This is a genomic window from Actinomycetota bacterium (assembly GCA_019347575.1).
GTDB lineage: Bacteria > Actinomycetota > Nitriliruptoria > Nitriliruptorales > Nitriliruptoraceae > JAHWKY01.
This window is the reverse complement of sequence record JAHWKY010000009.1, coordinates 57672-115342: the sequence shown is the minus strand read 5'-3', so window position 1 is coordinate 115342 and position 57671 is coordinate 57672. Positions and strand designations below refer to the sequence as shown.

59 protein-coding genes, 1 tRNA gene and 1 pseudogene (2 of these 61 cut by a window edge) are annotated in these 57671 nt (G+C 70.5%); 50 read left to right on the top strand and 11 right to left on the bottom strand.

The genetic code is table 11. The features are described from left to right. Nucleotides 1-140, top strand: partial view of a WYL domain-containing protein gene (locus KY469_08025; protein ID MBW3663030.1) — the 3' portion only. Its footprint begins 799 nt before the window's first position; only the last 140 of its 939 coding nucleotides appear in the window; its start codon lies off the left edge, out of view; the stop codon is at nucleotides 138-140. On the opposite strand, the gene KY469_08020 is transcribed toward KY469_08025, so the two are convergent. Next, nucleotides 125-2272, bottom strand: a complete 2148-nt coding sequence (locus KY469_08020) for a GAF domain-containing protein (protein MBW3663029.1) — start codon at nucleotides 2270-2272, stop codon at nucleotides 125-127. The genes KY469_08025 and KY469_08020 overlap by 16 nt on opposite strands. A gap of 160 nt (nucleotides 2273-2432) precedes the next feature. Here KY469_08020 and KY469_08015 point away from each other — a divergent pair, with 160 nt between their 5' ends. The 9 genes from KY469_08015 (at nucleotide 2433) to KY469_07975 (ending at nucleotide 11303) form a co-directional block, all read left to right on the top strand. Further along, on the top strand, nucleotides 2433-2834 hold the full coding sequence (locus tag KY469_08015; GenBank protein MBW3663028.1) for a hypothetical protein: 402 nt from the start codon (nucleotides 2433-2435) through the stop codon (nucleotides 2832-2834). A gap of 192 nt (nucleotides 2835-3026) precedes the next feature. Continuing rightward, entirely contained in the window at nucleotides 3027-3284 is a 258-nt protein-coding gene (locus tag KY469_08010) for a hypothetical protein (protein ID MBW3663027.1), read from the top strand. Between the two features lie 84 nt (nucleotides 3285-3368). Continuing rightward, complete coding sequence (locus tag KY469_08005; protein MBW3663026.1) at nucleotides 3369-3554, top strand: twin-arginine translocase TatA/TatE family subunit; 186 nt, start codon at nucleotides 3369-3371, stop codon at nucleotides 3552-3554. Further along, the gene (gene tatC, locus KY469_08000) at nucleotides 3551-4324 is read left to right on the top strand and encodes a twin-arginine translocase subunit TatC (GenBank protein MBW3663025.1); all 774 of its coding nucleotides are present in this window, start codon (nucleotides 3551-3553) and stop codon (nucleotides 4322-4324) included. The genes KY469_08005 and tatC overlap by 4 nt, the downstream gene beginning before the upstream one ends. Continuing rightward, a complete protein-coding gene (locus KY469_07995) occupies nucleotides 4321-5127 on the top strand; it encodes a hypothetical protein (GenBank protein ID MBW3663024.1) in 807 nt (268 codons plus the stop codon). Before tatC ends, KY469_07995 begins: the two co-directional genes overlap by 4 nt. Then, complete coding sequence (locus KY469_07990; protein MBW3663023.1) at nucleotides 5124-7829, top strand: DEAD/DEAH box helicase; 2706 nt, start codon at nucleotides 5124-5126, stop codon at nucleotides 7827-7829. Before KY469_07995 ends, KY469_07990 begins: the two co-directional genes overlap by 4 nt. A gap of 23 nt (nucleotides 7830-7852) precedes the next feature. After that, nucleotides 7853-9307 (top strand): FAD-binding oxidoreductase, encoded by a 1455-nt coding sequence (locus tag KY469_07985; protein ID MBW3663022.1) that lies wholly within the window; start codon nucleotides 7853-7855, stop codon nucleotides 9305-9307. Further along, nucleotides 9304-10383, top strand: a complete 1080-nt coding sequence (locus KY469_07980; protein ID MBW3663021.1) for a (Fe-S)-binding protein — start codon at nucleotides 9304-9306, stop codon at nucleotides 10381-10383. The genes KY469_07985 and KY469_07980 overlap by 4 nt, the downstream gene beginning before the upstream one ends. Then, nucleotides 10380-11303 carry a diacylglycerol kinase family lipid kinase gene (locus KY469_07975; protein ID MBW3663020.1) on the top strand — a complete coding sequence of 308 codons (924 nt, stop codon included), beginning with the start codon at nucleotides 10380-10382 and terminating at the stop codon, nucleotides 11301-11303. The genes KY469_07980 and KY469_07975 overlap by 4 nt, the downstream gene beginning before the upstream one ends. Here the strand turns inward: KY469_07975 and KY469_07970 are convergent. After that, nucleotides 11293-13035 (bottom strand): glycerol-3-phosphate dehydrogenase/oxidase, encoded by a 1743-nt coding sequence (locus tag KY469_07970; protein MBW3663019.1) that lies wholly within the window; start codon nucleotides 13033-13035, stop codon nucleotides 11293-11295. The two genes, KY469_07975 and KY469_07970, sit on opposite strands and share 11 nt — an antisense overlap. Before the next feature lie 3 nt (nucleotides 13036-13038). Here KY469_07970 and KY469_07965 point away from each other — a divergent pair, with 3 nt between their 5' ends. From KY469_07965 to KY469_07950, 4 genes are all read left to right on the top strand, one after another. Then, a complete protein-coding gene (locus tag KY469_07965; GenBank protein MBW3663018.1) occupies nucleotides 13039-14145 on the top strand; it encodes a Xaa-Pro peptidase family protein in 1107 nt (368 codons plus the stop codon). Continuing rightward, nucleotides 14142-14576 carry a GNAT family N-acetyltransferase gene (locus tag KY469_07960; protein ID MBW3663017.1) on the top strand — a complete coding sequence of 145 codons (435 nt, stop codon included), beginning with the start codon at nucleotides 14142-14144 and terminating at the stop codon, nucleotides 14574-14576. Before KY469_07965 ends, KY469_07960 begins: the two co-directional genes overlap by 4 nt. Beyond that, nucleotides 14573-15721 carry an acyl-CoA dehydrogenase family protein gene (locus KY469_07955; protein MBW3663016.1) on the top strand — a complete coding sequence of 383 codons (1149 nt, stop codon included), beginning with the start codon at nucleotides 14573-14575 and terminating at the stop codon, nucleotides 15719-15721. The genes KY469_07960 and KY469_07955 overlap by 4 nt, the downstream gene beginning before the upstream one ends. Nucleotides 15722-15786: 65 nt before the next feature. Continuing rightward, complete coding sequence (locus KY469_07950) at nucleotides 15787-16041, top strand: hypothetical protein (protein MBW3663015.1); 255 nt, start codon at nucleotides 15787-15789, stop codon at nucleotides 16039-16041. A 4-nt stretch (nucleotides 16042-16045) separates the two neighbouring features. Here the strand turns inward: KY469_07950 and KY469_07945 are convergent, their stop codons facing one another. Continuing rightward, entirely contained in the window at nucleotides 16046-16966 is a 921-nt protein-coding gene (locus KY469_07945; GenBank protein ID MBW3663014.1) for a maleylpyruvate isomerase N-terminal domain-containing protein, read from the bottom strand. Between the two features lie 141 nt (nucleotides 16967-17107). Here KY469_07945 and KY469_07940 point away from each other — a divergent pair, with 141 nt between their 5' ends. The 19 genes from KY469_07940 (at nucleotide 17108) to KY469_07850 (ending at nucleotide 31667) form a co-directional block, all read left to right on the top strand. After that, the gene (locus KY469_07940; GenBank protein ID MBW3663013.1) at nucleotides 17108-18142 is read left to right on the top strand and encodes a hypothetical protein; all 1035 of its coding nucleotides are present in this window, start codon (nucleotides 17108-17110) and stop codon (nucleotides 18140-18142) included. Then, the gene (locus tag KY469_07935) at nucleotides 18139-19758 is read left to right on the top strand and encodes an amidohydrolase (protein MBW3663012.1); all 1620 of its coding nucleotides are present in this window, start codon (nucleotides 18139-18141) and stop codon (nucleotides 19756-19758) included. Before KY469_07940 ends, KY469_07935 begins: the two co-directional genes overlap by 4 nt. Beyond that, nucleotides 19755-21314: a lysine 5,6-aminomutase subunit alpha gene (locus KY469_07930; protein ID MBW3663011.1), complete on the top strand. Its 1560-nt coding sequence runs from the start codon at nucleotides 19755-19757 to the stop codon at nucleotides 21312-21314. The genes KY469_07935 and KY469_07930 overlap by 4 nt, the downstream gene beginning before the upstream one ends. Next, nucleotides 21311-22114 (top strand): cobalamin-dependent protein, encoded by an 804-nt coding sequence (locus KY469_07925; GenBank protein ID MBW3663010.1) that lies wholly within the window; start codon nucleotides 21311-21313, stop codon nucleotides 22112-22114. The genes KY469_07930 and KY469_07925 overlap by 4 nt, the downstream gene beginning before the upstream one ends. Before the next feature lie 61 nt (nucleotides 22115-22175). Continuing rightward, nucleotides 22176-22568 (top strand): 3-aminobutyryl-CoA ammonia lyase, encoded by a 393-nt coding sequence (locus KY469_07920; protein ID MBW3663009.1) that lies wholly within the window; start codon nucleotides 22176-22178, stop codon nucleotides 22566-22568. Nucleotides 22569-22963: 395 nt separating this feature from the next. Next, the gene (locus tag KY469_07915) at nucleotides 22964-23371 is read left to right on the top strand and encodes a hypothetical protein (protein ID MBW3663008.1); all 408 of its coding nucleotides are present in this window, start codon (nucleotides 22964-22966) and stop codon (nucleotides 23369-23371) included. 103 nt (nucleotides 23372-23474) lie between these two features. After that, nucleotides 23475-24911, top strand: coding sequence for an apolipoprotein N-acyltransferase (gene lnt / locus KY469_07910; GenBank protein MBW3663007.1), 1437 nt, complete (start codon nucleotides 23475-23477; stop codon nucleotides 24909-24911). A gap of 8 nt (nucleotides 24912-24919) precedes the next feature. After that, nucleotides 24920-25654, top strand: a complete 735-nt coding sequence (locus KY469_07905) for a polyprenol monophosphomannose synthase (protein MBW3663006.1) — start codon at nucleotides 24920-24922, stop codon at nucleotides 25652-25654. 30 nt (nucleotides 25655-25684) lie between these two features. After that, nucleotides 25685-25757, top strand: a tRNA-Glu gene (locus KY469_07900). 109 nt (nucleotides 25758-25866) lie between these two features. Next, nucleotides 25867-26337 carry a hypothetical protein gene (locus KY469_07895; GenBank protein ID MBW3663005.1) on the top strand — a complete coding sequence of 157 codons (471 nt, stop codon included), beginning with the start codon at nucleotides 25867-25869 and terminating at the stop codon, nucleotides 26335-26337. 7 nt (nucleotides 26338-26344) lie between these two features. Next, nucleotides 26345-27124 carry a histidinol-phosphatase gene (locus tag KY469_07890; GenBank protein MBW3663004.1) on the top strand — a complete coding sequence of 260 codons (780 nt, stop codon included), beginning with the start codon at nucleotides 26345-26347 and terminating at the stop codon, nucleotides 27122-27124. A gap of 122 nt (nucleotides 27125-27246) precedes the next feature. Continuing rightward, nucleotides 27247-28251, top strand: a complete 1005-nt coding sequence (locus tag KY469_07885) for a PD-(D/E)XK nuclease family protein (GenBank protein ID MBW3663003.1) — start codon at nucleotides 27247-27249, stop codon at nucleotides 28249-28251. Between the two features lie 36 nt (nucleotides 28252-28287). Then, nucleotides 28288-28722: an SRPBCC family protein gene (locus tag KY469_07880; protein MBW3663002.1), complete on the top strand. Its 435-nt coding sequence runs from the start codon at nucleotides 28288-28290 to the stop codon at nucleotides 28720-28722. A 17-nt stretch (nucleotides 28723-28739) separates the two neighbouring features. Then, nucleotides 28740-29078: a hypothetical protein gene (locus KY469_07875; protein ID MBW3663001.1), complete on the top strand. Its 339-nt coding sequence runs from the start codon at nucleotides 28740-28742 to the stop codon at nucleotides 29076-29078. 7 nt (nucleotides 29079-29085) lie between these two features. Further along, nucleotides 29086-29373 carry a hypothetical protein gene (locus KY469_07870; protein ID MBW3663000.1) on the top strand — a complete coding sequence of 96 codons (288 nt, stop codon included), beginning with the start codon at nucleotides 29086-29088 and terminating at the stop codon, nucleotides 29371-29373. A gap of 154 nt (nucleotides 29374-29527) precedes the next feature. Next, on the top strand, nucleotides 29528-29845 hold the full coding sequence (locus KY469_07865; GenBank protein MBW3662999.1) for a cold shock domain-containing protein: 318 nt from the start codon (nucleotides 29528-29530) through the stop codon (nucleotides 29843-29845). A 10-nt stretch (nucleotides 29846-29855) separates the two neighbouring features. Next, entirely contained in the window at nucleotides 29856-30176 is a 321-nt protein-coding gene (gene clpS / locus KY469_07860; GenBank protein MBW3662998.1) for an ATP-dependent Clp protease adapter ClpS, read from the top strand. Further along, entirely contained in the window at nucleotides 30173-30682 is a 510-nt protein-coding gene (locus tag KY469_07855; protein MBW3662997.1) for a DUF2017 domain-containing protein, read from the top strand. Before clpS ends, KY469_07855 begins: the two co-directional genes overlap by 4 nt. Before the next feature lie 4 nt (nucleotides 30683-30686). After that, a complete protein-coding gene (locus tag KY469_07850) occupies nucleotides 30687-31667 on the top strand; it encodes an LLM class flavin-dependent oxidoreductase (protein MBW3662996.1) in 981 nt (326 codons plus the stop codon). On the opposite strand, the gene murJ is transcribed toward KY469_07850, so the two are convergent. Then, nucleotides 31650-33314, bottom strand: coding sequence for a murein biosynthesis integral membrane protein MurJ (murJ, locus tag KY469_07845; protein ID MBW3662995.1), 1665 nt, complete (start codon nucleotides 33312-33314; stop codon nucleotides 31650-31652). The two genes, KY469_07850 and murJ, sit on opposite strands and share 18 nt — an antisense overlap. A 28-nt stretch (nucleotides 33315-33342) precedes the next feature. Continuing rightward, on the bottom strand, nucleotides 33343-34227 hold the full coding sequence (locus KY469_07840; protein ID MBW3662994.1) for a flap endonuclease: 885 nt from the start codon (nucleotides 34225-34227) through the stop codon (nucleotides 33343-33345). Nucleotides 34228-34341: 114 nt separating this feature from the next. Between KY469_07840 and aat the strand changes: the two genes are divergently transcribed. The 10 genes from aat (at nucleotide 34342) to KY469_07790 (ending at nucleotide 45511) form a co-directional block, all read left to right on the top strand. Then, nucleotides 34342-35127 carry a leucyl/phenylalanyl-tRNA--protein transferase gene (gene aat, locus KY469_07835; GenBank protein MBW3662993.1) on the top strand — a complete coding sequence of 262 codons (786 nt, stop codon included), beginning with the start codon at nucleotides 34342-34344 and terminating at the stop codon, nucleotides 35125-35127. Beyond that, on the top strand, nucleotides 35124-35597 hold the full coding sequence (locus KY469_07830) for an SRPBCC family protein (GenBank protein MBW3662992.1): 474 nt from the start codon (nucleotides 35124-35126) through the stop codon (nucleotides 35595-35597). The genes aat and KY469_07830 overlap by 4 nt, the downstream gene beginning before the upstream one ends. Nucleotides 35598-35610: 13 nt before the next feature. Beyond that, on the top strand, nucleotides 35611-36924 hold the full coding sequence (gene ahcY / locus KY469_07825; GenBank protein MBW3662991.1) for an adenosylhomocysteinase: 1314 nt from the start codon (nucleotides 35611-35613) through the stop codon (nucleotides 36922-36924). Nucleotides 36925-37130: 206 nt separating this feature from the next. After that, nucleotides 37131-38135, top strand: a complete 1005-nt coding sequence (locus tag KY469_07820; GenBank protein ID MBW3662990.1) for a hypothetical protein — start codon at nucleotides 37131-37133, stop codon at nucleotides 38133-38135. An 80-nt stretch (nucleotides 38136-38215) separates the two neighbouring features. Then, nucleotides 38216-38707: a hypothetical protein gene (locus KY469_07815; protein MBW3662989.1), complete on the top strand. Its 492-nt coding sequence runs from the start codon at nucleotides 38216-38218 to the stop codon at nucleotides 38705-38707. A 4-nt stretch (nucleotides 38708-38711) separates the two neighbouring features. Then, a complete protein-coding gene (nhaA, locus tag KY469_07810; GenBank protein MBW3662988.1) occupies nucleotides 38712-40169 on the top strand; it encodes a Na+/H+ antiporter NhaA in 1458 nt (485 codons plus the stop codon). A gap of 127 nt (nucleotides 40170-40296) precedes the next feature. After that, a complete protein-coding gene (locus KY469_07805; protein MBW3662987.1) occupies nucleotides 40297-41409 on the top strand; it encodes a BMP family ABC transporter substrate-binding protein in 1113 nt (370 codons plus the stop codon). 93 nt (nucleotides 41410-41502) lie between these two features. Continuing rightward, complete coding sequence (locus KY469_07800; GenBank protein ID MBW3662986.1) at nucleotides 41503-43044, top strand: ABC transporter ATP-binding protein; 1542 nt, start codon at nucleotides 41503-41505, stop codon at nucleotides 43042-43044. A 35-nt stretch (nucleotides 43045-43079) separates the two neighbouring features. Beyond that, complete coding sequence (locus KY469_07795; protein ID MBW3662985.1) at nucleotides 43080-44255, top strand: ABC transporter permease; 1176 nt, start codon at nucleotides 43080-43082, stop codon at nucleotides 44253-44255. Beyond that, nucleotides 44255-45511 carry an ABC transporter permease gene (locus tag KY469_07790; GenBank protein ID MBW3662984.1) on the top strand — a complete coding sequence of 419 codons (1257 nt, stop codon included), beginning with the start codon at nucleotides 44255-44257 and terminating at the stop codon, nucleotides 45509-45511. Before KY469_07795 ends, KY469_07790 begins: the two co-directional genes overlap by 1 nt. A gap of 82 nt (nucleotides 45512-45593) precedes the next feature. On the opposite strand, the gene KY469_07785 is transcribed toward KY469_07790, so the two are convergent. Beyond that, a complete protein-coding gene (locus KY469_07785; protein MBW3662983.1) occupies nucleotides 45594-46787 on the bottom strand; it encodes a pyridoxal phosphate-dependent aminotransferase in 1194 nt (397 codons plus the stop codon). A 96-nt stretch (nucleotides 46788-46883) separates the two neighbouring features. On the opposite strand from KY469_07785, the gene serC reads away from it, so the two are divergent. Further along, nucleotides 46884-47999 carry a phosphoserine transaminase gene (gene serC / locus KY469_07780; protein MBW3662982.1) on the top strand — a complete coding sequence of 372 codons (1116 nt, stop codon included), beginning with the start codon at nucleotides 46884-46886 and terminating at the stop codon, nucleotides 47997-47999. Here serC and KY469_07775 read toward each other — a convergent pair. The 3 genes and pseudogenes from KY469_07775 to KY469_07765 all read right to left on the bottom strand — a co-directional run bounded on the left by KY469_07775 (nucleotide 47992) and on the right by KY469_07765 (nucleotide 51457). Next, on the bottom strand, nucleotides 47992-48969 hold the full coding sequence (locus tag KY469_07775; GenBank protein MBW3662981.1) for a carbohydrate kinase family protein: 978 nt from the start codon (nucleotides 48967-48969) through the stop codon (nucleotides 47992-47994). The two genes, serC and KY469_07775, sit on opposite strands and share 8 nt — an antisense overlap. A gap of 168 nt (nucleotides 48970-49137) precedes the next feature. After that, nucleotides 49138-50484 (bottom strand): annotated as a pseudogene (locus KY469_07770) (lysine 2,3-aminomutase). 88 nt (nucleotides 50485-50572) lie between these two features. Beyond that, a complete protein-coding gene (locus tag KY469_07765; protein MBW3662980.1) occupies nucleotides 50573-51457 on the bottom strand; it encodes a PAC2 family protein in 885 nt (294 codons plus the stop codon). A 52-nt stretch (nucleotides 51458-51509) separates the two neighbouring features. Between KY469_07765 and KY469_07760 the strand changes: the two genes are divergently transcribed. Beyond that, nucleotides 51510-52703, top strand: coding sequence for a hypothetical protein (locus tag KY469_07760; protein ID MBW3662979.1), 1194 nt, complete (start codon nucleotides 51510-51512; stop codon nucleotides 52701-52703). A gap of 80 nt (nucleotides 52704-52783) precedes the next feature. Then, entirely contained in the window at nucleotides 52784-53080 is a 297-nt protein-coding gene (locus KY469_07755; protein ID MBW3662978.1) for a hypothetical protein, read from the top strand. A gap of 7 nt (nucleotides 53081-53087) precedes the next feature. Here KY469_07755 and KY469_07750 read toward each other — a convergent pair whose 3' ends face one another. After that, nucleotides 53088-53810 (bottom strand): 1-acyl-sn-glycerol-3-phosphate acyltransferase, encoded by a 723-nt coding sequence (locus KY469_07750; GenBank protein ID MBW3662977.1) that lies wholly within the window; start codon nucleotides 53808-53810, stop codon nucleotides 53088-53090. Nucleotides 53811-53987: 177 nt separating this feature from the next. On the opposite strand from KY469_07750, the gene KY469_07745 reads away from it, so the two are divergent. The 4 genes from KY469_07745 to KY469_07730 all read left to right on the top strand — a co-directional run bounded on the left by KY469_07745 (nucleotide 53988) and on the right by KY469_07730 (nucleotide 56925). Next, on the top strand, nucleotides 53988-54980 hold the full coding sequence (locus tag KY469_07745) for a TerC family protein (GenBank protein ID MBW3662976.1): 993 nt from the start codon (nucleotides 53988-53990) through the stop codon (nucleotides 54978-54980). A 32-nt stretch (nucleotides 54981-55012) separates the two neighbouring features. Beyond that, on the top strand, nucleotides 55013-55468 hold the full coding sequence (locus KY469_07740; GenBank protein ID MBW3662975.1) for a ribonuclease HI: 456 nt from the start codon (nucleotides 55013-55015) through the stop codon (nucleotides 55466-55468). A 66-nt stretch (nucleotides 55469-55534) separates the two neighbouring features. Beyond that, nucleotides 55535-56476, top strand: coding sequence for a transposase (locus KY469_07735; protein MBW3662974.1), 942 nt, complete (start codon nucleotides 55535-55537; stop codon nucleotides 56474-56476). Next, entirely contained in the window at nucleotides 56446-56925 is a 480-nt protein-coding gene (locus KY469_07730) for a hypothetical protein (GenBank protein ID MBW3662973.1), read from the top strand. The genes KY469_07735 and KY469_07730 overlap by 31 nt, the downstream gene beginning before the upstream one ends. Here the strand turns inward: KY469_07730 and KY469_07725 are convergent. Beyond that, on the bottom strand, nucleotides 56859-57671 hold the 3' portion of the coding sequence (locus KY469_07725; GenBank protein MBW3662972.1) for a SpoIID/LytB domain-containing protein. Its footprint extends 639 nt past the window's final position; only the last 813 of its 1452 coding nucleotides appear in the window; the start codon falls outside the window, past its right edge; its stop codon occupies nucleotides 56859-56861. The two genes, KY469_07730 and KY469_07725, sit on opposite strands and share 67 nt — an antisense overlap.

Sequence of the window (57671 nt, the reverse complement as noted above, 5' to 3'; positions counted from 1 at the left end):
TGCACACCCCTGCGACCGCGTGGCTCCGGCGGCTCCTGCTGTCCGCCGGGGTCGGGGCCCGCGTCATCGAGCCATCGGAGCTGGCGGACGAGGTGCGCGACGCGGCTCGCCGCGCGATCGCTCGCTACGCCGGCGGCTGATCGGTCAACGCCGCCACCCGGGGATCGATGACGGGCTGCTCGTCCCGTTCCGGCTTTCCGTCGCCGCCTTCGGGCGGGACGGTCGGCAACGAGAACCAGAACGTCGACCCACGCCCGAGCGCTGAGCGAACGCCGATCCGGCCTCCGTGCGCCTCGACCAGCGTCCGGCAGATGTACAGACCGATCCCCGTACCGCCTGCGCCCCGCGTCGCGGTGCCGTCGAGCTGCTGGAAGCGATCGAACAGGCGTGGCACGTCACCGCTGAAGATGCCGACACCTCGGTCGCGGATGCGGACCTCGATGTCATCCTCGTTCAGGTCGATCTCGACCTCGACCTGCTCGCCGGGTTCGGAGAACTTGAGTGCGTTGTCCAGGAGATGGTGCAGCACCTGCTCGACCTTCGTGACGTCGAACAGCATCGTGAACTCCGCCTGAGGAGGCTCGAAGCGGATGTCGCGCCCGGCGGGGTCGTGCCGGACCGCAGCGACGACCTCCTCGACCGCGGCGATGATGTCACGTCGCTCGATGAACAGCGGCAGTCGGTGGCGCTCGACCCGGGAGACGAGGAGCAGATCCTCGACGAGACGTTCGAGCCGCACGGTGTGGTGGTGGATGCTCTCGAGCGCCTTCGACCGCGCTTCGGGACTGAGCTTGTCCGCGCGCTTGGCCAACGTCCCCGTGTAGCCCTTGATCAAGGTGAGGGGCGTCCTCAGCTCGTGGCCGATCACGGCGACGAAGTCGGCCTTCATCTGCTCCATCTCCTTCTCGGACGTGATGTCCTCCAGTGTCAGGATCCGGGCTCCTGCTGGACCGTGTCCGGGTCGCACCGGCGTGGCCCGCGCACGGAAGGTGCGCGGTTGCGGTGTCAGGAGCGTGACGTCCGCACGCGAAGCGTGTTCCGCGAGGATGAGATCCTCGAGTTCCTGCGACCGCAGCTTGCCGCTCACCGGCGTCCCTGCGTCGAACTCCGAGTTGAGACCGAACAGTTCCGACGCGGCGGGGTTGACGGCCAGCAGCCGCCCGGCGCCGTCCGTGATGATGATCGGGTTCGGCACGGACGCCGCCAGCGAGGTGACCTCGTCCTCCTTCGTCCGCACGCTGCGGAGGAGCAACGCCTTGCCGAGGGCGAGCGCGGCGTGGTGGACGTAGGTGGCCAGCATCCGGATCTGCGGATCCGTCGGAGGCTCCTCGAGGAGCGAGACCAAGAGGCCGCGCGTGGAACCTCCGCCGACGAGGGGAGCGATGACGCCGACCTTCGGGGTGCCGTCGCCGACGAGCGTGTTGAGCACCGGATCGGTGGCGAGGTCGTCGACGACCCGGACCCTCGAGCCCCGGAGAAGTTCGATGAACCCTTCCTTGCGCATCGCGGCCACGATGCGTCCGCGCGGCAGCCCCCGGTAGCGACTTGCCTCGGGGCCGGTTCCCTCCTCGGGTAGTGCACAGACGAACCCGGCACGGGTCGCGATCAACTCCTCGACCGCGTCCAGTATGGCGGCACAGACGTCCTCGACCTCGATGGCGGACGAGAGCGCGTGACTCGCCTCGAACAGCGTCGCCATGTCATCACCGCGGCGCCGGGCCTGGGCGTAGAGCTGGCCGTTGTGTACGGCCGCCGCCGCGAACTCGGCGAGCAGCGTCGCCAGCTCCAGGTCGGGTTCGGCGAACTCCTCGCGTTGGCTGGATCCACCTCGGCGCAGAGCGAGGTTGAGCACACCCTCGATGCGCCCCCGGGTACGCAGCGGAACGCAGACGGCGCTGCGCAGCCTGCTGCGGTGGTCGGACGGCGAGTAGCGCTCGACGGCGACATCGGTTCCGAGCAACAACGGCGTGCCGGTTGCCGCCACGTTGCCGGATATGCCCTGGCCCAGCTCCACCTGGGTGCTCTCGACGATGTGGTCGGGTAGGCCGCTCGCGGCGTGGATCCGCAGCTGGTTGCGGTCGCCGGTGAAGAGCATCACCGACCCCTCGTCGGCATCGAGCAACTCGAGGGCGCGGTCGAGGATCGTGGACAGGGTGGCGTCGAGATCGCCAGCCTCGTTGATCGCCCGAGCGGCGACGACCAACCCGGCCAGCTCCTGTCCCTCGAACTCGGCGATGTCAGCCGCGTCCCGCCCCCGCCGTCCGAACGCCACCGCTCACCTCCGCCGCCGTCCCCGCAGGGTGTCACGTCACCCCATCCCACGCACCCGACCCGTCACCGGTGCCGACCGGTGCACTAGTCCGGTCAGGTGGTTCCCGCGGTTCGGGGACCTGGACCGTCAAGTACGAAGCGTACGTGACCGACTACTGGTAGTGAGCGCATGGGAGGACCTCGAATTGACCCGCATCCGTGCCAACTGCCCGTCCTGTGGTGACATCGATCTGCGTCCACAGGACATCGCGCTCCACGTCGTGCGCAGCGAGGCGGGGGAGGTCGCGGCCGGCAGCAGCTACACGTTCGCGTGCCCGGCCTGCACCGGCCACATCGTCAAGCCAGCGGATGAGCGGATCGCACGTCTGCTCGCAACGGGTGGGGTCCCGGTCAACATCACCAGCGACGACGCCCACGGGACGCCCGCGCCCCATCCCGCCCACCCGGAGGATCCGCCCACCGGCCCCGCGTTCGGGTACGACGATCTGCTCGACCTGCACCTGCTGTTGCAACGCGACGACTGGTTCGTCACTTTGGCGACGGCGCAGCCGCGCCGTCGATAGGCCCTTCGCAACGCTCCCGCCGTCGAGAGCGCGGTCTCGACGGCTCCGATCGCATGCGGACCCGTGGGCTCCTCCATCATGGGGCGACGGCGCAGCCGCGCCGTCGATAGGCCCTCCGCACGCTCCGGATCGCACTGGGTCAGCACGTACACTGACCGCCAACATCCGCCAGAGCTAGCCGGGGAGGGCCCCGTGGCGACCCCAGCACTCGTCGTGGTCATCGTCGCGTCGATCATCAGCGTCAGCGTGCTGGTCGTGGCGATCGCACTCGTCGTGGTCCAGGTGAAGCACCTGATGGCGGGCCTCAGCAAGGTCCAGCAGGAACTCGACCCCCACCTGGCGGAACTCTCCACCGCGGCGGAGGAGACCCAGCGACGCCTCGAGCAGGTCAGCGAGGCGGGTCGGGCGCTCAACGACGGCGGATCGAGCACCGCCTCGTCCGCGGACTGACTGCGCGTGCCCGGCTGAGCCGCACCCCACAGTACACTCGGCGTTCCGACGAGCAGCCGCATCGTGCGGCAGATCGAGGTGACCATGGGCGGTTTCGGTGCCCCCGAGCTGATCATCGTCCTCGTGGTGATCGTGTTCCTGTTCGGTGCGAAGAAGCTCCCTGACCTCGCCTCCTCCATGGGCAAGAGCATCAAGGAGTTCCGCAAGGCCACCGAGGAGGAGGAGGAGGAGGAGGCCGAGGGCGCCTCCAAGGCCGACCCGGAGGCGTGACCGCAGGGCAGGCGGGCACGTCCGGCGAGATGACCCTCACGGAGCACCTCGCCGAACTGCGGACCCGACTCGTACGCATCGCGCTCGCCCTCGTGGGGGGCGCGATCGTCGGTTACGTGGTCTTCCCCGACCTGCTCGAGTTCCTCATCGCTCCGTACTGCGACATCCCCTCGTCCTTCCGACCGACGGGCGCCGACGGCGGCTGTGCTCTGGTCGCGAACCGGGCACTCGAGCCGTTCTCGGTACGCATCAAGGTGTCGCTGCTCTTCGGAGCGTTCGTGACGGGTCCGGTGATCTTCTACCAGCTGTGGCGTTTCATCACGCCGGGACTCACGACGCGGGAGCGACGCTACGCGCTGCCCTTCGTGGTCGGCAGCCAGGTCATGTTCGCCGCCGGGATCGCCTTCGCCTACCTCATCATCCCGAAGGGCCTCGAGATCCTGCTCGGGTTCGGCGGCGAGGGCATCGCACCCCTGCTCACCGCCGACGCCTACATCTCCTTCCTGCTCACCACGGCCATCGCGTTCGGGCTGGTGTTCGAGCTGCCGCTCGCGCTGATCTTGCTGGCGCTCGTGGGCGTCGTGAACGCGACCCAGCTCCGTCGGTTCCGGCCGTACGCGCTGGTCCTCAACGTCGTCGTCGCGGCTCTGGTGACGCCCACCACGGACGCCATCACCCTGCTGTTCATGGCCGTGCCGATGGCTCTGTTCTACGAGAGCTCTATCCTGGCTGCCTGGCTCATCGACCGGAGCAGGAGGAAGCGCGCTTGAGCGACACCCGTGGTCCGCGCCCCGGGAGGGTCCCCCCCCACGTGCAGGAGCGGCTCTTCGCGAAACGTGAACGGGCCGAGCGGCGGGCTGCCGCGGGACCCCCCTGGCGTGGTCTCCCCGCCATCCTCGCGTACGTCGTCATCGCCGTGCTGATCGGCCTCGGTATCGGTGTTGGGCTGGCCAGCGACTCGCCGAACGAAGCAGCGGCTGAGGTCATCACCGAGCAGGTCGTGCCGATCGCCAACGAGGGGAACGCGGTCTGGACGGTGGGAACGGCCGACCGCCCCGCGGTGGCCGGGCTGGTGGAGCAGGGCACCCTGGCCGACGACGTCACGCCGATAATCGACAACCACGAGGCGTGGTCGATGGCCATCAACGACGCCCTGACACGCCTCGAGGCCGTCGAGGTGCCGGCTGAGGGGGCGGCGGTGCACGCGCTGTACCTGGACGCGTTGCGGCTGACGAGCCAGGCGATCGAGGTCCTCGGGGCGGCTGCCGCACACGAGGGGGTGGCACGCAACGAGCTGCTCGTCGAGGCGTCCCGGTTGCGCGCGATGGCCGAGGCCATGCTCGATCAGGCGACGCGAGCCCTCGTCGGGCTCCAGGGAGGTGACCCGGGGGCGCCTCCGGTCGCTCCGATCCTGCCACCCGTGACCGGCCCGACACAGGACCCGGCAGAACGGTTCGCACCTCCGGTGATACCGACGGAACCGGTTCCGACCGCCCCCGCCACCGAGGCTCCCACCGCGCCCGCGCCCGACGGGACCGACGCCACCGAGGCACCGTCACCAGCGGCGTCGTGAGTCCAGCTCCCGACGAGGATCGCGGGTCGGCGGTCGCCCGGTTCCAGGAGGGCTACGGCTTCCCGCTGGACCGCTTCCAGCAGCAGGCGGTCTCCGCGTTGCTGCGGGGTGCATCCGTGCTCGTCGCCGCCCCGACCGGCGCCGGCAAGACCGTCGTGGGCGAGTTCGCTTGCTGGTACGCGATCGACCGGGGAGGGAAGTGCTTCTACACGACGCCGATCAAGGCCCTGTCGAACCAGAAGTACCGCGACCTCGTTGAGCGGCACGGTGCAGCCAACGTCGGGCTGTTGACCGGCGACCGCTCGATCAACGGCGAGGCGCCGGTGGTCGTCATGACCACCGAGGTCCTCCGCAACATGCTCTACGAGCGCTCGTCGACGCTCGTGGGTCTGCGCTACGTGGTGCTCGACGAGGTGCACTACCTCGCTGACCGCGAGCGCGGAGCGGTGTGGGAGGAGGTGCTGATCCAACTGAGCGAGGCCGTGCAGGTCGCGGCGCTCTCGGCCACCGTCAGCAACGCCGAGGAGTTCGGTGACTGGCTCGCGTCCGTCCGCGACGGTTGCGAGGTGATCATCGAGGAGCGTCGCCCCGTGCCGTTGCGCCACCACTACTTCGTCAACGACCGCATCTACCCCACGTTCACGACCGGCCGACGCAAGTCACCGACGGCCGAGCAGCAGGAACGAGCCGCCCAGGCACTCGCCGGCGTCCCCAACCCCGAGGTCGTGATGCTGGAGCGCCGGTCCGGACGGGGCCACCGGGTCTCCAGCAAGGGCCGTCGGGTGAGAGCTGGCCCCCGGCTGCGGTGGCCGGCTCGCTGGCAGGTGGTCGAGGAGCTCCGGTCGCGCGGTTGGCTGCCGGCGATCGTGTTCGTGTTCAGCCGCGCTGGGTGCGAGGGCGCGGTGGAGGAGCTCGTCCGGGCGGGCCTCAAGCTGGCCAGCAAGCAGGAGCGGCGGGAGCTCGACGCCATCGCGGAAGCGGTCGCCACCGACATCCCCTCACGCGACCTCGACGTACTGGGCTACTCGGCGTGGCGCCAAGCTCTGCTTCACGGTATCGCCGCCCACCACGCCGGACTCGTCCCGGCGTTCAAGGAGGCGGTCGAGGTGGCGTTCCAGCGCGGCCTGCTCAAGCTCGTCGTGGCGACCGAGACGTTGGCCCTCGGGATCAACATGCCCGCGCGCACCGTGGTCATCGAACGGCTCGAGAAGTGGGATGGCGAGCAGCACGCGCTGCTCACGCCGGGCGAGTACACCCAGCTGACAGGTCGGGCGGGGCGTCGCGGGATCGACGACATCGGTCACGCGGTGGTGCTCTACCAGCGCGATCTCGACTTCCCGACCGTTGCTGGGTTGGTGGGCACCCGCACGTACCCGCTGCGGTCGTCGTTCGAGCCGTCGTACAACATGGCGGTCAACCTGCTGCGCTACCGCTCGCGCGCGGACGCCGAGACCCTGCTCGGTGCGTCGTTCGCGCAGTTCCAGGCGGACCGCGCGGTCGCCGGCACCGGCAAGGAGCTGGCACGTCTCGACGATGCCATGCGTGGCTACTCCCAGCACCTGCGGTGCGACCGAGGCGACTGGACGGAGTACGCCGCGCTCCGTCGCGAGCTGAGTCAGCGGGAGAAACGGGAGGCACGGGAGCGGGCGGCCACGGCCGGCGATGCCGTCCGGACGGGACTCGCGAGCCTCCTCCCGGGTGATGTGCTGGCGCTGCCGTGGCTGCCGCGTCGCGGCTTGGCGGCGGTCGTGACGTTGCGCGAGACCAAGCGGGGCGACGTGCTCGCGCAGGTCGTGACCGAGGACCGCCGGCTCGAACGCGTCGGGACGCGCGAACTCGACGCACCACCCTTGATCGCCGGTCGGGTCGAACTGCCGACCCACGGCAACGCCCGGCAGCGGGAGTACCGCGAGGTCGTCGCCTCGCGGCTGCGATCGGTGGAGCCGCCGCTAGAGGTGCAGCCCCCGCTGCCGGTGCAGCAGGGCCCGTCCGAGGAGGTCGAGGAGCTCCGGCGCCGCGTCCGCGCGCACCCGTGCCACGACTGTCCCGACCGCAGCGACCACGAACGCTGGCAGCACCGCTTCGACGAGGTGGCGCGCGATGCCGAGCGCATGCGTCGTGACATCCAGCGGCGGACCGGTTCGCTGGTGCGGCAGTTCGACCGCATCCTGCACGTGCTGACGGACCTGGGGTACGTCGTGGACGAGCAGCCGACCGAGGTGGGGACGACCCTCGCCGGGATCTACGCGGAGGCGGACCTCTGCATCGCCGAGAGCGTCCGGCGTGGGGTCCTGGACGGCCTCGGTGCGGCGGAGCTGGCCGGTGTGGCAGCGTTCTTCGCCTACGAGCCGCGTGGCGGCGAGGCCACCCCCGATCCCGAGATCCCGACGGCCGGTCTGAGCTCCGCCCTGAACGAGATCGAGGGTCTCGCGGATCACCTGCGTCGCCGGGAGCGGCAGGCCGATCTCGAACCGCTGCGCGACCTGGACGCGGGGTTCGTCGCCCCGGCGTACCGGTGGGCGAACGGGGCGGGTCTGGATGACGCGCTGGGCTCACTCGAGCTGTCCGGCGGTGACTTCGTGCGGGTGACCAAGCAGGTCGCGGACCTCGTGGGCCAGCTGCGTGACGTCACGACCGAGGAGACGTCCACCCGAGCACGCCACGCCGTCGATGCGCTGCGGCGGGGCATCGTCGAGGCGTGACGCGCCGCCAGTAGGCTCGCGCTGTGGACGCTTCCCTCCTCGACGACCTACGAGCGCGGCTCGCTTCGGACCGCGTGTCCACCGATGCCACCGTCCGGTCCCTGCACGCTCACGACTGGTGGCCGCGCCCGATCATGCAGCGCCGCGCCGGCACGACGTTGCCGGAACCCGAGGCGGTCGTCCGTCCGCGTACACGGGACGAGGTCGTCACGACCCTGCGGTGGTCCACCGAGCACGGCATCGGCGTGGTGCCCTACGGCGCTGGTACCGGAGTGTGCGGGGGTGCCATGCCGGTCCCTGGGGCGGTCACCATCGACCTGAAGGGCCTCAACCGCATCGGTGAACTCGACGAGGTCAGCGGGACTGTCACGGTGGAGCCGGGTGTGACCGGTCAGGCGCTGGAGGACCACCTGGCCCACCGGGGGTGGACGCTGGGGCACTTCCCGTCGTCGATCCAGGCCTCGACCATCGGGGGGTTCCTCGCGGTCCGTTCGGCAGGTCAGGCGTCATCGTTCTACGGCAAGCTCGAGGAAACGGTCGTCGGTCTCGAGGTCGTGCTCGCGGACGGCACGGTGGTGACGTACGCCCCGCGTCCGCAGTCCGCGGCCGGACCCGACCTGGTCCGTCTGTTCCTCGGCGGTGAGGGGACCACCGGCATCATCACGTCGGCGACGCTGCGCATCTGGCCGCGCCCCGACGTCGCCGTGGACCGGGGGCTGCTGTTCCCCGACATACCCTCGGCGCTCGGGGCGTGTCGCGAGTTCCTGCGCACCGGTCTGCGGCCACACGTGTACCGCCTCTACGACGAGGCCGACACGGCGCTGGTGTTCGGATCCCAGGGCCTCGAGGTCCCCCGCTTCGACGCGGACCGCCAGGGCTGCCTGTGCATCGTCGCAGCGGAGGGCACCGAGTCCGTGGCGGGGTTCGTGGCCGAGACCGCTCGGCGGATCATGCTCGATCACGGTGCCCACGACCTCGGAGCCGAGCCGGGAGAGAACTGGCGCGCACACCGACACGACGTGTCCTACCGCTTCGCCGACTACGTGAAGCCAGGCGGTGCCTTCGGTGACGCGCTCATGCTCGACACGATGGAGGTGGCCGCGGTGTGGTCGCGTCTCGTTCCCCTGTACGAGTCGGTGAGGGCCGCCCTAGATCAGCACTGCGACCTCGTGTTGGCTCACTTCAGTCACGTGTACCCCGAGGGCTCGTCGATCTACTTCACGCTCGGAGCCGTGAACGACGGTGACGAGGATCGTGCGCTCGCACGCTACGACGCGGCGTGGGAGGCGGGGATGCAGGCCACTCTCGAAGCAGGGGGGACGACGACGCACCACCACGGGGTCGGGTTGCTGCGTGCGCCCTGGCTCGCACAGGACCTCGGTGGCGGGGGGTGGGAGGTGCTGGGTCGGGTGAAGCGTGCGCTCGATCCGCAGGGCCTGCTCAACCCCGGCAAGCTCGGACTGGGAGGTCCGGTGTGACGCTACCACTGATCGACACCAAGCTGACCGACCTGGCGGTACACGGCAGCTTCTGCCCCAAGCTGTGCAGCCACACCTGCCCGGTCCTCCGCGCGACCGGTCGCGACGAGGCCACGCCATGGTCGCTGCACCGCGTGGTTGCCGACATCGCCACTGGCCGCACCGAGGTCGACACCAGCACCGGACGGGCGCTGCACCACTGCACCGGGTGCCACGCGTGCGCCACGGCGTGCGCGTGGGAGGACCAGGACGTCCCGGCGCAGGTCCGGTCGGGCCGCGCAGCCGTGCACGCGGTCGGCGCGGACGTCGACGCGGCTCGTGCCGCGATCGATCACGTCGGCGAGGGACGGACCCCCGACGGGCACCCCCCGCTCGAGCTACCCGCTGGGCCGGAGACGGCGTCCGTCGTCCTCGTGGCCGGGTGCCGCGACCGGGTCGAGACGGTCAGCGCGTTCGAGCGGATCACTGCGGCAGCAGGCGACGACCTACGCATCGTCGTGCCGCCAGGCTGCTGCGGCTCGCGCCTCGACGACCTCGGCGCGATCGACGAGGCGACCGCGTGCCGGACGCGGCTCGATCGCGCGCTGGGGTCGCACGACGGGGCGCGCACGGTCGTGCTCGATCCCCACTGCCTGCCGAGCGTCCGCGCCGCAGCCAGTGGCGACGTCGTGGACGCTGTCTCCTACATCGCCGGTGTCGTCAGCGGAGGAAGGGTCGACATCGCTCCCGACACGGGCACCGGGCTCGAGGTCACCTGGCACGACCCCTGCGTCCTCGCGCGCACCGAGTCGGTCACCGCGGCGCCCCGGCACCTGCTCGGCACCCTCGGGATCCACGTCGCCGAACCCGAGGGGGCCGGCGCCGACACGCACTGCAGCGGCGCAGGGATGGAGTTCCCGCGCCTCGAGCCCGAGGCTGCGGCTGAGGTCGCGGGGCGCCGGTCTGCCCAGCTCCGTGCGGCCGCGGATGTCACCGTGACCTCGTGCCCTGCAGCGCGTGAACACCTCGGAGCCGCCGGGGTCGACGTGCGCGATCTGATCGAACTGGTCGCCGATCGCATCGGGAAGGTGACGTGAGCAGTCCCTTCGGTCCGATGCTGCTCATCGCCAACCCGCAGGCGGGACGTGGCCGCGATGCCGTGCTTCGTCGACTGGGCGAGGCGCTCACGGCCCGCGGCCTGGTGCACGACATCGCGGTGACCCGGGGACCGGGCCACGCGACCGTCCTCGCCCGCGATGCCGTCGCTGACGGACGTCGGTTCGTCGTCGCGGTGGGCGGAGACGGCACGATCCACGAGGTCGTCAACGGACTGGTCGACATCGAGAGCGGCACGGCGCCCGAGGCCCTCGCGTTCGGTGCCGTGCCGGCCGGTTCAGGGAGCGACTTCGTCCGCACGTTCGGACTCGACCGCGCCCCCGAGAAGTTGGCTCGTCACCTCGATGGTGAGACGCTGTACCCCATCGACGTCGGCCGGGTGCGGTTACTCGGGGACGACGGCCGTGAGGCGGTCCACCTGTTCGCCAACATCGCCGAGGCCGGGTACGGCGGCGTCGTGACGCAGAAGGCCAACGGCTACCCGCGCTGGCTGGGCAAGGCCCGCTACCTGCTCGCTATCGTCGGAGCCATCCGCAGCTTCGACCTGGTGCAGGCGCAGGTCACGATCGATCACACCGAGGTCGACGAGCCGATCAGCAACGTGATCGTCGCCAACGGTCAGTTCTTCGGTGGCAACCTCAAGGTCGCGCCCCGCGCGATCCCGGACGATGGCACGTTCAACGTCCAGGTGTGGCGTGGCAGCGCGAAGGATGTGTTCCTGAAGACGAACAAGCTGCGCACAGGCGAGCACCTGTCGGACGCCGACGTCCGCGAGTGGCAGTCCTCGACCGTGCGCATCGAAGCGGCGCACCCGCTCGTGATCGAAGCGGACGGCGAGGTCCTGGGCACGACGCCGGCGACGTTCGATCTGCTGCCGAAGGCGCTCAACCTCAAGATCTGAGCGTCTCGATCTGTCGCAGGGGCACGACCCCGCGCTCTGCTCGCACGCGGCCGAGGTAGTCGTCGACCTGGCGCTGCCGTTCGGCGTCGTCCCAGCCCAGGACCGTGCCCATCACGGCAGCGGCTCGGTCGATCCCAGCACCGCCCGCGGACGCGTGTCGCAAGGAGACCCGGGTGCGGCGCTGGAGCACGTCATCGAGCGTGCGGCCGAGTTCGTGCTGCACCGCCCACCGCACCTCTCCGACCAGGTAGGGCAGGTCAGGCACGAGGGTTTCCGCCTCGCCGTCACGGATGCACGCGCTCAGGACCGCTGGTGCGGCATCGCCGTGCCGGGCGTAGAGCGCAGCCGCCACGTCATCGCCGACCCCCCAGGTCCGCGCGACCGCGCGTGCGCGCCCGAGCCCGTCGGCGACGGTCCCCCTGGCTCCGAGCGCGATCCGGCTCGTCACGCACCGGCGTCGGTTGCCATCAGCCGCCGCCAGACGATCGACGACGTCCTGTGCCATCTGCCGGTAGGTCGTCAGCTTTCCGCCCGTGACGGTGACGAGGCCGACGGGGTCCTCGAAGATCGCGTGGCGCCGTGACAGGTCCTTGGATGCCGCGGATGCCGCCTCCTGTTGGCCGCGCAGGAGCGGACGCAGGCCGGCCCACGCCCCGACGACGTCACGCAGGGCGAGCGTCGTTCCGAACGATGCGTTGACGGCATGCAGCAGGTACCCAGCCTCCGGTGGGTCGAGCCGCATCTCGTCCACGCTGCCGCCGTGCGGCTCGTCGGTGGTTCCGACGTAGACCTGCTCGCCCCAGGGGACCAGGAACACCCGGCGTCGATCGCGCGCCCCACTGTCCACGATGACGGCACGTCGGAGCGGGACGTCCACCCCGCGCAGGACGAGGTGGACGCCCTTCGAGGGGGTCAACCAGCCTGCCCCGCGGCCCGGGGCCAACCCACGGACCCGATCGGCCCACACACCGGTCGCGGAGACGACCCAGCGGGCACGCACGTCCCGCTCCGCGCCGCTGAGCCGGTCGCGCACCGTCGCCCCCACGACCCGATCGCCCGAACGCAGTAGTTCGACCACCTCGGTGTGGTTGGCCACCGCGGCCCCCATCCGACGTGCTCGCTGGACCACCGCGAGGGTCAGTCGCGCGTCGTCGGTGCGGCAGTCGACGTAGAGGTAGCCGCCGTGATCGGCTCCGCGACGCAGCCCGGGAACGGCGTCCTGGACCGCGGCCGGACCGAGGCGTTGATGGCGGCGCACGTTGCGCAGTCCGAGCATGCCGTCGTAGATGATCAGGCCCAGGCGCAGGAGCACGGATGACCGCGCGCTGTTGACGGGGACGACGAAGCCCAGCGGCCGCACCAGGTGGGGAGCCAGGCGCCGCAGCCGCTCCCGTTCCCGTGCGGCTTCGTAGACGAGTCCGACGTCGCCTTGCTCGAGGTAGCGGACCCCTCCGTGGATCAGCTTCGAGGACTTCGACGACGTTCCCGAGGCGAGGTCTGCGCGTTCAACCAACGCCACGTGGTACCCGCGCGTGGCCGCATCGAGGGCGATGCCTGCCCCCGTGATGCCTCCTCCGATGACCAGGACGTCCACCGGGGCGTCCGTGACGCGATCGAGGGCGTCCTCGCGGTCGAGCAGCAGCGTCGTACCTCCGACGGCGCGATCGTAGGCGGTCCCGGTCGGGCCGCCCGGGGTCAGGCCACCTAGGATGCGGGCGCGAAGGAGGAGCACCGGATGGCCGACTCCGCCCGTCTGCATCGAGCCCGCGAGGTCCTCGGCGAGCTCGGGTTCGGGGCGCTCCTCGTCGGCCCCGGCGCCGACCTGCGTTACCTGACGGGCTACAACGCCCTTGCGATGGAACGCCTCACGCTCCTGGTCGTTCCGCAAGCCGACGACGCGAGCCTGTTGGTTCCTGAGCTCGAGGCGCCCCGTGCCGCCTCCAGCGGCGCGACCGAGCTGGTCGAGCTGCGCACCTGGAAGGAGCACGAGGACCCCATCGCGAACGTGCGTGACGTCCTCGCCGGCGCCGGGGTCGAACGGGAGGCCACCCTGGCGGTCCAGGACCAGCTGTGGTCGTCTTTCCTCCTCCGGCTCCAGATGGCGTTGCCCGAGGCGTCGTGGACCGAGGGCGGCGAGGTCACGACGCGCCTGCGGATCGTGAAGACGGAGGAGGAGCTGGAGCTGCTGCGAGCCGCGGCCCAGGCGATCGACCGGGTCCACGCGCAGGTCGGCGCGTTGCTCACGCCGGGACGGACGGAGGACGAGGTCGGCCGTGACATCGCCGAGCTGATCCTCGAGGACCACGACGAGGTCGCGTTCATCATCGTCGCGAGCGGTCCGAACGGGGCCTCACCTCACCACGAGACCGGCGGTCGAACGCTCGCGTCGGGAGACACGGTCGTCGTCGACATCGGCGGTGTCCGGCAGGGGTACTGCTCCGACTCGACCCGCAACTACGCCATCGGCCCCGTGAGCGCGGAGTACCTCGAAGCCCACGAGGTCCTGCGGCGGGCCCAGGAAGCCGGCGTGACCGCCGCACGATCGGGAGCGGCGGCCGAGGATGTCGATCGTGCCTGTCGCGACATCATCACCGAGGCGGGCTACGGCGAACGCTTCGTCCACCGGACCGGACACGGCATCGGCGTCGAGGTCCACGAGCAGCCCTACCTCGTCGAGGGCAACGAAGTGACCCTGGAGACGGGTATGACCTTCAGCGTCGAACCCGGCATCTACCTCCCGGGACGCTTCGGGATGCGGATCGAGGACATCGTCACCGCGACGCCCCAGGGCGGCGAACGGTTGAACACCCGCAGTCACGAGTTGGTCGAGGTGTCGGCGTGAGCGAGGTGGTCGTCCGTCGCGCCCGCATCGAGGAGATCCGGGAACTGGCGACGGAGTACCGGGCGGAGTCGTCTGCTCGCAGTCGGGACGGCGAGCCGTGGGATCCTCCGATCCCGCAGGGTGGGATCTACTGGATGGCCACCGACGCCACGACGAAGGATCCGCTCGGTTACGCCGCGGGGCGCCTGAGGCCGGACGGGACGACCGTGGGTCCGGTCTTCGTGCGGCCGGATGCCCGTCGTCGCGGGGTCGGCTTCGCGCTGATCGAAGCCATCCAGCGGTGGGCGGAGGACACCCGCGTGCCCGTGGTCGAGATCTCGGTGGCCGCCGACAACGACGAGGGCCGGGCCTTCCTCGAGTCCCTCGGCTACGAGCCGCGCCGCATCCTCATGTCCCTCACTCCCGCGAGCGCGCGCGAACGCGACGGGTGACCGTGGACGACGACGCCCGGCTGACCGACGACCAGCGTGCCCTGGTCAAGGTGCTGCGCCGCTTCGCCGATGATGTCGTCGCCCCGGCCGCAGCCGACCACGAGCGCGACGAGCGCTTCCCACGCGAGCTGTACCGTCAGCTCGGCACGATGGATCTGCTCGGTCTGCCGTTCCCCAGCGGGGCCGGGGGCGGGGAGCAGCCCTTCGGCACGTACCTGCTCGTCGTCGAGGAGCTCGCACGGGTCTACGCCGCCCTGGCGCTGGCCGTGTCCGTCAACACGCTCGTCGCCACCGCCATCGCGGGCAACACACGGGTGGAGCAGCGGGATCGACTCCTGCCACCGCTGCTGTCTGGGGAGGGGCTCGGGGCGTACTGCCTGTCCGAGCCCGACAGCGGATCGGATGCCGCGTCGCTGCGGTGCCGCGCCGAGCGGACCGATGCCGGCTGGCGGCTCACCGGCACGAAGGCGTGGGTCACGCACGGTGGGGTCGCGAGCCACTACCTGGTGTTCGCCCGCAGCGGCGGCGAAGGTGCCGGCGGCATCTCCGCGTTCGTCGTCGACGCCGATGTCGACGGCCTGTCGGTCGCGCGCACGGAGGACAAGATGGGTCTGCGGTCCTCCCCGACGGCCCAGATCGCGCTCGACGGCGTCGAGGTACCGAGCGAGGCGCTCCTGGGCCAGGAGGGCGGCGGTTTCCGCATCGCGCTGTCGGCCCTCGACGGCGGCCGCCTCGGCATCGCGGCGCTCGCGACCGGTCTGGCGCGCGGGGCGCTCGATGCGGCCACCGCATACGCGCGTGAACGCGAGCAGTTCGGCCGCCGCATCATCGACTTCCAGGGCCTCAGCTTCCTGCTGGCCGACATGGCGACACGGATAGCGGCGGGACGTGCCCTCTACCGCGACGCCGCCGCACGCAAGGACGCGGGTCTGGACCCCAGCCTCGCCGCGTCGATGAGCAAGCTCTTCTGCACGGACACGGCCATGAGCGTCACCACCGACGCGGTCCAGGTCCACGGCGGCGTCGGATACACGCGCGAGTTCCCCGTCGAGCGCTACATGCGCGAGGCGAAGGTGCTGCAGATCTTCGAGGGAACGAACCAGATCCAGCGCCTCGTCATCGGCCGTCACCTCGCTCGCGGATGACGCCTCGGCAGGCCGACGTCCCGCACCGTGACCTCCCCGCGCGCCGGGCGTGGTGGATCGCGGGGTTGGGCACCCTGCTGATCGGTGGCGGGCTGACGGTCCTGGTCGCCGCCCAGGGGTCGGGCGGGCGCGCCGGACTGGCCACCATGCTCCTCGGCGCCGCGATCAGCTGCGCGGTCGGCGCGCTCTACGCGGTCATCACGGCGGTCGTCGACACGCTGCGTCAGCAGGCCGTCCCCGGCACCCGGATCGCGACCGCCGTGACGCTCTTCGTCCTCGGCGCGGCTCTCCCCGGGATGCTCGTGGCGGTCGGCGGGTAGCCGCTCAGTGCTGGAGGCGACCGACCTCACCGGCACGCGCCGGCTCCATCGCTCCGACGAGCGCCGCCCACAGGCCCTTCCCGGCATCATCGCTGTGCACGCTGAGCTGATCCCACGTGGCGCCTCGCCCGAACGCCGCCCGCCACACGACATCGCCGGCACCGGTCACCTGCACCCGTGCGTAGTCAGCCGGACCGCGTTCGACGCGGTGATCGGGGTGGTCCTGCACCGAGCCGATGATCTCGTCCCACACGGTGCCGACACGCTGTGGAGCCGCGTCGCGGTCGAAGATCAGCGTCCACGAACCGGCCCCGGGCAGCGACGTGATGACCTCGAAGGCGATGGGCGGCTCCACCGCGTCACCGCCACGGCGGGCGATCGCGTCGAGCACGAACTCGACGACGAGTCGGACGGTCTCCTCGGGCTGGCTCAGCCTCCGGGCGCACGCCGACGTGACGTCGTCGCGGTGGACGAAGTGGTGGGCGAGCCACCGACGCGTTGCTTCGGCGAGGGTCTCGAGCCCTCCGAGTGGCGACCAGACCGGCCAGGACCAGTCGGCCTGTCGGGTCAGCGACAGCACCCGCAGCAACCGCCCGGTGTGCTCGCGGTACCGGCTGAGGACGACACCGGGGTCCGCAGACTCGTGTTCGACCGTGGGCGGTGTGCTCGGGTCGTCGAAGGGCTGCAGGAGCGGCCCCGGCTCGGCGTCCTCGTAGCGGCGCTCGATGGCGGTGGCGAGGCGGTCGCCGCCCTCCGCCAGGTGCTGGACCAGACGTGCCACCGGCGCGTCCCCGACGCGGGTCGTGGCGTTCCAGTCGCCGTCCTCGAAGCGTTCGAGCAGCGTCGTGAAGTCGGTGATCTCGCGCTGCAGGAGCCGCTCGGCCTGGGGGCCGAGGACCTCGGGCACGACGGGGTGGCTACTCACCCTGCAACCGTAACAGCGGCTTACTGCCCGCTCGTCATCGGCGAACCCGGTCGAGCCTACGACCCCGGTGGTAGCCTCGTTCAGCGTAGGACAGGAGGCCCCGAGGTCGCCACGGCATCACCGGCGTCCCCAGCGTCGCCGATCGGACTGCACCGGGTGATCGAACCCGTCGGGGTGCTCCCGCAGGCCGCTTGGCGTCTCGACAACCGTCCTGACCTCTTCGCTGGCGAGATGCGCATCGACCTCGAGCTGCTGAGCCTCGACGCGGCCTCGTACCGCCAGTTACGCGGCGTCAACGAGGGCGACCCGGGCCGCCTCCGGGCGTCGTTGCTCGAGATCTGCGCCGAGCGTGGCAAGGTCCAGAACCCGGTAACGGGATCCGGCGGCATGCTGGTGGGACGCGTCGCCGAGGTGCACCCAGACCGATCCGACGCCCCGGCCATCGGCACGCGTGTCGCCACGCTCGTGTCGCTGACCTTGACCCCGTTGTGGCTCGCCTCCGTCTCGGACTGGGACGGCGGGAGCGAGGTGGTGCCGGCTCGCGGGCACGCCATCGTCTTCGCGCGCTCCCCGTTCGCGGTGGTTCCCGACGACCTCGACGTCGCCGTGGTGCTGTCGGTCCTGGACGTGGCGGGGGCGCCCGCGCTGGTCTCCCGACACGTGCGAGGGGGCGATCGCGTCGCGATCATCGGTGGCTCGGGCAAGTCGGGGTCGCTCGCGTGCGTCGCGGCGCAGGAGCGGGGAGCCGCCGCGGTGGCCGCGGTGGTGCCGACCCTGCAGGACGCGCGCATCGTGGATGCCGTCGGTGCGGCGAGGGCGGTGATCGCCGACGCGCGCGACCCGGTCATGACCGCGGAAGCGGTGACTCGTGTCCTCGGCGCGAAGGCGGACCTGACGGCGGTGTGTGTCGACGTCCCCGACGCCGAGGGTGGCGCCCTCCTCGCGACGCGGGACGGGGGCACGGTCGTGTTCTTCTCGATGGCCACCTCGTTCGCGCGCGCTGCCCTGGGAGCGGAGGGACTGGGCGCGGACCTGACGATGGTCATCGGCAACGGCTACGTGCCGGGTCACGCCGCCGCGGCTCTCGACCTGGTGCGGCGCCACGCGGCCTTGCTCGACGTGTTCCGCTGGCGCGCCGGGGTCGGTCCAGCACCCGAGGTGGAGAGCGAACGATGACGAGCTCTGGCCGTGAGGGCGCGCGCGGGACCCTGCTCGTGGCCGACCGCATCGTGACGCTCGGGCACGGCCGCTACCGCGCCCGCGCCGTGCTCGTACGGGGCAAGCGCGTCGTCTGGGTCGGCGATGATCCCGATGAGGCACCCGGGCACGGTGAGCGGATCGAGTTCCCCGGCTGCACGATCGGGCCGGCGTTCGTCGACGCGCACGTCCACCTCACGTCCACCGGGATCACGCTCTCGGGCCTCGATCTGTCGCGCGCGTCGAGTGGCGCCGAGCTGCTCGACGCCGTCCGGACCTACTCCGCCCAACACGACGGACGGGTCGTGTGGGGACACGGCTACGACCCGCACGCGTTCGCGGACGAGCTGCCCGACCCCGATCAACTGCTCGAAGCCGGGCACGGCATGGCCGTCTACCTCAGCCGTGTCGACGGCCACTCGTGTCTGGTCGACCGCAAGACGCTGTCCGCGGCACCACTCGCGCGAGCTGAGGGGATCGAACGCGACCCACACGGCGACCCGACCGGTGTGCTGCGACGCGAGGCGAACCACATCATCCGCAGGTGGAGCATCGGGGCGATGACCGAGAGCGAGCTGCGTGCAGCCCGCATCCGCGTCGGCGAGCACGCTGCCGCGCTCGGCATCGCCTCGGTCCACGAGATGGGTGGCCCCGACATCATGGGCGACGCCGACTTCGATGCCTGGCTGGCGGGCGACTGGCCCATCGAGGTGATCGCCTACTGGGGCGGGCTCGACCTCAGCTTCGTGGTCGAACGCGAGCTGAAGCAGATCGGTGGTGACCTCTTCCTCGACGGCTCGCTGGGATCGCACACGGCGGCGCTGTCCGAACCGTACGCCGATGCGCCACACGAGCAGGGCCACCTCGAGTACGACGACGAGACCGTCATCGACCTGTTCCGAGAGGCGACCCACGCCGGGGTGCAGGTCGGGGTGCACGCGATCGGGGATGCGGCCATCGCGCAGGCGTTGCGGTGCTGGCGCCGCGTCGACGACGAGCTACCCGACTACCTCGAGTTCGGTGTACGGCGGCTGCGCCACCGCATCGAGCACGCCGAGGTGCTCCCGCCCGAGCTGCTCGACGAGGTCGCCGACCTCGGACTGGTCGTCAGTGCACAACCACCGTTCGATACCGTTTGGGGAGGGCCCGGCAAACTGTACGAACGACGGTTGGGACCCGAACGCGAGTCCTGGATGAACCCCTACCGCGCGCTGGCCGACCGGGGCGTCCCCCTGGCGTTCGGGTCCGACGCGAACGTGACGCCCATGGACCCCTGGGGCGTCGTGCGGGCCGCCGAGAACCGCGCCCACGAGCGGCACGCGATCACCCGGCTCGAAGCCGTCTCGGCCACGACCCTCGGGGGACGGCACGCGGCGCGCCAGGACCGGTGGGTGGGCACGATCCGCGCGGGCATGCGCGCCGACGTCGCGGTCTGGGACGGTGACCCCTACGCCGCCGACGATCCCACCGGGGCCCACTGCGTCCTCACCCTGCTGAAGGGGCGCGTGACGCACGGCGACGCCTCGCTCCCGCATTGGGACGACGCGCCCCGCGTACGCTCCGCCGCCACCACCGAGGAGGCTTCCGCACCGTGACCGCGCTCCTGCACCTCGATCCCGGACTGGTGGACGAGGCGCGTGAGCTGGCGGCGGCAGCGGTCGCACCGGTCCGCGATCTGTGCGCGGCGCACACCACCGTCTCGATCGAACGGGCGCTGGCGCGGCTGTACGGGCTCACGGGCGCGGACACCGAGGGGATCCCCTGGGTCAACCACCTCGTCGACAAGGTCGCTGCGGCAGGCGCCCTCGATCACGGCGTGACCCTGCCCATCTTCGTCGCTGCGGCGCGTGCCGGCACGGATCCTGCTGGCGCCATGCGTGGTCTGGCGGATGGGTCCCTCCGCGTCCCGAGCGACTGGTCCGACTACGAGCGGCGGACCGCCACCGACGAGGCGCGGGGTGCGGCACGCGACGTCGTCGAACTGCTCGATCGGCGCCGGTCGGAGCGTGACGAGCTGCTCGATCGCCTCGGTGACCCGCCCAAGCCGTGGATCTACCTCATCGTCGCCACCGGGGACATCGACGAGGACGTGGTGCAGGCGCAGGCGGCGGCCCGGCAGGGCGCCGACATCATCGCCGTCATCCGCTCCACCGGCCAGTCGTTGCTCGAACACGTTCCCGAAGGGGAGACGCACGAGGGCTTCGCGGGGACCTACGCCACGCAGGCGAACTTCGCGCGCATGCGCCGCGCGCTCGACGAGGTGTCGGAGGAGCTGGGACGCTACGTGCGCCTGACCAACTACGCGTCGGGCCTGTGCATGCCCGAGATCGCGGCGATGGCGGGCCTCGAACGCCTCGACATGATGCTCAACGACTGCCTCTACGGGATCATCTTCCGCGACATAAACCCCAGGCGGACCTTCATCGACCAGTACTTCAGCCGCCGCGTCCACGCCCGCGCTGGGATCGTCATCAACACCGGCGAGGACAACTACCTCACCACCGCCGATGCGGTCGAGGCCGCCCACACCGTGATCGCCAGCCAGTTGCTCAACGAGCGCTTCGCTCTGGACACCCGACTCCAGCCATGGCAGATCGGTCTCGGCCACGCCTTCGAGATCGATCCGGCGTACCCCGACCAGGTGACGCTGGAGGTGGCGCACGCCGCGCTCGTGCGCGAGCTGTTCCCGGGGTACCCCCTCAAGTACATGCCGCCCACCAAACACATGACCGGCGACGTCTTCACCGGCTACCTGCTCGACGGGTTCTTCAACCTCGTGGGCGTGCTCACCGGCCAGAGCATCATCCTGGTCGGGATGCTGACCGAGGGGGTGCAGACGCCGTGGCTGTCGGATCGCAGCCTGGCACTGAAGAACGTCCGCTACGTCCGGGACGCGACCAGGGGCCTGGCGGCCGAGTTCCGTCCCGCGAAGGACGGGCCCGTCGCCGAGCGAGCGCACCAGGTCCTGGGCGACGCGGTCACGCTGCTGCATCAGCTCGCCGATGAGGGACTGCTCCGTGCGATCGGGGAGGGCGTCTTCGGCAACACCCCCCGCCCCGAGGATGGCGGGCGCGGGCTCGAGGGGGTCATCGCGAAGACCGACACCTACCTCGATCCGGTGACCGAGCTGCTGGAGGGGGGGACCGCGTGACGACGATCCGGCCCTACGGGGACACCACCGACGACGGCCGGGTACAGGTGTCCTTCACGCTGCCGGTCGAGGCGGGTCCGCTCGGGCGGGCGGCGGCACTCGCGTTGGCCGATGCGATGGGCGTGCACCCCGCGTTCGTGGCCCACATGGAGCAGCTGACGCCCGGTTACACGTTCTTCGTCGTCTACGGGGCCGTCCTGCACGACATCGACCTGGACGCTTTGGAGGTGGAGGAGCGTCGGTACCCCCTGCTGTCGCCCCAGGAGGTCGACCAGCGCATCCGCGAGGTCCTCAAGCGCAGGTGCATCGTGCTCGGAGCATGCATCGAGACCGACGCACACACGGTGGGACTCGACGCCATCCTCAACCTCAAGGGTTACGCCGGCGACAAGGGCCTGGAGTACTACCGTGAGCTCGAGATCCACAACCTCGGCGCTCAGGTCAGTTCGGAGGAGCTGGTGAGCATCGCACAGGACCGTCGTGCGGACGCGCTGCTGGTCAGCCAGGTCGTCACGCAACGCGATGCCCACCGACACCACCTCGCGCGCCTGGTGACGAACCTGGTCGACGCCGGGATCCGTGACGGGGTGATCGTCATCGCCGGTGGACCCCGTCTACAGCCCGCTCTGGCCGCGGAGCTCGGCCTGGACGCGGTGTTCGGGGCGGGGACGACACCGCGGGAGGTCGCCAGCTACCTCGCGCACGCGCTCGCCGCTCGTGTCGGGGTCGCACGGTCCGATCAGACATCACCCCCCAGGCCGGCAACGCCGGCCCCTCCCCCCTCAAGGGGGGAGGCATGACCGATCAGACATCACCCCCCAGGCCGGCAACGCCGGCCCCTCCCCCCTCAAGGGGAGAGGCATGACCGAGGGTTGGGAGGTCGTGCACCGGCGCCGGCTGTCAGCCGCGGATGCGCACTACGGCGGTGGCCTGATCGACGGGGCGCACGCGCTGATGCTGTTCGGCGACGTGGCGACGGAGCTGCTGGTGCGCCGGGACGGCGACGAGGGCCTGTTCCGTGCCTACGAGGAGATCGAGTTCCTCGCCCCGGTCGTGGCGGGCGACTTCGTCGAGGTCCGCGGTCGCATCGATCGGGAGGGGCGGACGTCGCGGCACATGGTGTTCGAGTGCGTGGTGTACGCGCGGGCGGAGCCCGAAGTGTCCGGTTCCGCGGCGAGCATCCTGGACGATCCGCTGGTCGCCGTCCGCGCCGCGGGGACGTGCGTGACACCAGCTGACCGTCAGCGCGCCTGAGGACGCTGAGCCGTGCGCGGGCAGTGGTGTCCGGTCAGCGGACACCTCCGCGGTCGAGTCGCCAGGACCCTTGACGGTGGCGCCGACCGCGACCACCCTACGACCCGGTTCCGTGAGGAGGTGGGTCCGACGACGTGGGGGGCGGATCGCGACGGGGCCCGCGTCAGCTCGCTACCCGACCTCCCGTGTTCCGAGCGCGCTCAGTAGAAAACGCGTCGCGCCACCGCCAGGCCGCGGCCGGACCCAACGGCACGACGGAGCACGAGTCGACGGGGGGCTCTGGAGAACCGGTTCTCCGGAGCCCCCCGGTCCACACCGACACGTTTGCGCCCCGTCCGCGCACGCGGTACAACGCGCGCGCTCGAAGTCCCGGACGGTCGAACCAGGAGCGAGGTGTGGCCCGCAAGCGTGCGGAGGACGCGGAGGACGTCGAGCTCGAGGAGTTCGAGGAGGCCGGCGACGAGGAAGAGGAAGAGGACGACGACGAGCTCGACGAGGAAGCCATCGCCGAGCTCGAGGAGGAACTCGCACCCGACTTCACCGAACCCGACGACGAACCGCTCGAGGTCCCGGTCGAGGACGTCGAGGCGGACGAGGACGACGTCGCCGAGGACGAGGAGCTTGACGTTCTCGCCGGCTTCGATGACGACGAGGTCGACGTCGTCGTCGACGATGAGGACGATGAGGACGATGACGCCGACCGACTCCGGGAGGGCGAGTTCATCTGCCGCTCCTGCTTCCTCGTCAAGGCCGGCAGCCAGCTCGCCGACAAGCGCAACCAGCTCTGTCGCGATTGCGCGTGACCGTCGGCGGTCGGCTGGTCTCCTAGCGCTCGCGGGCGTCTCGGGTCTCGCCGGCTGGCTCGCCCACCCGCCGTGGGCTTGGTGGCCTCTGGCGTACCTGCAGGTGACGTTGCTACTGCTGGTCGTTCGTTGGGCCCGTCAACACGGCGACACCGCCCCGACGGCCTTCTCGCTGGGCCTGGTCTCCGGCCTCGTCACGTTCCTGCCGCTGCTGATCTGGGTGGCCAACCCCGCGGGGCACGTCGCGTGGCTCGTGCTAGGGCTGCTGGAGGCCGCCTTCACGGGGGTCTTCGCGGCGTTGGTCGCGCGGTGGTCGGACCGGCCTCTCCTCCCACTCGTCGCCGCGGTCGCGTGGACGGGCCTCGAGGCGTGGAGGGGCCTGTTCCCCTTGAACGGGTTCGACTGGGGCGGCCTCGGGTACGCCCACCTCGGTTCACCGTTCCTCGCCTTCGCCCGCGTCGGCGGTGTCCGAGGCCTCACGCTGCTGACGGTCCTCACCGCGGCTGGGCTCGCCCTACTGGTGTCGGATCGAGCCCGAGGTGGCGATCGTGTCCGGTTCGCGGCCGGCGCCACGGCCGTCGCCCTGGGGCTCGCTGGTCCGCTGCTGGTGCAACCGGCCGCGCCGGGCACGTCGGGACGCACCGTCGACGTGCTCGCCGTGCAGGGCAACGACGCTGAGGAACGCGCACTGCCGGGGAGGGAGATCGACCGCATCATCGCCGCTCAGCTCGTCGAACTGACGGAACGCAGCGTTGCTCGGCAGGGACGGCCCCATGTGACCGTGTGGCCCGAGAGCAGCATCGACCGCGATCCCACGACCGAACGCGGCGCCGACCTCCTGCCGTACCTGGAACGCGGAGCGGAGGTCGTGGGTGGGAACTTCATCGTCGGTGTGAACCTCGACGGTCCCCGTCCCGGGACCTTCCTGAACACCGCCATCGTCGTGGACGGGTCGGGCAACATCGTCGATCGCTACGTGAAGCGGCGCCTCGTCCCCTTCGGCGAGTACGTCCCGTGGCGGTGGCTCATCGGTGACATCGGCCCTTTCCGCCAGGTACCGCGGGATGGGTTGCCGGGTGACGGCCCACAGACGCTGCACCTGGGTGACGTCAACGTCGCGGTGGCCATCTGCTTCGAGACGTTGTTCCCCGAGATCGTCCGCAGCAACGTGCTGGCCGGTGACGCGGGGCTCGTGCTCGCGTCCACGAACGACGCCTCCTTCGGGCGCAGCAGCGAGCCGGCGCAGCACCTCGCACAGTCGCGGATGCGGGCGGTGGAGACCGGCCGGTGGGTCGTGCACGCGTCGCTGTCGGGCGTGTCGGCGTTCGCCTCGCCTGACGGTTCGGTGACCCAGCAGACCGACCTCTACACTGCCGCCGCGATCCGCGCTGACCTCCCCGTCGTGTCCCAGAGCACGGTGTTCCTCCGCGTCGGAGACGTCACCGGACTGGTCACCCGCTTCGCGGTGCTCGTGCTCGTCATCGCATCCGCCGCGTCGTGGGTCGCGCGCCGCCGTGCACGTCAGGAGCTGGACACGTGAGCACCGCCCTGGTGGTGATCCCCACGTACAACGAGCGTGGAACGCTCGAGTCGCTGGTGGATCGCGTCCTCGCGGTCGCTCCGGTCGACGTCGTCATCGTCGACGACGGCTCCCCGGACGGCACCGGCGACATCGCCGACGCGCTCGCGGGCGGCAGCGAGCGCGTGACGGTGCTGCACCGCGAACGCAAGAGCGGTCTCGGCTCGGCCTACCGCCTCGGCCTCGGTCGCGGCCTGGAGGTGGGCTACGACGTGCTCGTCGAGATGGACGCCGATCTGTCGCACCTGCCCGAGCAACTCCCGGCGCTGCTCGAGGCGACCGGTTCCGCCGATCTGGTGGTGGGGAGCCGCTACGTCGACGGCGGCGAGGTCGAGAACTGGCCCTGGCACCGACGGGCGCTCTCGAAGGGCGGGAACCGCTACGTACAGGCGGTCACCGGTATCCCGGTGCGCGACGCGACGAGCGGGTTCCGCGCCTACCGCCGGGAGGTGCTCGAGGAGATCGACCTCGGCGACCTGCGCTCCGAGGGCTACTCGTTCCAGCTCGAGACCGCCCTGCGCACGTGGTGGGAGGGGTTCCGGATCGCCGAGGTGCCGATCCGGTTCGTCGAACGCAGCCACGGGGCGAGCAAGATCAGCCGCGCGATCGTGTTCGAGGCCCTGTGGCGGGTGCTCGTGTGGGGCGTGACCCACCGACACGGCTCCACGCGTCCGCACCCGCGGTCGGTCGCCGTCCGGTCCTGAGATGGCCCTGCGGTACCTTCCCGCCCCCGAGCCCCCATCGTCCAGCGGTCCAGGATCCCACCCTTTCAAGGTGGTGACACGGGTTCGAATCCCGTTGGGGGTGCGTAGCTAGGGCGGTTGGTTCACGTCCCGGTCGGCGTCCCGCCGGGCAGCCCGTATCCTTGCGGCCAACGCCATCCCAGTCCCCACACGCCCACCCGCAGGAGTCACGCGTGGCCACCAAGATCGAGGTCGAGATCCCCGTCGAGCGCCAGAAGGCGGCGCAGGCAGCGGGCAACTTCGAGCTGTCGGACCTGCCGGGCGCTCTCGGCGAACCCACCGCAGCCGTGCGTGTGGGCAAGACCCCGAAGCAGGACAAGCCGCTCAAGCTCGTGCGCAGCTTGAAGGGTCTGACGAAGGTCGCGGCGGGACAGATGATCGCGAACTTCGGCAAGTCGGAGGCCCGCTGGGCGACCGACTACCACAAGCGCCGCGCGGGGAACGCCGAGTTCCACGAGCTGCTGTCGTACGCACGGCAGATCATCGGGGTGAACGACGAAGGCGAGATCCTGATCTGCCTCATGGGGCACGCGGGACAGGGCCCGTGCATCCCGCTGTGGGTGCCGCGTGAGGAGGTCACCCTCACCGTCCAGCCCAACGACATCATAGTCCGCTACGAGGACGTCGCGTTCGACTGGGGCTGATCGACGCGTGTCCGACCTCGACGCGTTCCTGAGCTTCGCGCACGAGCTCGCGGATCGCGCCGATGACCTCACGTTGCCGGCCTTCCGCCACGGGATGGAGGTTCGGACCAAGCGCGATGGGAGCCCCGTCACCGATGCGGATGTCGGGACGGAACGTGCGCTGCGTGACGCGATCGCGGCCAGGTACCCGGGTCACGCCGTCCTCGGGGAAGAGCACGGACGCATCGGACCCGACGGGGCGCCAACCTGGATCGTCGACCCGATCGACGGCACCAACAACTTCATCGTCGGCATCCCCGTCTTCGCGACGCTCATCGCCTTGGCGATCGACGATGAGCCCGTCGTCGGCGTGGTCAGCGCCCCGGCCCTCGCTTCGCGGTGGGACGGCATCGCCGGGGGAGGGGCGCACCACAACGGGGCACGGATCGAGGTGTCGGACATCCGCGATCTCGCCGAGGGACAGGTGAGCGTCGGCGGCTTCACCTACTTCCGGCGCGAGGGCTACGGCGCTTTCCTCGACCACCTCCACGAGCACACCCGGCGCCAACGCGGGTTCGGTGATTTCTGGCAGCACTGTCTGGTCGCGTCGGGTTCGATCGAGGCGGCGGTCGAGGCGGCGGTCAGCCTGTGGGACCTCGCAGCCGTGAAGGTGATCGTCGAGGCAGCGGGGGGCCGGTTCACCGACGTCCACGGGGACGCTACCGCGGCAGGCGGTAGCGGGGTCAGCAGCAACGGTCACGTCCACGACCGCGTGCTCGAGCTGCTCGGCGCGAACACGGCACGATGAGCCGGGGCGCGTGACACCGGCTCCTCCACAGGGTCCGTCGGGGATACGTGGGACCAGGTGACGGGGCGGGTACCGTCTCGGCGGTTCGAGGCGACAGCGAGTACGAGCGGCGAGGTGGAGAGGTGACCGGCGGGCAGGCGGCCGCGCTGCGGCTCCTCGACGACCACGAGCTCGGGCCCGAGCTGGATCGGTTCGAGCCCACCGCACCGCCGATGTACGACGATCTGGGGCGCCTGCGGCTGTCGTTCAGCCGCATCGACACCTACCGCCGCTGCCCCGCGGAGTTCCGTTTCAGCTACATCGACCGCATCCCGGGCGAGCCGGCCCCGGCCCTCTCGTTCGGGACGTCGATCCACACCGCGCTCGAGCGGTTCTACGACCGCAAGCTGCCCACCCCGCCGAGCGTGGACGAGCTGCTGGGCTTCCTCTACGACGCGTGGGACACGGCCGGCTTCCGTGAAGTCGATCGTGACGAACAGCTCGCGTACTACCGCTTCGCGCAGGATGTCCTCCGCCGCTTCCACCGGCGTGAGGCCCCGACGTACCGGCTGCCCGCCGACGTGGAGCGGTGGTTCGAGCTGCCGTTCGAGGGCGTCGCCGTGATCGTGGGATCCATCGACCGTGTCGACGTCGATCCCGAGACCGGTGAGCTCGAGGTCATCGACTACAAGACCTCGAAGCGAGTCCGTGACCGCGAGAAGGTCCGCGGGTCGCTCCAGCTCGCGATCTACGCCCTCGCCTGCGAGCACCTCTACGGCCAGCTCCCAGCCGCCGTGACGCTGGACTTCGTCGTCGCCGGGGTCCGCGTGAGCGTGCCGACCCACGAGATCGACCTCGACGGCGCGCGGCGGACCGTGCGTGACACCGTCGCGGCTATCCGCGACGGGCGCTACGACCCGCAACCGAACCACCTCTGCGGGTGGTGCGACTTCCGGTCGCTCTGCCCGGCGTGGGAGGGGGAGGGACCGGACGTGCTCGGCCACGCCGTCCAGCACCTCGACCGACTCAAGCGCAGCCTCACCCGTGACGTGCGGACGCTGCGCGAGCTCGAGGCTGGCGTCGCCCGGCTGCGCACCGGCCCTGACACCCACGCATCGGACGAGGAGGGCTCGCCCCGCGACGAGTGACCATCGCTACCCTCCCGGCCACCGAGGAGGGCGATGATGGGTGAGCGGGTCAGCGACGACATCGCGGTGGCGGCGCCGCCCGAGCAGGTGTGGAACGTCATCGACGACCTCGAGGCGTACACGCAATGGGCCGAGGGCGTCGAGGACGTCGATGTCCAGGAACGCGATGACGATGGCCGGCCGACCAGAGCGAGGTTCAAGGTCGACGCCAAGGTCCTGCAGGTCTCCTACACCCTGACGTACACCTACGGCGACGACAACGTCACCTGGGAGCTGGTCGAGGGCGAGCAGATCAACCAGCTCGACGGCGAGTACGAGGTCACGCCCGACGGCGATGGATCCCACGTGCGCTACACGTTGGAGGTCGACTTCGACATCCCCCTGCCGGGCTTCTTGAAGAAGCGGGGGGCGAAGCGCATCCTGGACACCGGGCTGAAGGGACTGAAGAAGCGGGCCGAATCACTGGCCTGAGGGACGGGGAGGTGACGATGGCCAGGGTCGCACGGTCGGACGTGGAGGCGGCGTACTTCACGCTGCTACGGGCCCGCGACAAGCTCGACGCCCTTCGGCGCTACGGCGAGTTCCTGGAACACGAGCGCCTGCGCCTCCAGCGCTTCGTCGCCGAGGGGGACGCCCTGGACGCACACGTCGACCCCAAGCTACGACGCGCGTTGCTGCATACGGATCGCCTCCTCGGCGACGTCCTGAAGGTCCGTCACGAGACGATCACGGATGAGCTCGCCCGACTCGGCGACCGCATCGAGGCTGCGGAGACGTTCGTGCGCGAGTGCGAGGAGGAGCACGAGGCCCTGCGCAGAGCGGGCTGACGCCGCCGTGTACCGCGACGACCCGCTCGACGACGAGGACGAGCTGCGCGCGGTGATCGGCGACGACGCCGTCGATCGGATCCAACACGCTCCCATCGACCCCGCGATGGCAGTCGGCACCGCGGTGGACGCGCTGCGGATCCTGCAGGGATGGGTCTCCGACGAGGAGGCGGCCGCGTGGTTCCACCAGGACCAGAGGCGGTTGGAGGATCGATCGCCGGTCGCCGCTCTCGCCGCCGGTCTCACCGACGAGGTGCTCGACGCCGCACGCAGGTGGGCTGCGGCCCAGGGCTGAGGCTCCGCGCGGTGCGGCGGGCAGGGGTGGTCGGGTACGCTCTGCCGCGACGACGGGCGTCGGTCGCGTCGGTCGGGACGCCCTGACCACGCTCCCTCCACGGGGTGACGCCCCGCACCCACGACCGGACCCCTCTCCAGCACGAGGATCACCCATGCCGACGGGACGAGTGAAGAACTTCGACGCCGAGCGCGGCTTCGGCGTCGTGGTCTCCGACGAGGATGGCCGCGACCTGCACGTCCGCTCAGATGCCGTCGAGGGAGGCGCCACCCTCCGTAGCGGTGACGTGGTCGAGTTCGAGGCCGCCGAGAGCGAGCCGACCCACCGCCGCTGGAACGCGGTCGAGGTCAAGGTCGTCCGCGAAGCTCCACCGGACAACCCGGTCGGACGGGTCATGAACGCCCCGCCGAGCTGGGACGAGCTCGAGGAGCGCGACCGGCAGGCGCGACAGGCACGTCGCCGCCGACGCTGACCGGCGAACCGTGGCCTCAGCTGGGAGCTTCCCTTCCGGACCGACGACCGCGCCGGTCCGCGAGCGGGAGGCCGAGACCCACGACGAGGTGCGACCCGACGGCCCCTGGGACGTCATCGTCTGGGACGATCCGGTCAACCTGATGTCCTACGTCGTGTACGTCTTCCGCAAGATCTTCGGGTTCGAGGAGGCGGTCGCCCGCAAGCTGATGCTCGAGGTGCACCACCGCGGCAAGGCCCTCGTCGCGACGGAGCCACGCGAGATGGCCGAGATGCACGTCCACCAGCTGCACGCCCACGGGCTGCAGGCGACGATGCAACGCAGCCGATGACCCCCTCCTTCCGTCGGCACGGGCACGCGGTGCGCATGGAGCTCGATGACGGCGAGGTGGCGCTGCTGCGCGGGCTCCACGAGGAGCTACGCCGTTGGCTCGCCGACCCCGATCCAGCCGATCCGGTCATGGCACGGCTCTTCCCTCCGTGCGCACCCGAGGACGATCTCGTCGACGCCGAGGTGCGAGCCCTGATCTTCGAGGACCTGCTGGCCGAACGCATCGAAGCACTCGACGCGCTGATGGACATCGTCGACCGCGGCCGCTCGCGCGGGGGTCGGGTACGCGTCGATCTCGTCGATGACGAGCCGAGCCTCGTGCTCGGTGTGCTGAACGACATCCGGCTCGCGCTCGGAGCACGCGTCGGTATCAGCGAGCTCGACCGCAACGATGTCGACGAGGACCACCCCGCAGCGTGGGCGATCATGGTGATGGATCACCTCGCGTACCTCCAGGAGCAGCTCATCCGCATCCTCGATCCCTCCGCCGCCTCGGAGGGCTACTGAAGCCATGCGGGTCGGCATCGGGGTCAGCGAGGATCTGCCGGCGGGGGTGCAGCGCGACCTGGCACGTGCCGTCGAGGCTGCGGGGTACGCGTCGCTGTGGACCAACGAGGCAGCGGGCCGCGACGCCCTCCTGCAGTGCCGCGAGTGGGCGTACGCGACGGACCGTCTGGAGGTGGGCATCGGGGTCGTGCCGATCTGGTCACGATCGCCGGCACAGCTCGCCATGGCTGCAGCCACCCTGCAGGAGGCCACCGGGGGCCGGTTCCTGCTCGGTCTCGGCGTTGGACACCCGGCGACCGCGGGACCGTGGCACGGGGCCGACTACCGCCGTCCGCTCACGGCCGCCCGCGAGATGCTCGACATCCTCGCCGTCCTCGCCGGTGGGGAGGCCGCAGACGTCGCCGGAGAGGTCCTGAGGTGCCAGGGCTTCGCCCTCGGCATCAGTCCGATCCCGCCTCCCGCGCCCCGCTACCTCGCTGCCATGGGGCCGCGGATGCTGGCCCTGGCTGGCGAAGCCGCGGACGGGGTGCTGTTGAACTGGTCGACGCCAACGGCGGTGGGTGACGCCGTGCGGACGGTCCGGGAGGCTGGCGTGGGCCGCGAGGTCCGGTCGGCGGCGTACGTACGCATCGCGGTGGACGCGGACACGGGGGCTGCGCGGGCAGCCCTCGCGCGTGAGTTCGGGCGCTACTGCGCGCTGCCCGCCTACGCGTCGCACTTCGAGCGCCAGGGTCTGGGCGACGCTGTCGCCGCGGCCAAGTCGGCGTACCGCGACGGGGGTCCGGCTGCAGTCGCGGATGCCATCGACGACGACGTCCTGCAGGTCGTCGGCTGGTACGGAGGACCGGACGACGATCCTGGCCCCACCCTCGAGTCCTACGCCGCTGCTGGGCTCGATCACCTCGTAGCCCGTGTGGTGGTCACCGGTGACGACGCTGACGCATCCGTCCGCGCGGTCGTCGGCGCCCTAGCCCCGCCAGCGTGACGTGAGGCCGTCGACGAGATCGTCGGCCTCCGGTACCGCCAACCACCGTGCGACCAGGATGTAGACGCCACCCGTCACGACGACGGCGACGAGAGCTGCCGGGATCAGTGGCAGGCCGCGGACGACGAAGCGGGTGACGAACGCAGCGAGTCCGGCGGCCACGGCCGCCTGGAGCACGGGCACGAGCTGCGAGCCTCCGAGTCGTACGCGACCGAAGCGCAGCCGGACCGCACTCCGCAGGAGCGTCCACTCCACCCAGGACCCGACGGCGGCTCCGGCGGCGAGGCCAACAGCGCCCAGCCGGTAGAGGTTGTCCGACGCGCCCCGCAGGGCCTCGGCCGCGGGGGAGAGGTTGGGCAGGTCGCCGACCTGCTCGACGCCGGAGCCGCTGAGCTGGAACTGGTCGAGCTGGAACATGAGCAGCACGCCGACGAGCGCCGACACCAGGACCCGGACGGTCGCGATCGCGGCCGGGGCGCGGGTGTTGCCGATGCCGTAGAGCGCCGATTGCAGCAGTCGCGATGCCGTGCTGGCCAGCAGCCCGACGCTGTAGACGGTGAGGACGAGCCACACCTGGGTCGTCGTGCGTGGATCGAACTCGCCCCGCTGGTACAGGGCACCGACCAGGAGGTCACCGAGCACGACGAAGGCCATCGCGCTCGGCACGACGTAGAAGGCGATGCGCTGCAGGCCGGTCTCGACCCGCTCGATCACGACGGGAGCGTCGCGGTGCTCGACGCTCGAGAGCTCGGGTAGCTCGGCGGCCGCGACGCTCATGCCGAAGAGGCTGATGGGCAGCACGTACAGCGTCTGCGCGAAGGTGAGCGACGCCAGGGCCCCGGTCGCCAGGAAGCTCGCGAGCACGAGGTCGACGTACGCGGACAACTGCACGACCCCACGTCCGACGACCACGGGGCCGAACGCGGCCAGGACACGTCTGATGCCCGGGAGGTGGCGATCGACGCTGAGACGCAGACCGGAAGCGAGCCGCAGCACCCCCGGCAACTGCACCGCGAACTGGAGCACACCGCCGACCAACGTGCCCCACGCCAGGGCGGTCGCGAGCGAGGCCCCGGTGCCGCCACCCACGGCCGCCACCACCAGACCAGTGACCATGGCGGCGTTCCACAGCACCGGCGCGACGTACGCCAGGAAGAAACGGCGGTGGCTGTTGAGCACCCCGAGGCACCACGCGGAGAGGACGAGGACCCCGACCCCGGGTGTGATGATGCGGACGAGCGTGACCGTCAGCTCGAACTTCGCCCCGGTGAACCCGGCGGCGAAGACCGAGGTCAGCGGTCGCGCGAACACGACGCCGATGACGACCAACGCCCCTGCCAACGACAGGAGCAGCCCCGCCACAGCGCCCGCGACCCGACCGGCCTCCTCGTCCCGTCCCTCGGCCAGGTAGCGACTGTAGACGGGGATGAACGAGGCGGAGAGCACGCCTTCGCCGAGCAGGTTCTGCATGAGGTTGGGGATCCGGAGCGCCGTGCGGAACGCCTCGGTCGACGCGCTCGCGCCGAGGTAGCGACCGATGGCGGCCTCACGGACGAGCCCGCTGATCCGTGAGAGCAGGATCCCAGCCGCGACCAGCGTCGAGTTGCGGCGGGTGTCCGGGCCGGCCCCCACGTCCTCGCTCGCCACTCGACCTCCGCCCGGCGCCGCGCCGAGGTTAGCTACGACCCAGCTCCCAGCGTTCGACCCGGTCGGTCACGCCCCGTGCACCCACGGATGCCGCCCACGCGGTGAAGCCATCGCGCGGGACACCCGTCCACCGGAGCGTGTCGGGGTCGCTGTCCAGTGGGACGTCGAGCACGAGCGTCGCGAGATGCTTGTACAACTCCACCTCCGCGCGGTGGGTCGCCAGGGTCTCGGCGAGACGCGCCGCGCCCCGCACCTCGAGATCCCACTCCGCCGCATCATCGGGGATCGCCTCGACGTGGCCGTACCGGGTCAGGACCGTGGCCGCGGACTTCGCACCCCACCCCCTCAGCCCGGGGATGCCGTCCGCGGTGTCGCCGACGAGGGCCAGCAGATCCGGCACGCTGGTCGGCCGGACGCCGAGCCGAGCCTCGACCCCACGTTGGTCGAAGACGGTGCCACGCATGCGATCGACCTGGACGATCCGGTCGCCGCGGACGCATTGACCCAGATCCTTGTCGGGGGTCATGATGCGTACCTGGGCGTGGCCGCCCAGACGGGTCGCCGCGGTTGCGAGCGCGTCGTCGGCCTCGTACTCGGACATCGACCAGACCGTGACGCCCAGCGCGGCGACGGCCTCCTCGGCGCGGTCGAACTGCGCCAACAGGTCGGGGTCGACGCCGGAGGAGTCCTTGTAGCCGGCGAACAGCTCGTTGCGGAAGGACTCGATCGGGTTGTCGAAGGCGATCGCGATGTGGGTCACCTGCTCGTCGTCGTCGTGCAGAAGACCCAGGAGGGACTCGATGATCCCGACCGTCGCCTTGATGTCGGCACCGTCGGGGTCGAGCCGCTCCGGTCGCTTGCTGTAGTGGGCTCGGAACAGCTCGTAGGTCCCGTCGACTAGGTGGACGCGCATCCCGGCTCCTGCTCGGCGGGTGCAACCTAACCGCGGCTCGACCCGGCTCAGCACCGGTAGAGTGACGACGCTGGAACGCTACGACGGGTGTGCCGCGACCGACGGAAGCGGGCGATGAGCACCGAACCGTTCTCGGGCGCGCCGCGGCGATCCCGCACGCGTCGCCCCGTGCCTCCCGCGAGCGCAGCCATCGCTGCGCCGCCGCAGCCCGTACCGCCATCCGCGTGGCTCCTGCCCGATCCAGACGATGCCGACGAGGACGGCGTCGTCGGCGTCGGTGCCGACCTCGCGCCCTCGACGCTGGTGGACGCCTACCGCAACGGCATCTTCCCCTGGCCACACCCCGACGTCTCGCTCCCGTGGTTCTCGCCCGATCCCCGCGGAGTCCTACCCGCTGACCGCGTCCACGTCCCGCGTTCCCTCCGCCAGACGCTGCGGCGCTCGGGCTGGGAGACGACCGTCGACGTCGCGTTCGGGGCGGTGATCGGGGCCTGCGCCGACCGTGATCGATCCGAGGGGACGTGGATCACGGGTGAGATGATCCGTTGCTACACCCGGTTGCACGATCTCGGGTGGGCGCACTCCTTGGAGGTGTGGGAAGCTGACCGGCTCGTCGGTGGCCTCTACGGCGTGCAGGTCGGCGGCGTGTTCACGGGTGAATCGATGTTCCACAGCGTGAACGATGCCTCGAAGGTGGCGCTGGTCGACCTCGTCCACCGGTTCGACGCAGCGGGCGGCACGCTGGTCGACGTGCAGCTGACGACGGATCACCTGCGCCGGCTGGGTGCGGTTGATGTTCCGCGCGGGACCTTCCTGGCGCTGCTCGAGGAGGTCCGTGACGACGACGTCCGTCTCGATCTGGGGCGACGCCAGGTAGCGCGACTCGCGACGGTGGGATGAGCCGGCTCGCCACCGACGTCCGCGAGCAGCGGTCGATCCACGCGACGCCCGCGACGCTGTGGCCGCTGGTCGCGGACATCCCGACCCTCGCTCGACTGATCCCTCGGGTCGAGAGGGTGGAACCGGTCGGCGAGGCGTGGCGTTGGACGATGGAGCCGCTGAGCGGTGCCGGCTACACGGTCCGTCCCGTCTTCGCGACCTCCGTCTCGCGCGAGGAGCCGGTGCGGGTGGATCTGCACCACGTGCCCGACCCGGACAGCGCGGCGGACGCATCCGGTGCCGTGGTCCTGCGTGCCGCGGACGGGGTGACGCGTGTATCGTTCCAGCTCCAACTGGTCCTCGAGCTCGACCTGCCGCGATTCCTCGTCCCGGTCGTCCGCCAGCTCCTGGACCACGGACTCGCGCGTCTCGGCAAGGACTTCCTCGACGAACTCGACCGCGCAGCGCGAGCCGACCGACCTCCGACGTGACAAGGAGACCAGCGTGACCGAGCAGACCTCCGCCACCGCGGGCAGCGACCATCAGGTGGCAGATCTCGCGCTCGCCCAGTGGGGTCGAGCCGAGATCGCCATGGCCGAGAAGGAGATGCCCGGCCTGATGGCACTGCGTGAGCGCTACGGGGCGGAGCAGCCGCTCGCGGGGGCACGCGTCGCCGGGTGCTTGCACATGACCATCCAGACGGCGGTCCTCATCCAGACGCTCGAGGCCCTCGGGGCCCAGGTGCGCTGGTCCTCCTGCAACATCTTCTCGACCCAGGACCACGCCGCGGCGGCCGTCGCGGAGGCCGGCACACCGGTCTTCGCCTGGAAGGGCGAGACCGAGGAGGAGTACGAGTGGTGCATCGAGCAGACCCTGCGCTGGCCCGACGGCAGCGGTCCCAACCTGCTCCTCGATGACGGCGGTGACCTCACCCGGATCGTCCACGAACGCCACGAAGACCTCCTGCCGGAGATCCGCGGCGTGTCGGAGGAGACGACTACCGGCGTCCACCAGCTCTACAGCTGGCAGAACGCCGGCAAGCTGCGGATGCCCGCCATCAACGTCAACGACTCGGTCACCAAGTCGAAGTTCGACAACCTCTACGGCTGCCGCGAGTCGCTTATCGACGGCATCAAGCGCGGGACGGACGTGATGATCGCGGGCAAGATCGCGGTCGTTGCCGGCTACGGCGAGGTCGGCAAGGGCTGCGCCCAGGCGCTGCGCAACTACGGCGCGACGGTGTGGATCACCGAGATCGACCCCATCACCGCGCTGCAGGCGGCGATGGAGGGCTACCGCATCGTCACCATGGAGGAGGCCGCACCGCGGGCGGACATCTTCGTCACCGCGACGGGCTGCGACGACGTCATCACGCTCGAGCACTGCCTGGAGATGAAGGACCAGGCGATCGTGTGCAACATCGGGCACTTCGACACCGAGATCCAGACCGCGCGTCTCCGCGACTACGAGTGGGAGAACGTCAAGCCGCAGGTCGACCTCGTCCACCTGCCGGGTGACAAGGCCATCATCCTGCTGGCCGAGGGGCGCCTGGTGAACCTGGGCAACGCCACCGGTCATCCCAGCTTCGTGATGTCGATGAGTTTCACGAACCAGGTCCTGGCCCAGATCGAGCTGTGGACGAACCACGAGGAGTACAAGAACGAGGTCTACGTGCTCCCCAAGCGCCTCGACGAGGAGGTCGCGCGCCTGCACCTCGACAAGCTTGGGGCGCACCTGACCCGGCTCACCCCCGAGCAGGCCGAGTCGCTTGGCGTGCCCGTCGAGGGCCCCTACAAGGGCGAGCACTACCGCTACTGATCGGGACCCTGCGGCCGAGAGCGTGGCGTCGGCGGCTCCCTCCGCAGGGGTCGAGTGTGCGCTGAGCGCACGCCGCGGGGGGCTCAAGTCGCGCGCCACGCGTGACGAAGGCATAGCTGAGTGGCTATGGTTACCTACTGTGGTTCGTGGGTCCCATCGTGGGCAAGCGGTCACGGACCACGTCACGCCAGGCTGAGGAGGACGACGTGCGGAGCCGACGCTACGTGACCGGACTCCTCGCCGTGGGCTTGGCCGCGGCCCTCGGGGTGGGCGCCACCGCGGCGGTGACCGCCCAGGCCGAGGGAACCGACTCGCTCGTCGCCCGTCTCGCCGAGCTGGACGCCGACATCGGTGCGCTGCCGCCCGAGGACGTCACGATCGATCCGGCACAGACCTGGGGCACGTTCGTCGGCGACTTCGTCGGGGCGAAGCTGCGTTTCGACGCGGTCGAGGGCGAGCTTCGCGAGCTGTGGGTCAGCGCCGCGGACGCCGGCGACGAGGACGCGGAGGCGGTGGCGACGGCGACCAACGCGCTGCTGCGGATGCACGACGCGTACCGCTATCTGGCCGAGTTCGAGTCCCACGACCTCGCGTTCCCGCTCGACACCTTCGACGAGGACGGTGTCGCGACGGGCGCAGACGAGCTGCGGGGGGACGCGGAAGCGGGGTTGCGCATCCTCAGCGACGCGATGCAGGAAGCTCTGCCCGCCTACCAGGCGCTGCGTGACTCGGAGGCGGCCGGCGACGCCCGCTCCCAGCTCGAGCGGCGTGCCGCCGAGCTCGAGAACGCCCGCGCCGTCATCGTGCCCCTCATCCACGAAGCCGCGTCCTTCCAGGACACCCAGGTGATGGCCGCGGTGCAGCGCTTCCAGAGCACCGCCCCGGGCGTCGAGGCGCGGGCACGCGCGTTCGTGGTCACCTGCATCGATCGGGACGCCTACGAGCAGACCGCGTTCGCGAACCTCACCCCCGAGGCGCTGGCCGCCCCGCAGGGCGTGGCGGCGCTGGTCGAGGCATCAGGGGAGCTGGGACAGCTGCTCGTCGAGGAGGACGTCACGACGGTCGACTGCCCCGACGTCGACGAGGTGCACGAGCAGCGCGTGACCGAGCTGACCGTCGAGGATCTGTTCCCCGCGGGCGACGAGGACACCCCGGAGGATGCGGGGGAGGGCGCCGGCGAGCCCACCGAGGCGCCGACCACCAGCAGCTGAACGCGCCGGGTGCGGTCCGCCCCGACGGAGCCGTTACCCTCCGCGCGCTGGCACCGTCCACGAGTCCGGAGTGCCGCGCGGTGGACACCATCCCCAAGCCCGACGAGCTGCTCGCCCTGCACAGCGTCACCACCGAGCTGTTCGAGACGCTGCGCAGCTGGTTCGACGTGCCCGACTCCGTGGCGCTCGACCTCAGCGCGGTCGACTCCGCCGTGGAGGAACTCGGTGACCCCGTCCTCATCGCGGCGATGGCGATGCGCAAGCTGCAGGCACTGCACCTGCTCTCGACCCCCGGTGTCCGCACCAGCACCGACGTCGTGGTGAGCATCGTGCAGGATCTCAACCGGGCGCTGCTGCAGGCTCCCGTGATGCGCCTGCAGCTCGCGGCGGAGCACACCGACTGGGATGCGGCGTTCGACGACCTGATGGGGGGCGACGCGACCCCGGCCCCGGAGCACACGGACGAAGAGGACCAGGAGACGATCCGCTTCCGCCAGCTCCACGAGCGGCTGCACGAGGCCGTCGTCGCCGTTCTACGTGCCTCGGACGGCGAGATCCGGTACCTGGTGTGAGGCCATGAGCGCGAACCGGCGCCGCGTGCCCTCCATCGAAGAGGCGACCGTGCCCGGAGCCGATGAGCTGCCGCCCTCGTTCCGGGAGTCACGTGGGTTCGTGCCGCGCACGTTCGTGCAGCCGGTGCTGTCGTTCATGCGCCTCGAGGCCTCTGGCGGGATCATCATGCTCCTCGCCGCGGTGGGCGCTCTGGCCTGGGCGAACTCGCCCTGGGGCGAGCACTACTTCGCTCTGCTCGAGACACGGGTCGAGATCGGGTTCGGGGATTTCCACTTCCAGCACCTGTCCGAACTCACCGTGCAGCAGTGGGTCAACGACGCGCTCATGGCCATCTTCTTCTTCGTCGTCGGCCTCGAGATCAAGCGGGAGCTGGTCGCGGGCGAACTACGTGACCCCCGCGCCGCCGCGCTGCCTGCCATCGCCGCTCTAGGGGGCATGGTCGTCCCGGCCGTGATCTACCTCGCGCTGAACGCCGGTGGCGAGGGTGGGAGCGGTTGGGGCATCCCCGTGGCGACCGACATCGCCTTCGCGATCGGCGTGGTCAGCCTCGTGGGTCCCCGCGTCCCGATCAGCGCCAAGCTGTTCCTCCTCGCCCTCGCGATCGTCGACGACATCGGCGGCATCCTCATCATCGCCATCTTCTACACCGACGAGCTGGCGCTGGGTTGGCTGGCAGCGGCAGCCGGGGGGTTCGTGCTGGTGCACGTCATGAAGCGCATGGCCGTGCGATCGCTGATCGTGTACGCGGGTGTCGGCCTGTTCACCTGGCTAGCGGTGCTCGAGTCGGGGGTGCACGCGACCATCGCCGGCGTCGCGTTGGGCCTGATGACGCCGGCGCGATCCTTCTACGACCCCCGCTACTTCCCGGCCCGGGCGCGCCAGCTCGTTGACCGGGTGGACGCGTACATCGACACCGGACCGCCCCATCACGCGAGCATGGATCGTGTGGACGCGTTGATGGGGGACCTGCGCCGCTTGAGCCGCGAGAGCCTCCCGCCCCTCGATCGGCTGGAGCACGAGCTCGCTCCGCTGACGAGCTTCGTCATCGTCCCGGTGTTCGCGTTCGCGAACGCCGGCGTGCTGGTCTCGATGGACGTCCTGGCGGGAGCGCTGTCCGACCGGGTGCTCCTCGGCGTCGGCCTGGGGCTCCTGGTCGGCAAGGCGGTGGGTGTCACCGCAGCCGCGTGGCTCGCGGTACGACTCGGGATCGCGCGTCTTCCCCGTGGCGTGACGTGGCGCCACGTCGAGGGCCTGGCGCTGCTCGCGGGGATCGGATTCACCGTGGCGCTCTTCATCGCGGCGCTGTCGTTCCCGACCGGTAGCGACCAGCTCGCCAGTGCCAAGATCGGCATCTTCATGGCGAGCATCGTGGCGGGGACCGCGGGCTTCCTGTGGCTCCGCCGACTGCCCCCCCAGGGAGAGGGCAGCGACGATCCGGTGGCCGCCGGCCGTCAGGCGTGAGGCTGAGCGGGGCGCTCACGCTCGGCTGGCATCTCCACCACATACGACCCCCGCCGGGGAGCGGCAACTAGATACTAGACTCCGCCCGTCCCGCTTCCTCTCACGCAACTCTCCCTGGAGGTCCTGCATGAAGCGCAGCACCCGCATCCTCGCGGCCGTTGCCGGCGCGGCGCTCCTCGCCACCGCGTGTGGTGGCGACGACGACGCGACCGTCGATCCCACTGGGACCGCCACGGCGGAACCCACGGACGGTGCGACCGGCGCACCGACGGTGGGCGCCGACTTCGCGGCGTGCCAGGTGACCGACACCGGCGGTATCGACGACCGCTCCTTCAACGCGACGGCGTTCAAGGGCATCGAGGACGCCCAGGCCGAGTTCGGCATCGAGGGTCAGGTCCTCGAGTCGCAGTCGGACGCGGACTACGAGCCCAACATCAACCAGTTCATCCAGCAGGGTTGCGACCTGATCATCACGGTCGGGTTCCTGCTGGGTGACGCCACCAAGGCGGCAGCCGAGGCGAACCCCGAGCAGGACTTCGCCATCGTCGACTTCGCCTACGACCCGCCCCTCGACAACGTGCTCGGTCTGACGTTCGAGACCGACCAAGCGGCCTTCCTCGCGGGCTACCTCGCCGCGGGCATGACCCAGTCCGGGCAGGTCGGCACCTTCGGCGGCCTGAACATCCCCACCGTGACGATCTTCATGGACGGGTTCGCGGCTGGTGTCGCCAAGTACAACGAGGACAACGGCACGAGCGTGGAGGTCCTGGGGTGGGACCCGGCCGCTCAGGACGGTCTGTTCACGGGCGACTTCGAGAACCAGGACAACGGCCGCAACACGACCCAGACGCTGATCGAGAACGGGGCGGACATCATCATGCCCGTCGCCGGTCCGGTCGGACTGGGCGCGGCCGCCGCCGTGCAGGAGTCCCCAGCGGAGGACATGGTCATCTGGGTCGATACCGACGGGTTCGTGAGCGCGTCGCAGTTCTCGAGCCTGTTCCTCACCAGCGTGATGAAGAACATGGACGTCGCGGTCACGACCGCGATCGAGGACAAGATCAACGGCGAGTTCGAGGGCGGCTTCTTCAGCGGCACGCTCGAGAACGACGGCGTCGGTCTCGCTCCGTTCCACGACTTCGAGGACGCGGTGCCGCAGGAACTGAAGGACACGCTCGACGAGTTACGTCAGGGCATCATCGACGGGTCGGTCTCGGTCGATCCCGCGGACTACGCCTGACGTTCCGGTGACCGAGCGGAGGGGCGCTGACCACTCGGTCGGCGCCCCCTCTGCGCTCTACGGCCGCGACCACCGACGAGGACGGGAGGGTCGGTGAACCTCGAGCTGCGGGGGATCACCAAGCGCTTCCCGGGGGTCCTCGCCAACGACCACGTCGATCTCGTGGTCCGACCGGGCGAGATCCACGGTCTGCTGGGGGAGAACGGAGCCGGCAAGTCGACGCTGATGAACATCCTCTACGGGCTGTACTCGGCCGACGACGGTGAGATCCTGATCGACGACGGACCGGTCCACTTCGACGGGCCAGCCGACGCTATCGCCGCCGGTATCGGGATGGTCCACCAGCACTTCATGCTGATCCCCGTCTTCACGGTCGCCGAGAACGTCACGCTCGGCACCGAGCGCACACGCGGCCTGGTGGGGCTGCTCGACCGGGGGCAAGCCGAGCGAGATGTGCGCGAGATCTCGGAGCGCTACGGGCTCGCGGTCGACCCAGGCGCGATGGTCGAGGACCTCCCCGTCGGCGTCCAGCAGCGGGTCGAGATCATCAAGGCCCTGCTCCGCGACGCCGATCTGCTCATCCTCGACGAGCCGACGGCGGTCCTGACGCCCCAGGAGACGGAGGAACTGTTCCGGGCCATGAGGGCCCTCAAGGCGGCGGGCAAATCGATCGTCTTCATCTCGCACAAGCTCAAGGAGGTCACGGCGATCTCCGACACGATCACCGTCCTGCGTCAGGGGGCGGTGGCCGGAACGGTGGACCCACACGCCGCCAGCGAGCGCGAGCTCGCGTCGCTGATGGTGGGACGTGAGGTCGTCCTGGAGGTGGATCGCGCTCCGGCGGTACCACAGGAACCGGTGGTGGTGGTATCCGACCTGCACGTCCAGGACGAGCGGGGCCACATGGCGGTCGACGGCGTCAGCCTCGAGGTCCGGGCGGGCGAGATCGTCGCGATCGCCGGTGTGCAGGGCAACGGGCAGACGGAGCTCGTGCGCGCTCTCACGGGCCTGGCCGATGCCGTCTACGGCACCATCTTCCTGCGCGGTCGTGACCTGACGCACGCCGACCCGAAGGCCTGCATCGATGCTGGGATCGCTCACATCCCCGAGGACCGCCACCGCGATGCGATGGTGGCGGACTTCACGATCGCCGAGAACCTCATCCTGAACAGCTTCGACCGCGCACCCTTCTCTCGCCACGGCACGCTCGACACGGAGGCGATCGAGAGAGCCGCGGAGGAGGAGGTCGAGGCGTTCGACGTCCGGACGCCGTCGATCCGAACGATCCTCGGCTCGCTGTCGGGGGGGAACCAGCAGAAGGTCGTCGTCGCCCGCGAGTTCTCGCGGGACATCACGTTGCTCGTGGCATCGCAGCCGACTCGGGGCCTTGACGTCGGGTCGATCGAGTACATCCACCGCCGCCTCGTGCGTTCCCGCGACGAGGGCACGGCGGTCCTGATCGTGTCGTCCGAACTCGATGAGGTCATGTCCCTGGGCGACCGCATCGCGGTGATGTACCGCGGCCGGATGTTCGGCCCCTACGACGCGCCGGTTGACCGCGACCGCATCGGACTGCTGATGGCCGGGGCGGTGGAAGGGCTCGAGCCGACCGGCGACGTGGATGGACCGGCGTGAGCGCTGTGGTCGGGCGGGGACGCCACCTCAACGCCATGCTCATCACCGTGCTGGCGTTCGTGGCCGCGCTGCTCGTGGGCGCGGTGATCATCGTCCTCTCCGAGGAGGCGCTGCTCGCCGCCTGGGGGAGCTTCCTCTCCGATCCCCTCAACGCCATCGATGCCTCCTGGGACGCGGTCTACGGCGCGTACTCCGCGCTCTTGGCGGGATCGATCGGCTCGCCGCTGCAGATCGTGGACGCGGTCGCGTCGGGTGATGGGGCTCGGATCCGCTCGGCTCTCGCCCCTCTCGGAGAGACGATCGTGGCGGCCACACCGCTCATGCTCGCGGGTCTCGGGATCGCTCTGGGCTTCCGGGCTGGGCTGTTCAACATCGGTGGCGAGGGCCAGTTGCTGATGGGCGGCGTCTTCGCCGTCTTCGTCGGCTTCGGCCTCACCGGTCTGCCGGCGGTCGTGCACCTCCCCCTCGCCCTGATCGCGGCCGTCGTGGGTGGCGGGCTCTGGGGTTCCATCCCGGGCTGGCTCAAGGCCCGGACGGGGGCGCACGAGGTCATCACGACCATCATGCTGAACCAGATCGCCATCCAGTTGACGCTGTACCTGTTGAGCACGACCGCGTTCCAGCGACCCGGCCGCAGCGACCCGGTCAGCAAGATGATCGAGCCCAGTGCCCAGCTCCCGGGCTTCACGGGCATCCTCCGACTGCACGCCGGCATCCTGATCGCGCTCGGGATGGTCTGGGTCGTGCACTGGTTGCTGTTCCGCAGCACCCTCGGCTTCCGGTTCCGAGCGGTGGGTCTCAACCCCGAGGCGGCGCGAACCGCGGGCATACGGGTGGGGCGCAGCACCATCCTCGTCCTGGCGATCTCCGGTGCGCTCGCAGGTCTCGGCGGCGGCGTGCAGATGCTGGGCCTGCAGCGCTCGCTGACACCGGGTTTCAGCGGAGGCATCGGCTTCGACGCCATAACGGTCGCGCTGCTCGGGCGATCGAGCCCCATCGGCACGATGCTCGCTGCACTGCTGTTCGGCGTGCTGAAGGCGGGATCGCTACGGATGCAGGGCGCCACGGGTACCGCGCCGGATCTGATCATCGTCCTGCAGGCGCTCATCGTGCTCTTCGTCGCCGCACCGGCGCTCGTCCGCGCCACGTTCCGCCTCCGCGACCGGCACGTGGCGGCCGACCCGGCGCCGGCGACCGGCTGGAGCGTGTGATGACCGCCACGACCGTGACCCGGACTGTGTCCGACCCCAGACGAGCCCGTGGCCGGGGCATCTTCCTCCTCGGCCTGGCGGTGGCCACGGTCGGCCTGTTCGCTCTCACGGTCGGAGGTGGCGCCGACGCCCGGTTCGGCCTCAACACCTCGAGCGCCGGGATCGAGATCCCGGATCTGGTCCTGCCCGTGCGAGCGACCGTCATCGCCCTGGCGGCGGTCATCGCGTTCCTCGGTGGCAGACAACTCACGCGCGGGTTCGGGACACGCATCGGCGTCGTTCTGGTGATCGGCACGCTGCTGTTCCTGTTCGCCTTCCTGACCTGGGCCGCCGCGGACGCCCAGCTCAACCTGATCTTCCTGCTCCGCAGCACGATCATGCGGTCCATCCCGCTGGCGCTGGGAGCGCTCTCGGGGGTGCTGTGTGAACGCGCCGGCGTCGTGAACATCGCCATCGAGGGACAGTTCCTGGTCGGCGCGTTCGCCGGCGCGATAGTCGGCAGCGCGGTCAACAACGTCGCGGGGCTGTTCGCGGGTGTGCTCGCGGGGGGAGTCCTCGGAGCGATCCTGGCGGTCGTCACCATCCGTTTCGTGGCGGACCAGATCATCGTGGGGGTCGTACTGGTCGTGTTCGGGCTCGGGATCACGGGCTTCCTCAACGATCAGATCCTGGTGCCTAACACCCACCTCAACGCCCCGCCCATCTTCCGGCCCATCGACGTGCCGCTGCTGTCGGACATCCCCATCGTGGGGCCGTTGCTGTTCGACCAGAACATCCTCGTGTACCTGACCTTCGCGCTGGTAGCGGTGCTGCACGTGGCGCTGTTCCACACGCGCTGGGGCCTGCGGGTCCGGTCCGTCGGCGAGCACCCGAAGGCCGCCGACACCGTCGGGATCGACGTGCACGCGGTGCGCTACCGCAACGTCATCCTGGGCGGTCTCGTGGCTGGACTGGGAGGGGCGCACTTCACGGTTGGGTCGGTCGGCAGCTTCAGCAAGCAGATGACCGGCGGGTTCGGGTTCATCGCTCTGGCGGCCATGATCGTCGGGGCGTGGAAGCCCGTCGGGGCGCTCGGGGCGGCGCTCCTGTTCGGGTTCGCAGCCGCTCTCAAGGACTCGCTCGCGATCCTCGGCGTCCCCATACCGTCACAGTTCCTCACGATGGCGCCGTTCATCGCCACGATCCTCGTCGTGGCGGGCGTCGTCGGTCGCGCGCGGATGCCGGCCGCGGACGGCCAGCCCTACATCAAGGAGTGAAACGACTCGGTTGGTCTACCGTCGTCCGGGCTACTTGAGACCGACTCGGTTGGTCTACCGCCCTCCGGCTACTTGAGACCAGTCAGCTGAGGACGGAGCCGATGCGCTCGATCCCTTCGGTGAGTTCGGCCTCGCCCAGCGCGTAGCTGATCCGGGCGTGGCCGGGCGCCCCGAACGCCTCGCCAGGTACCAACGCGACCTGCGCCTCGTCGAGGAGCAGGTCGGCGAGGTCGAGCGTCGTCGCGACCGGGCGCCCGCGCACCTCCGTGCCGAGCACCTCGTGGAACCCGGGGAAGGTGTAGAAGGCCCCCTCCGGCTCCGAGCACGTCACGCCCGACAGGGCGCGGAGCATGTCCACCGCGATGCGGCGGCGGCGATCGAAAGCCTCGACCATCTCGGCGACCGCGTCCTGGGGACCCGTGAGTGCCTCGAGCGCGGCGGCCTGCGCGACGTTGCAGACGTTGCTGGTCAGGTGGCTCTGTAGCCGTGTCATCCCCGCGGCGACGTCCTGGGGCGCGATGACCCAGCCGACCCGCCATCCCGTCATCGCGTAGGTCTTCGCAACGCCGTTGACGACCACGCAGCGCTCCGCTGCCTCGGGCGCGACCACGGGCAGGCTCGCGAACGTCGCATCGCCGTAGACCAGGTGCTGGTAGATCTCATCGGTGATGACCCAGAGCCCGTGCGACGCCGCCCAGGCTCCGATCATCGCGACGTCCTCGGGGTCGTAGACGGCTCCGGTGGGGTTGCACGGCGAGACGAACAGCAGCGCCTTCGTGCGCTCGGTCCGCGCCTCCTCGAGCTGCTCGACCGATGCCCGGAACCCCGACGCCTCGTCGGTCGACACCACGACCGGCACGCCGCCCGCGACCGCGATCTGCTCGGGGTAGCTGACCCAGAAGGGGGCGGCCAGGATGACCTCGTCGCCGGGGTCGAGGAGTGTGGCGAAGACCTCGTAGAGCGCCTGCTTGCCCCCGTTGGCCACGACGACCTGCTCCGGTGACGCGGCCAGTCCGGAGTCGGCCTTCGCCTTGGCGGCGATGGCATCGCGCAGGGGACCCAGACCAGGAGTCGCCGAGTACTTGTGCGCGGACGGGTCTGCGCAGGCGAGCTGAGCCGCGGCGACGATGTTGGCCGGTGTCGGGAAGTCCGGCTCGCCGGCACCGAAGCCGATCACCGGTTGTCCGGCTGCTCGCAAGCTCGCCGCCTTGGCGGTGACGGCCAGCGTCGGCGAGGTGCTGATGGCGGCGACGCGGGCGGAGACGGGTGAGCTCACGGGCGCCTCGGGTCGTGGACGGGCGGTGGCGAGGGTAGCGACGGGCACGCGACGTGGTTCACTCGCGCCCCCTCACATGTTCGGAGCTCTCGGTTCGTGGATCCGTCCGACGTCACCATCCCCCGTTCGCTGTTGCCCGCCGATGGCCGCTTCGGCTGTGGACCCACCAAGGTCCGCCCTGAGGCGGTGGCGCGCCTGGTGGCCGTGGGCAAGACGTTGCTCGGCACCTCCCACCGCCGTGAGCCGGTGCGCGCGCAGGTCGGACGGCTGCAGAGCGGACTACGCGATCTGTTCCGCCTTCCCGACGACTACGAGGTCCTCCTCGCGAACGGTGGAGCGACCACGTTCTGGGACATGGCCGCCTTCGGGTTGATACGCGACCGCAGCGCCCACTACGTGTTCGGTGAGTTCTCGAGCAAGTTCGCCGCCGCGGCGCGTGCGGCACCCTGGCTCGAGGACCCGGTCGAGGTCGAAGCCGAGCCGGGGACCCGCCCCGACCCTCGCCCCATCGAGGGCGTCGATGTGCAGGCGCTGACGCACAACGAGACTTCGACGGGCGTGATGATGGACCTCGTGCGCCCCGACGACGCGCTGGTCGTGGTGGATGCGACTTCCGCGGCAGCCGGCCTCCCGGTGGACCCAGCCGCGTTCGACGTCTACTACTTCAGCCTCCAGAAGGGACTCGCGTCCGAGGGTGGTCTCGTCGTTGCGCTGCTGTCTCCGGCCGCGGTGGAGCGCATCGGCGAGCTCGCACCGGCCGCCGAACGCTACGTGCCGACGTCGCTCGCTCTGAGCGTCGCGCTAGACAACAGCCGCCAGCGCCAGACCTACAACACACCCGCGATCACGACCCTCTTCCTCGCCGCCGAGCAGGTGGATTGGCTCAACGGCAAGGGTGGTCTGCGGTGGGCCGTGTCGAGCTGCAGAGACAAGGCCGAGCACGTCTACACCTGGGCCGAGGAGCGGCCTTGGGCGGCCCCGTTCGTCGCCGATCCCGCGGCGCGGTCCCACGTGGTCGCGACCGTCGATCTCGACGGGGTCTCCGCGGACAACGTCAACGCCGTCCTCAGACGGCACGGCGTCATCGACACCGAGTCGTACCGCAAGCTCGGACGCAACCAGTTACGCATCGGGTTGTTCCCGGCGGTCGATCACGCGGACGTTGAGGCCTACACCGCCTGCGTCGACCACGTCGTGGAGCAGCTCAGCTGAGGAAGGCGCGGATCTCCGTCGCAGCCTCGGCCCCGTAGACGTCCGTGAAGCGCTCGAGGAAGCCCGCTGGCGCCACGTCGTACTCCTGTGTGCCGACGTGCTCGAGCACGTAGGTCGCCATGAGCGCCCCCACCTGCGCACGGCGCTCCCACGCCAGCTCCCACGACAGCCCCGCGAGCAGACCCGCACGGAAGCCGTCTCCGACACCGGTGGGATCGACCCGACGACGTTCGGGTGCGGCTGGCACCTCGATGCTCGGTCCACCGGGCTGATCGATCACGCATCCCTTCGGGCCCAGGGTCGTGATGCGCGTCCCGACGCGCCCGAGGACCTCGTCGGAGCTCCACCCGGTCTTGCTCTCGAGCAGGGCCCTCTCGTAATCGTTGGTGATGAGGATGTGCGCGTGCTCGACCAGTGCCCTGATCTGCTCACCCTCCATCCGAGCGAGCTGCTGACCCGGGTCCGCGAGGAAGGGGATACCCCCGTCCCGCGCCTCCCTCGTGTGACGCAGCATCGCCTCGGGGTCGTTGGGCGAGATCACCACCAGGTCGAAGGCGCCGACGCGATCGACGATGGGAGCCAGCTCGATGAACCGTGCCTCCTCCATAGCGCCGGCGTAGAACGACGCCATCTGGTTCTGGTCCTCGTCCGTGGTGCAGAGGAACCTGGCCGTGTGCTTCAGCTCGGACACGTGCACGCCAGCGCAGTCGACGCCCTGACGTTGCAGCCAAGCGCGGTAGTCCGCGTTGAAGTCCTCGCCGACGGCGCCCACGAGGATCGGGCGCTCGCCGAGCTGGGCGAGGCCGTAGCAGATGTTCGCCGCCACGCCGCCACGCCGCACCTCGAGTTCATCCACGAGGAAACTGAGGCTGAGCCGGTCGAGCCGGTCAGCCACGAGCTGGTCGGCGAAGCGGCCCGGGAACGACATGAGGTAGTCAGTCGCGATGCTGCCGGTCACGGCGATGCGCACACGGGCCTCCGCGGCAGACGATCGGCAGGATGGTGCGCAGGCTAGCCGTCAGGACGCGGCTACCGCCCCTGGGTCGTCGTCCTCGAGCGGGAGGTGGACGGGCCCGGGTGGTGCCACGCGTTCGAGCATCCACCGGGTCGGTTCGCCCTTTCCTCGTCGCTCGACGAGCTCGCGCCACCAGGCGCGGCCCTCCTCGGAGAGCGTGTCGATGGGATCGAACATCGGGTAGAGCCGCCTCAACGCCTGCGGATCGTCGTCCTCGATACCGGTGCGGTAGTTCTTGGTCCAGTAGCTGATGCCACGCACACGGTCGTAGTGATCCAGCATGTGCACCCAGCGCTTGCCGACGAAGGGAACGTCGCACACGATCCGTGGGGTCGCGAACCCCGGCAGGTAACCCATGATGGCGTGCTGCAGCTGCTGCGCCCGCGCGACCGAGATGCGCCAGTGCTCGGAGTTGGGGATCACGTCGCACGTGTAGAAGTAGTAGGGCATGACCTGCGCGTGGTCGAGCAGGGTGAAGCACAGGTCGAGCAGCTGGTCGGGAGAGGTGTTGACGCCGCGCAGCAGCACGCCCTGGTTGCGCACGTCCCTGACGCCGGCCTCGAACAGCCGGTGCACGGCCTCGGCGACGAGCGGCGTGACGGACTGCGCGGCGTTCACGTGCGTGTGCACCGCGAGGGCGACGCCGCGGTCGTGGGCCTTCCGCGCGAGGCGTTCGATGCCAGCGACGACGTCGTCCTGGAGGAAGTGCTGGGGGATCCCCATGAGCCCCTTGGTCGCCAGACGGATGTCACGGATGTTGTCGAGGTCGAGCAGGCCGGAGACGAACTCCTCGAGGCGCTTGATCGGCAGGTTGGCGACGTCGCCTCCGCTGACGACGACGTCGCGGACCGCGGGCGTCGATCGCAGGTACTCCAGCATGGCCTCCCACCGCGCGGCTCGTTTGGCCTTGAAGCGGTACTTGTCCACCACCTCGGTGGAGTTGCCGACCAGATCCATGCGCGTGCAGTGGCCGCAGTACTGGGGGCACGTCTCGAGCAGCTCGGCGAGGACCTTGGTGGGGTAGCGGTGGGTCAGGCCCTCGACGGCCCACATGTCCGCTTCGTGCAGGCTGTCGCGCTCGGCGAGCGGGTGTGACGGCCACTCGACGTCCCGATCGGTGAACACCGGCAGCATGTAGCGGCGGATCGGGTCGTGCTCGGGATCGTCCCAGTCGATGGTGTTGAGCATCTGCGGGGGGATGAGCATCGACATCGTGGCGCGCTCGGCCTGATCACGCAGCACATCGCGGAACAACGCGTCGGGCAGCAGCTCTCCCAGCGTCTGCTTGAGCTGCGCCAGGTTCTTGACCGTGTTGACGCGCTGCCACTGCGCATCCCGCCAGGTGGCGGCATCGACGTCGCGGTAGCCGGGGATGCGGGTCCAGTCCGGCTCGACGAACTCCCGTCGCAGCGGGTAGGGGAACGGCTGGTCGACGGCGTGGGCACGCGCGGGGCGCGATCGAGATGCCACGACCTGCTCCTCGACGGGGACACGACCCAGGGTACGAGCGGCGGTCGGCCGTGCGCGGGAGCAGCGCCCGTCGCGCGCGCAGCGGACGTCAGTCGGTGGTGTGGTCGTCGCCCCGCTGATCTTGCAGGAACCGTTGCAACTCCGCGGCGATCTCGTCGCCCGTCGGGAGTGGACCCCCCATCCCACCCGCGTCGAGCTCGGCGTCGAACGCGGTCTCGAGCTGGCGTACGTGTTCGGTGATCTCGGTCGATGCCGATGCGGCCGCGTCGAGCCGCTCGCGATGCTCGGCCACCTCGAGGCCGAGCTCGGTCATGTCGATGGCGGCGTCGAGGTGAGCCGCCACGCGCTGCAGCAGCGCCTGAGCCCCGGCGGGGTACTCGCCCGCCACGTAGTGGGGGACCCGCGCCCACAACCCCAGCGTCGTCAGGCCGGCATCCCGCAGCGTCGATTCGATGATCACCTGGCAGCTGGCAGGCACGACGACCTCCTCGTGCGGTCGTCCCAGCTCCCCGAACAGGTCCTCCCGGCTGGCCGTCGTGATCACCCGAGCGGGCCGGGTGTGCGGGACGGGGCCGGGGACTGCGCCCAGTCCGATGTACCGCTCGGCACCGACCAGCCGAGCCAGCTCGACGATGTCACGCGAGAGCGCCTGCCATCCGAGGTCCGGCTCGGTGCCAGTGATCAGCAGCGCGTCGAAGCCTTCGGGCGCGGACAGCTGGATCAGCGAGACGCCGGGCCAGTCGGGTTCACCGAGCACCCCACGGTCGATGTGCAGCAGTGGTCGCCGGTCGCGGTAGTCGAACAGCGCGTCGGGATCGAAGCTGCCGATGGTCCGCGCGTGCCACGCGTCCGCGAGGAGGGCGGCCGCCGTCGTTCCGCCGCGACCCGCATCGGTCCACCCGTCGAAGGCGAGCAGCAGCAGGGGATCGACGAGCGTCTCGTCGAGCGGTCCGTCCAGGCGCAGGGTCTCCACACGGCGGAGCTTACGGGCACAGCACCCGTCGGCGACGTGGCAGGCTGCGACGGTGGGCGGAACCGAAGGGCTCGACGAGGCGACCGCCAGGTGGCTGACCGCTGCGGGTCGCGAGGTCGTGACCCGTGCCGCGGCGCTGTTCGCCGAGGGCGAGGACGCGTTGCGGATCGGAGTCGTGCTGCGCGAGGGAGGACTCCCGCCCGCGCGCGCGGCCGCAGCGGCCATGGCCGCGCGCGCCCGGCTGGCGGCGAGCGCGAACGGCTGGCAAGCCGACGAGCTGCTCACGACCGCCGCGGCGCTCGAGCAGGCCAGCCACCCGCTCGTCGCGCGGTGGCGCTCGCGGAGGTTCGCCGGCCACGACACGGCCGATCTGTGCGCGGGCACCGGTTCGGATGCCACCGCCATCGCCGCAACCGCGCGGCGTCTCGTCGTCGTGGAACTCGATCCCGGGCGGGTGCTGCTCCTCGCACACAACCTCCGCCATCACCGCGCAGCAGCGGTCCGGGGTGACGCGCTGCGACCCCCCATCGCGATCGGCGTCGCGGTCCACGCCGATCCCTCGCGGCGCACGCCGCGTGGTCGCGTGCGTCGGCTCGCGCGCTACGTGCCGGCGGTCCCTGCCCTGCTCGCGGCGACCGAGGAGGCTCCGGGGCGTGCCATCACGGTCTCGCCAGCCGTGGACCTCGACGATCCCGATCTGCCCCCGGGGGCAGAGATCGAGTTCATCGCGGTGCAGGGCCAACTCGTCGAGGCCGTCATCTGGCTGGGCGAGCTGCGTGCGCCAGGGGTCCACGCGACCGCGACGCTGTTGCCCGAGGAACGGACGTGGTCGCGCACGACGGAGGTCCCCGGCGAGGTCACGATCGCACCGATCGGGGCGATCCTCATCGAGCCCAACCCCGCCCTGGTCCGCGCGCGCGGCCACGACGGGTTGGCCGAACGCATCGGGGCGCACCGGGTGTCGCGTGTCCGGGCGCTGCTGACGACGCAGAGCGACCCTGGGCCGTCCCCCTGGTACCGGCGTTGGCTCGTCGAGGCCGTCCTGCCCGCGCATCAGCGCGCCGTGCGCACCTGGCTGCGGTCCGCTCCCGATGCGCCCCTCGAGATCGCGACCGCGGGCATCGAGGCGACACCCTCGGGATGGTGGGAGGTGCTGGGACGGCCCCAGCGTGGCCCGCAGGGGCGCCGGCTGTGGCTCCTACGGCTCGATGAGGGGGGTGTCGCCGTGGCCTGTAGAGCGATCTGACGCGGCCGCGCCGACGCCCCCCGGCCAGATGTCGAGTGCGCGTGCTTCGCCCTGTGGCGGTGGGCAGGTACCGTTGGGGCATGAGCACCGCTGTTGTAGATGCCGAACGTGTCGACGAGATCCCCACGCAGCGTCCTTGCACCCGCTGCGAGGGTCAGCAGCACCTGCTCGGCCACGCCGAGGGGCTGGGCAAGTACCGCTGCGACACGTGCCAACTCGCGATCGGCTTCGACCTCGAGGCTGACGTGCCCGAGTTTGTGATCGACCGAGGTCTGCCCAGCCGCTACACCAAGGACGTCTTCGGGACCGTGCTGCTGCCCGAGGAACGGCGCCTACGGCCACGCCACGGCCACCCCGAGATCGCCGAGCAGAGCTGACGCCGCCTCAGGGCCGCTCGTCCCGCTCTTCAGCCTGCCGCCTCGCCCTCCGCTCTGCTTGCTGTGCGGCGATGCGCGCCTCCGCCTCCTCCGGTGTCGGCGCGGTGCCGCCCGCGTGTGCCGGCAGCCACCAGCGATCGTCGGGCCCCGACGGGTGCTGCGGGTGGAGCTTCTGCGCCTCCTCGAACAGCTCGGTGATGCGTGCCATCAGCTCCAGGGTCGTCCCCAGCGGATCGCCGGGATCGGCCTCGAACGGCGTCCCGTAGACGACCGTGACCGCCAAGCCGCGGCGCAGTTGCGGTTCGCGCCACTTCGTGAGCATCCGGTGCGCCCCCCAAACCGCCGTCGGCACGAGCGGCACACCGGCCTCCGCGGCCATGCGCGCGGCCCCCGTCTTGCCGGCACGCGGAACGAACGAGGGGCTGATGGTTCCCTCCGGGTGGATGCCGACGAGATCACCCCGACGCAGGTGTTCGACGGCATCGACCACGACGCGGCCGGCGTCGCCGTACGGGTCGGCCTCGATCATGTGCAGGCGCCGCATCAGCGGCCCGGCGATCGGGTGCGCGAAGACCTCCCTCCGCGCCACGAAGCGCACGCGGCGGCGAGGGCGGGGCGGGGCGAGCACGACGAAGGCGAAGTCGACGTAGCCGACGTGGTTGCTGGCGAGGACGGCTCCACCCTCCCGCGGGATGTTGTCCAGGCCATGCGCCTCGACCCGGAACCCCATCACGCGGATGGCCAGGTCGAACAGCGCTTCGGCAACGGGGTACAGCTCGGCCACGCTCTCTCGCCGTCCATCAGGGGGTCCGCAGGCCAACGCTAACCTCACTCGGAGCCCGACGTCCCGAGGCTGTCGAGGAGCACACCCTTGCCGCTCGCCACGGAAGCTGCGAGCGCAGGGGTGGTGTCGTCCCCGATCCCACTCTGGGGCTGGGTGCTGTTCGTCGCGGTCGTGGTCGGGCTGCTGCTGGTGGATCTGCTGGTCCTGCACCGCGACGCACACGTCGTCAGGACCCGAGAGGCGGCGCTCTGGTCGGTGATCTGGATCGGGCTCGGTCTCGCGTTCAGCGGCATCGTGGCGCTGATCTACACCGATGCCGGCCGGGCCGTGGGGGAGTACCTGTCCGGGTACCTGATCGAGAAGAGCCTGTCGGTCGACAACCTGTTCGTGTTCGTGCTGATCTTCGCCTACTTCTCGGTGCCGGACGCGTACCAGCACCGCGTGCTGTTCTGGGGGATCCTCGGGGCGCTGGTCTTCCGCGGTGTCTTCATCGCCGTCGGCGCGGTGCTGCTGGCGAGGTTCTCGTGGGTCGCGTACCTGTTCGGGGCGTTCCTGGTGTTCACCGGTGTGCGTCTGGCCACCCACGACGAGGTCGAGGTCCACCCCGAACGCAACCCCGTGCTCAAGCTGCTGCGACATCTGTTCCGCATCACGCCCGACTACGAGGGCCAGGCGATGTTCGTCCGTCGCGAGGGCGCGCTCTGGGCCACGCCCCTGTTCGCCGTGCTCGTGGTTGTGGAGTCGACCGACGTGGTCTTCGCCGTCGACTCGATCCCGGCGATCTTCGGGGTCACGCGCGACCCGTTCCTCGTCTTCAGCTCCAACGCGTTCGCGCTGCTCGGCCTCAGGGCGTTGTACTTCCTGCTGGCATCGGCGGTACGCCGCTTCCGCTACCTCGGGCCCGGTGTCGCCAGCGTGCTCGTGCTCGTCGGCATCAAGCTCATCCTCGAGGAGGCCACCGACGTGCACTTCCCGGCGTGGCAGCCGCTGACCATCATCGCCCTGATCCTCGGCACCTCCGTGTGGTTGTCCCTCCGAGTGGAACGACGCGACGGAGGTGGGGGTGTGGCGGGCGACCCGCCGGACGATCGCGAGGAACTGGAGACGCACCCGTGAACTGGACATCGGATCTGCTGACGCCTGACGAGGTGCTCGCGCGCTACCACGCGGGCCCCGATTCGGGCGTGTTCACCGACGGTTCGTGCTCACCCAACCCCGGGCCGGGTGGTTGGGGCGCGGTCTACGTGGTCGACGGCGAGATCGTGGCGTCGGCCCACGGTGCCGAACCGGACACGACCAACAACCGGATGGAGCTGCAGGCTCTGATCGCGGGCACCGAGCTGGTTCCCGTCGGGACTTCCGCCACGCTCTACAGCGACAGCCAGCTCGTGGTCAAGACCATCAACGAGTGGGCTGCCGGATGGGCGCGCCGCGGGTGGAAGCGCAAGACCGGTCCCATCGCCAACCTCGACCTGGTGCAACGGGCCTACGCGGTGCTCCAGGAGCGTCCCGAGCTCACGGTGGCGTGGCTGGCGGGACACGCGGGCTACCGGTGGAACGAGTACGCCGACGCCCTCGCGAACACGTGGCGCCGTGAGGCCTGATCCGACCGCGAGTGCCGGTCCGCGGGGCGGGGCCGGTTGTGGCTGGATGTGACCGCGCAGGTGGCGGTGGCCGACCACGATGTGGATCCGGACGAGGTCGCGGGGGTGGATGTGGGCATCATCCATCTGTTCGCTGCCGCGACCGATGATGCGGCGCTGGTGGTGTCGGGGCGGGCGCTGCGGGCGAAGGAGCGGCTGCATCTGGACGACAGCCGCCAGCGCGGCAAGCATCTGGGCCGCAAGGCCCCCAAGCGGGGGCAGCGCGGCTCGCGGCGCTACAAGCAGCTGCGGGCACGGCAGCGCAAGGCCGAGACGCGTCACCGTCGTCGGGTCCGCCAGCCCCACCACCAAGCCGCCAAGCGGGTGATCGAGTTCGCCGTGTCGGAACGGGTGGGGACGTTGGTGGTGGGCGATCCCAAGGGCATCACCGACCGCGACATCGGGGCGGTGGGCAACTGGCGGTTGCGGGCGTGGCGCCGCACGCACCTGATGGCGGCGTTGGCCGATAAGGCCGCAGCCGCCGGGATCCGCCTGGTCACGGTCGACGAGCGGGGGACGTCGTCGAGCTGTCCCGACTGTGGCCGGCGCGTCCCCAATCCGTCCGGCCGGATCTTGACCTGTCCGCACTGCGGACACCGCGGCCACCGCGACATCGCCGGTGCCCGCAATTGCATGAACTCGCGCGAACTTGCTGGCGACGGAGGTTGGATGGACGGCGCGAGTTCATGGAACCAGCCGCCAGAGGCGGCGGGATCATCCGCGCTCCGGTGCGGATCGAGCACCGTCGAGCAGGCACCCCTGCACGGCGTGACCGGCGCCGACACCTGCACGATGTCCGCCGTCGGTCTGGCCGGGCTCCGGGCCGCCCACCCACAGCCCGCGTGGATGGGAGTCGCTCGCCCCCACGGCGAGGATCACGGACGCGAGAAACACTTCCGTGACGGAGCACTAGGTTGGCACCGACAGGAGGGACACACGTGCGGCTGCGACGCGCTGCCACGGGGGTAGCGATGCTCGGCGTACTCGCCTCGGGGTGCGGTGGCGAAGACACCACCGCTGCATCGTGTCCCGAGCTCGCGGACGAGGTCATCGCGACGGTCCAGGATCTGGTGGATCAGGTCAGCTCCGAGGCACCGGAGGTCGACTTCGAGGGTCTCGACGGGCGGATGGAGGACTTCCGGCGCCAGGCGGAAGATCTGGGTTGCAGCGACGACGAGATGGAGCGTCTCGTCCTCGAGCGCGTGGATGACATCGAGGTCGAGGGACCGCTCGGCGCCGGTCCTGCCCGAGCTGCTCCGGGACATCATCGACGGGACGACGGGCTGAGCGGAGCCCTCCCTGGAGATCCGCCCAGCCCGAGGGCCGCCGCCGTCACGGCGACCCGGCTTGGTCAACCCACCCGGCCCAGCCACGGTATGCCCGACAGGATCGCCGCGAGCAGGTCGTACAGCAGCTGAGGGTCGGTCGCACGCGAGACGTCCTCGTCCGCGGTCCGCTCGACCAACGCGATGGCCCGCCGGGTCGGTCCCGTGACGTCCCCCCACGCCACCTGCGGCCCCTCGACGCCGAGCGCATCGACGCTGGTCGCCGTGAAGCGCCAGGTGGAGCCGGCCGGGGCGACGGTCTCGCCGTGAGGCCCGAGGACGCGCACCGGCCCATCGGCGGTCACCGAGGCGTCCATCGCCTCCCAGGTCAGGCCGACGCGCACCCGCGCGGGAGTCTCTTCGGATGTGGATAGTTCGGCACCGGAGTAGTAGTGACCGAGTATCTCGTCGTAGTTGCCGCCGTCCTCGGCCCAGCCCTTGGCGCCGTACTGGCTCATCCCGACCCCGTGACCCCAGCCACCGCCGCGGACGACGACGTGGGTCGGGGTGACCTCGAACCCGATGCGACTCGACGGCAGCGTCTCGGGCATGCGACCGCCGTCGGACCGGGGCTGGGGGAACGAGCCGGGGAAGAGGGCAGCGGCCTGCGCGGACACGAAAGCGCGGAACTTGGACACGCCCATCTCGACCCGGTGGCCATCCGCACGCGTGATGCGGATGCGGTCGGTCCGGCTGAGAGGGTGGTCGTAGTCGGCGGGGAGGCGCTCGAACGCGACCGCAGGGACGGCCGCCGAGAGCGCATCGCCGCTGGCGAGGATGGCGTCCATCTGCTCACGCGTGAACCGCACCGTCCAGGCGTGCAGGGGCGAGGCCACATC

Excerpts from the sequence above, each read along its gene's own strand:
- KY469_08005 (MBW3663026.1), top strand. The coding sequence starts at position 3,369 with ATGGGCGGTTTCGGTGCCCCCGAGCTGATCATCGTCCTCGTGGTGATC.
- KY469_07965 (MBW3663018.1), top strand. The coding sequence starts at position 13,039 with ATGGCCGACTCCGCCCGTCTGCATCGAGCCCGCGAGGTCCTCGGCGAG.
- KY469_07935 (MBW3663012.1), top strand. The coding sequence starts at position 18,139 with ATGACGAGCTCTGGCCGTGAGGGCGCGCGCGGGACCCTGCTCGTGGCC.
- KY469_07920 (MBW3663009.1), top strand. The coding sequence starts at position 22,176 with ATGACCGAGGGTTGGGAGGTCGTGCACCGGCGCCGGCTGTCAGCCGCG.
- KY469_07880 (MBW3663002.1), top strand. The coding sequence starts at position 28,288 with ATGGGTGAGCGGGTCAGCGACGACATCGCGGTGGCGGCGCCGCCCGAG.
- KY469_07875 (MBW3663001.1), top strand. The coding sequence starts at position 28,740 with ATGGCCAGGGTCGCACGGTCGGACGTGGAGGCGGCGTACTTCACGCTG.
- KY469_07865 (MBW3662999.1), top strand. The coding sequence starts at position 29,528 with ATGCCGACGGGACGAGTGAAGAACTTCGACGCCGAGCGCGGCTTCGGC.
- KY469_07855 (MBW3662997.1), top strand. The coding sequence starts at position 30,173 with ATGACCCCCTCCTTCCGTCGGCACGGGCACGCGGTGCGCATGGAGCTC.
- KY469_07850 (MBW3662996.1), top strand. The coding sequence starts at position 30,687 with ATGCGGGTCGGCATCGGGGTCAGCGAGGATCTGCCGGCGGGGGTGCAG.
- KY469_07840 (MBW3662994.1), bottom strand. The coding sequence starts at position 34,227 with ATGCGCGTCCACCTAGTCGACGGGACCTACGAGCTGTTCCGAGCCCAC.
- aat (MBW3662993.1), top strand. The coding sequence starts at position 34,342 with ATGAGCACCGAACCGTTCTCGGGCGCGCCGCGGCGATCCCGCACGCGT.
- KY469_07830 (MBW3662992.1), top strand. The coding sequence starts at position 35,124 with ATGAGCCGGCTCGCCACCGACGTCCGCGAGCAGCGGTCGATCCACGCG.
- nhaA (MBW3662988.1), top strand. The coding sequence starts at position 38,712 with ATGAGCGCGAACCGGCGCCGCGTGCCCTCCATCGAAGAGGCGACCGTG.
- KY469_07805 (MBW3662987.1), top strand. The coding sequence starts at position 40,297 with ATGAAGCGCAGCACCCGCATCCTCGCGGCCGTTGCCGGCGCGGCGCTC.
- KY469_07795 (MBW3662985.1), top strand. The coding sequence starts at position 43,080 with ATGCTCATCACCGTGCTGGCGTTCGTGGCCGCGCTGCTCGTGGGCGCG.
- KY469_07790 (MBW3662984.1), top strand. The coding sequence starts at position 44,255 with ATGACCGCCACGACCGTGACCCGGACTGTGTCCGACCCCAGACGAGCC.
- KY469_07755 (MBW3662978.1), top strand. The coding sequence starts at position 52,784 with ATGAGCACCGCTGTTGTAGATGCCGAACGTGTCGACGAGATCCCCACG.
- KY469_07750 (MBW3662977.1), bottom strand. The coding sequence starts at position 53,810 with ATGGGGTTCCGGGTCGAGGCGCATGGCCTGGACAACATCCCGCGGGAG.